The organism is Paenibacillus taihuensis (assembly GCF_003386535.1).
In the GTDB taxonomy this organism is placed as follows: domain Bacteria; phylum Bacillota; class Bacilli; order Paenibacillales; family Paenibacillaceae; genus Paenibacillus_Z; species Paenibacillus_Z taihuensis.
The window spans coordinates 57672-115342 of the sequence record NZ_QTTN01000014.1 but is presented as its reverse complement, the minus strand read 5'-3'; the positions used below and the strand labels follow the sequence as shown (position 1 = coordinate 115342).

The window sequence follows — 57671 nt, the reverse complement described above, 5'->3', positions numbered from 1 at the left end:
TCTCATCCACAAGATTTAATTCAAGTTCATTTATTAGATTGATCAATATCTGAGCATCAAAATTTATAAAAAAATCATCATTTTTGTCTCTTTGTATCATATCCCTAGCCAGTAACTCACTGAGGGATCTTTGAAACCTATCATTATATATATTCACCAAGTATGGCGAGAGTAAAGAGTCTAAATTTTGAAGGTCTGATTCCTGACATAGTCGCATATACGATTTCATATTTTGTTTTTCTAAGAGACTAACCAGGACATTGGTAAATCTAAATAAATAAACCGCGATTGCAAGTTCCTCTAATTTTGCCTTACCGAATTTGTTTAATACTATAGCTAAGTATAGGCTATTGATTACTACATTTTCTTCAACATTAATGTATTGCTCATCCATATACACACCTACTCATTAAAAATAAAACACTGAAACATAGTCTCGAATATCATTCCATAAAGATAATCTTCTGCTTCATCGTCTTCTTGGTAATCGATCGGTAGGTATTCAAACAACTCATTTAAAATTATCGTCAATCTATAATCCGCACTATAATTTTTAGGTGGACAAATTGGAAGTATTCGGTTGTTATAAATATGTCTAATCCTTTTTGTTAAGTCCTCGTATTTACCAAAACCAAGCTTTTGGGCTTTCCTTCTTAATACAGAATTTTCATTTCTTTTTTCAATAGCTAGTTCACGATTGCTTTCAGAAAATTTAGCCCTATTTTCAAGTTTATCTTGAAACTTAATAATCTTTCGGTGATCTTCATTTTCATCGTTATTTTCATCGAAGTTATATGTATCAGGATTAGATTCGGCTTCCTCAATTTTCTGTAATAGCTCTTTGTACAAATTGCCGAATTTCAGTGCTACTTTATAATCAAGCTTACTTAGTTTTTCCCCTAGCGCGGGAACAAATTCGGTATTTTGATATATTATTCCCTTTGCCGTAGTAATTAAATTTTCTTGAGCACCTAGTTGACATATTCTTTCAACCAGGGCCTCAGCCTTTTCGGGATTAGTTGACTTTTCCGAGTAAATGTCTGCTGGGTTTATATAGTAGTTTCTAGCAAGACTATTCCACTGGGTTGTATTAAGCGATAAGCTTATCAACTCATCTATTAGGTCTTGTTTTATCATTTGGCTTATCAAAAAAGATACACCCCTAAAAGAATACTAACACAATCATTCTACATATTCTGCCAAAAACCTTCAACTCATTATCAAAAAGCTTTTTTGAACTTATGAATTACGTTTAAGGAGTGCAAAATCCTTATAATACTTAGATATGCCGAGGACGGGAATCGAACCTGTAGGATGGTCACCCACCGCAGGATTTTAAGTCCTGACGTAGTCTTCTTGTTACTGTTTCTGCATCAAGGAAAGATCGAGCATAACACATTTTAACCACGCGGGTTAAATTTTATGTTCTTTTCACTCAGCGTTCAGAAAATTGTATATGAAGTCATGTTAGCAAAAACAAAAGACAGCAACTATGAGTTACTGTCCTTTTTGGATGAAAGCGAACCCTTCACTACCAACTATATACTCCCCTATCGTTCTATACTTAACTTATACAACGACATGAATTAACATAATATGCTTTTATTAATAAATAGCGAAATCCCCGTTAACCTAGATATTAATGATCTTCGGGGATTTTAGTTTTTCTCAACCAAGGTTAAATGCGCAAGGGTGGGCTCTTCGGCTTAATCTCCTTAGCGTCCACAGGCGGGCATAACCGTTTTAGAGTAAGACCAAAGTACTCACAAACTATATTTTGATTTTAAAAGCGCAATATCTTTTCTCCCATCTTTAAATTCTAAGCTATTTAATACCTTATGCTCCGTTTCAGGTGTCCAATAAATTTTCAAATTTTCTTTTGCTCGCGTGATTGACGTATAGAAAATGTTATGAGTAATGAGTTCTTCGATCTCATTCGTAATAACAATTTTTACAGAGTTATATTCCAACCCTTGTGCTTTATGGATAGATACAGCATATGCTACTTGAAACGGAACGACTGCATCTGATGTCGAATCATCATCCTCATCAGTGCTTTTAAATTTATTAACAGAAAATCTAATGATGGAATTTCCGTTTTGTGCAGTGCCGATAAAATTGAAATCATAACCTTCAGCATCAAATTCGTTTATTACCTTGTCGATTTCAATTTCAAATTGTATTTTATCCTCATAGACATCTATTCCAGTGATTTTCCCCTTCAAATTATTATAAATAAGGGGGGCAAATCGTTCCGATTCATTAAATAAAATTGGATCGTTAACTTTATATGTATTGATCCCCCACTGAATTGGAAAGCTCGGATTATTACCCTGAAGAAATCTATTAATATTATTTATGCCATATAGGCCATCATAATTTAGACAGAGAATAATTTGTTCATCTTCAGAATTATCAAATATTGACTCATTCAATGAAACAGAATAATTATTTTTTACTAATGGTTCTAAAATAGCAATATCTATAGTTCGTACTTTGTTCCAAACATTTAGCAGGCCTTGATTTGTAGTACGATATGGATTTATTAATTCAAAAACAGATTTTGCTGATATGAATGACCGTGCAATACTAAACCAATTTCCAAATACAATTGATTCAATTTGATAAATATCCCCGACTAAAATCAATAATTTGTATTTTGCTTTTTCAAGAATCTCCTTCATGTCCGTATTACTAACTGTACTGCATTCATCAATGATCAATAAATCACATGTATCATCAGAATCTTTTGATGATAAAAACTTTCGAATAGTCTTAAAGGAGCAATTTGCAGCATTTACTTTACGTCTAAGATTATCTACAGCTGGATTTGTGTTAGCTAAATATAACTTTTTCCCGTTATTGAAGAAATTCGATACATGGTTAATCAACGTAGATTTACCTGTTCCGGCAGAACCATAAATGAAAGCTACACGGGAGTTTATAAACATTTGCTTTAATGCGGTTTTCTTCTCATCGCAATCAATATTATAAGCAGATGACTGTAACCAGTATTCAACTGAATTCAAGTAGTTATCAATACCAGATGAAGATATCTCCCTGAGCTTTTTAATAATTTCAACGCTATCTTCAGCGTAACCATCGATATAGATATGGTCTTTATAGTTTTCCAATCTTCGATGAAGATGTTTGCGATATAGAGCGCTATTATACTTCTGCAAAAGAGCGTCTATATTATCAAATCCTTCAATATTTTTTTTTGGAGTGAACAATACTCCATTCCTTTCAGTGTTGTTTTTAATAAATCGTGCAAGAAGTTCATGTTCTCGACCTGAAGACTTTATGCACTCGTACAAATCTAAGATTTTCGGATTATGATTGCTCAACGATGTATTGAACGGCATTTTATCAAACGGAATACAGCGATTGCTCAAATTCAAATAAGATAAGTAATTATTTTCTCGATTGAAATGCTGCTGCTTTAAAACCTTGTTGTTTAATTTGTGAAGTAAATATCTGATTACATTACTGCCAGGACGATTATTTAGAACTAGTTCACGACTTTTTTCTAAAGCTTCAAAAAAACGAAAATCCGTCACACTTCTAAAAATTTGATTTTTTACATGCAAGAAGTAATCCTGAGAAGAATCTATCAAGTCAACTAAACTCATACCCGTTTCAGTCAAGAAACGCATAATTTCTCGATATTCTGTCGAGCCGCCATTAATACGTTTCGTCCCAACTATTTGTGCAAACCTATTAAGTTCGCAAGGACGTATCGACACTTCCCATCCCTCAATAATCTGAATAGGCATTATCTTTCCCATTATTTCAATAGTATCATTTCTTACCGAAAGCTTGACAGCGTAATTGCTTGAAATATCCAGATTAGTAAATGCTATTACTCTATCGAATTTGCTTGCCTTATCATTAGCAACAGTGAAAGTCACTTCATAGTATATATAATGGTTAATAAATATCGGTTTAACTTTTTGAATATAGTACCGATCATTATAAGAACTTCTAGTTTTATTCGAATGAGATTGATTTACTCTAGCAGCAATTTTTTCATAATACTCTGATAGATTAGAATCAGTATCAAGAGGAAACTTGTCTATATTTTCTAGCACATTTATATTATACGTGTTTTTTAGAAAAATCTTAATTTTCAGCAAGTACTCGTAGTACTTTAACATAAGTCTTTCTGAATTCCCCTCATCAAGAGTGTAATGGGAAGCAGAAATTTGTAACAAATCGTGAAATTTAGTTAGAAATTTATAACTTCCTTTTGATCTTATATGTTCAAGAGCCTTTGTAATATTGCTGTATGTGACTTCAATATCATTGCCTGCTCCATATATTTTCACTGCAATTGATTCAACGAAGTTTCTAAGTTGTGATAAAATATTTTGAGACAAAAGTCCTCTTTCGTCGGAACTAAACTTATCAATGTTATTACATATACTACTATTTATAACTAATATATTAGAATTAATTTTCACAATGCATTCTCCCTCTATTGTTTTTTTTATCAAGCAATATATTTTTGTGCGTAGAAAGACAATCTGAAGTGGTGAGAAATCTTGACCATAGACCTTAGAACTATATTGAGATACATAATTCGCCATAAAGTTTTCACGTCCTTCCAAACACACGTTCCACTTAACGTGAAGGAACGTTTCCCGAAAAGCTATTACCACCACGCATGGTCAGATTTTAAACTTTTTCCCTTCTCGTGTTCGCGCTTCCCAAGAAACTCATCTTCTCTAGCTATAGTGGGATCATACCAATCGGCTTTCTTCTTTGCCCAATCGATCCATTCCAGGTCATCGCCTTTATGGGACGATTCCAATGCTGAAACATATGCCCTGATTTTACACGCCATTGCGTAATCCTGAGCCAAATTCGTCAATGCAGCCGTACGCTCAACTTCAATTATATAACGCTTTCGGCGTTCTTCTCGTAATCTCTCTGCTTCTTCGCGTTTACGGTGCTCTTCTTCACGCACTTCTCGATCTTTTCGTATAATTTCGGATGCTTCATACATCTCGATCAGAAGAATTACTAATTGATCTTCCACTATGGAAGACTTGTTATCACGAAACCTTTTACTTTGATTTTGATTTATAGTGATACACAACTGCCCGTTAATTACGTAATCATATTTGCGTAAATTCGGTTTCGAAGCCCAGGAGTACCGCTTTTTATCTTCCTCATATTTGCGAAGCTGATTCTCTTCTGACTTTGTTATAACATGATCGATTTTGTCCTGCATTTCATATATCTCTAGGGACACCGATTCATTCCGAACAATAAATGTGAGAGAATCCGTCACTGAACCTCCCAACCGTTCTATAGCATGAATAAGTGCCCCAAGGATTCGATAAACACGTGGAAGTGCCTCTTTCGAAATCACACCAGCTAAAAATGGAGGACTGGACCTATAAGAGCTGTAGTTTTGACGGCTTCTTTGAGCGCCAATTTCTTTTTTATCGTTCTTGTTCCAATCACTTACAACGTTCTTATATGCAGCGACTGTAGGGTGTGCTTTTACCCTTTCATGCGGGATCTGTATCCGACTCGCTATACTTAACACCTTGCTCCTTTCAACCTCATTGAGGAATGTCAACCTATCTATAAGGCTGTTGCAAGCGGATTCCGAATACAATCTTGAAAATGCGCCAGTATCCCACCCTGCTTCTAATGAATCATCATCCTTAACATATTCCGGACCGGCACCAGCATTGCTTACCGCGTTACCATCCTGCTGTGCGTCCTCAAGTTTTACTTTTGAAATGGTTGCCATACCATTATCAATAATCTGTACTCTTATTCGCGGCGTTTTTGAACGAGGAATAGCAACTTCATTTATAGTGGAGTTTGGAAGAGGTGGTTTCGATACCGACTTTCCGAAATTTAACTTCGTCCAATACCCTGAAGGTGGTATGGGCACATTTACTTCTTTACAAAGCTTATATATAAGGCCGTACGATGTGCCATATTTCCTAGCAACACCAGCAAGCGACAACTCCCACACCTCGTTATAGATCTGCTCGCGAGACAGCATCTGAGATTGATCCTCGACCATCTTTAAGACCTCCGATACTTGGTAAAATAAAAAGAGCAGAATTTATATCTGCCCCTTTGCCGGCCAATATTCCTCTCGCAGAAAACCTAAAGGTTAGAAACTATGGCTTCCCCCCTCTACACCTCTATTGGCCAATCCTTATATTTTTTAGCCAATAAGGGAGGTTTACGTTTTCTCCATCTTTACTTCTCCGAATTAGTAATACTGTTCAATGTACTGATAAGCTTTATCAAAGACTTCTTTGTCTTTAATTTTGTATTTGACCCAGACAACACTTCTAAGAGCTTTCTTCACTTCCTGTTTTCCTGCGGTTGTACCCTGCCAACCATCGAATCGTACAATCTTAACGATATCATCTATATCGCCAACAATTCGTTCGACGATAATTGGTGTCTTTGAATTCCTCAACCCATCAAAAAGCTCCGTTAATGCCGCCTTCCCTTTATCCACTTCTTCCTCAGGCACTACTTCTTGTTCAGCTTCTGCAGCTTCCCGCGCAAGTTCTAATAGCAGTTTTAGAAACTCAATACTGGTTATTAGCCCTTGTTCGTGTTTCTCTCGGAGACTTTCAAGTTTTTCTCCTAACTTAACAAATTTAACGTCATTACTATGTTTTCGAATTTTCGCGACCAAATCAATTTCAACTTTAATCGTTGTCTTTCTCAGATTTTTTTGTTTTTCAATAAATTCATCGATTAAATCTGCATCCATCGTAAGAATTTCCATATCATCATGTACTTCTCCGACTTGAAGATTCTCGTGAACTAGTTCCAATGTTTTCGCCCCAAGAGAAGCCCAAATCAACCCACCTCTTCCATCAGTAGGTTTTACTGATTCGAATACTCTTGTCAGCCATTGATAATCGAATTTCATTGAACTCAGAAACGGATCTGGCGATATAGCATCCCACGCTCTATTGAGTACTTTATAATCGGCTCCAAATTCGTCTTTGATTTTATTGGTTGGCAAACATTCTTGTGCAGCTATTAAACCTTCCCAACCATCTATTGTACGGTCTACTCCCATGAAATAACTCAAACACTTACGCATTAGAGCAGGGATCTGCTTTTTGACATCTTCAATATTCGAGATGACCTTTCTCATACTCGATTCATCAAAGTCCAAAGCTGTTGCTACATTATCAAAGATACCTATGTAGTCAACAATCAAACCGTGAGTCTTTCCTTCATCATAGGTTCTGTTAGTACGGCAGATGGCCTGTAACAAATTATGATCTTTCATTGGCTTATCAAGGTACATTGCCTGCAATATAGGTGCATCAAAACCAGTAAGAAGCTTTGACGTTACAATAACAAGCTTCAGTGGGTCGTTAGGTTCTCTAAATCTATCTAAAACCTTTCCTTCTGCGTCCCTATCACGTTTATACGCTTTATACTTATCCTCTTTGTCATTATTGGTGTCCATAACGATGGTAGTTGCTTCCGGACCTAGTATTTTATCAAGTTCTTCTTTATACATAAGACAGCACGTTCTGTCATAACAAACAACCTGACCTTTGTATCCATTGGGTTCAATTTTTTCCCGGTAATGCTTCGCTATATGCTCACATATCTTTCTGATGCGCTTGCGGTCATACATGATAGCTTTCATGTTGACCCTTCGAGACAGCTCTGCTTTATCTTCTTTAGATAAATTCTCTGTTAATGCTTCGAATTCAGCATCAAGCTTTTCTTTATCCACATGCAGGTCAACTGGTACCGGTTCGAAATTCAATGGTAGCGTCGCATTGTCACGGATTGAATCCGAAAAGGAATACTTGCTCATGTATCCACTCTTATCCTCAACTGCACCAAACGTATTGAACGTATTTTTATCAATACGATTAATCGGTGTACCTGTAAGGCCAAAGAAAAACGCATTCGGAAGAGCAAGACGAATCTTACTCCCTAGATCGCCTTCCTGAGTTCTATGAGCTTCATCCACCATAAGTATGATATTGTCTCTAGGGTTAAGTTCCTTTTTAATATCACCAAATTTAAAGATTGTGGTAATTGCAATCTTTCTCTGGTCCCCTAAAAAGAAGGATTCTAAATCGTCCTTTGAGCTAAGGCTGACAAGATTAGGAATATCAGATGCGTTAAACGTTGCAGTTATCTGCGTCTCTAGGTCAATTCGGTCGTCAACTATAACTATTGTTGGATTGTTTAGTTCAGGCATCATTCTAAGTTTTTGTGCTGCAAAAACCATCAGTAACGATTTACCCGAACCCTGAAAGTGCCAGATAAGCCCTTGTTTCGGGTATCCGGCCTTTACACGTTCCACAATAAGATTCGCACCCTCATATTGTTGATAGCGGCATATGACTTTATATTTGCGATACTTTTTATCAGTTGCAAATAATGTAAAAAACTGAAAAATGTCCATGACTTTCTCAGGTGTAATCATATCTTCAACACTGATCTTCACATCGGCAAGACTTCCTTCACTTTTATGATCCGGAGTATGCCATGGACCCCACATTCCAACTGGCATGCAAACTGAACCGTATCTGTAACATTTGCCTTCAGTAGCAAAATTGAATATGTTAGTTACAAACATGCCTGGTATGCTTTTTTCATATGCAGCTATATCTCCAGCAGCATCCAACCATGTTATAGAATTACGAACAGGCGTTTTCAACTCACCAATCACCACAGGAAATCCATTAATCAATAGAACAATATCTAATCTTTTACCGTTCTCTTTTTGTGGATATACCCATTGATTGGTGACAACATATTCGTTCAACTTTAGGTCTTCTTTAGTCATTGTTCCAAAAAATCGAATGGGAATCATTCGTCCATCTTTGCCGAATGGATAGGAATTCTCTTCCAAAACCATCTTCTTGAACATTTCATTCTGCGTTACTAGATTGTGCGGCTGAACCGTCAATATTAACGTCCGCAGTTTATAGATAACTTCATCTGCGCGGGATGGTTCTTCAGCAATTTCAGGATTGAGTCGAATGAGCGCCTCTTTAACCAATGTTTCAACCATGGCATCCGAGTATTCGCGTGACAACTCTTCGGCAGACATGTACTTCCAGCCATTACTCTTGAGCGTTGTCAGCGTCAATTGCTCTATCGTATTGTCTTCATTAAACATCAAGTGGCCTCCAATCTTAATAACAATATCGATATTGATTACATGAAAAACCTTTGCTTTCGTAGTAAACGTCTCTCTCGAGCTGGTCAACGACGTTAATTCCTACAATTAACTTTTCATCCATAAAATCTCTTGCTTAATCTTGTAATAATATGAATCGGGAGGAAATCAAATAGCATTACATGTCAGCCGAGATTCTCAGAAAAGATTCTCTTGTAAGTGGAATCCAGCTCTTTAAGTGCTTGTTCCAGCTCAAATTTTGATTTGTCGGCCTGTTGGACGAAATCTTCAAACTGATTTTGAAGTTCAATTGGTGGTATTGGTATATTTATTTCCGAAAGAATCTTTTGGTTTAGATTTTGAATATTAGCTCCTCTTCCAACCATATTTTGACGAACAGAATTTGACTTAAATACCTGTAGTAAATAAGGTATTTTTAAACTATCAATGACCAAGCGATAACGTATGCAAAATCCACTATATGTTATTGAACTATCTTCTGGATACACAGCTAAACAACGTCCCACAAGTTCCTTGTTACCGTTGGAACGGACAAAAACAATATCTCCGTTTTGTAACAAGTATTCTTCTGACGGATGCGAATTAAGAGTTATCGTCGGCAGTACTGATGTATCTCGTATTTCTGACAGGTCTTTAAAATCCCCGACACCAAGACAATGTATCTTTATCCCTGACTCATTAGAAGTATAGTTTATCCCATTTTTACATGTTCCAGTTTCAAGCAGGGGTTTTGACTGCCATCCCAATGGATTAGTAATTGGATCCCCAAACATCTCGATAAAATGCGATTTCACTAGCTGCTCGGTTGCAGTTAGTAACTTTCTATAGCTCTCAATAGTATCGTTTATTGCCCGGAGGGCCTTAGCTAGTTTTCTTTGTTCTGCTAAAGGCGGGAGCTCAAATTCAAGAATTTTTAGATCACCCCAGTTTATTGTTGGAGAGAGTGAACCCACTGAAATTTTTATTGCCGCATCTAAGAAGTAGTCTGAGCTTATTAACAGCGGAAAAAAATCTTTATCTATGACATTCTCTCTAGGCCTCAAAACCATGCCGTGCGCAGAAAAAATTCCATCAAAAGGAGAAATTGCTACCTTCTTCTGATAAGCCCTACGCTTTCCGAAAAGTACATCTCCTTCTTTCATAACTAGCTTTTCACCTGTTGGAGCAACATCAGAACCGTAACGTGTTACTTTCAAAGTTCCTGGGTCGAGATGTTCAAGACCGATATAAGTAAAGCGATCTTCCTCAACTGGCTTTTTCTTTTCCGTGCTGTTATATGCAATCTCTTCAAAACGATATTTTGCCATACCGTATACCTCCATTTATCTGAGATATGAGTGAGCAAAACCAGCCCTTTAAGAGCTCGATAAATTTAGATTTCACCAACTCATCTATCTTCTGTAGCAGTTTTTGGTAAGTCTTTTTAGTTGTCTCTATAGCCCTGAAGATCTTCGCCAACTCACGTTGTTTGTCCATATCTGGCAGTTCTACGCTCTTTATCAACATCACCCAAGAGCACTCTACTCATCACTTCCGACCTGCTTCCCTAGCATTTCATTTAATTTCATATAGCGTAATTTCATTATTTCTGATGCAGTTCTCCAATCCTCATAGCATTCCTGCAGAGATCGCTCATCTACTTCGATATCTTGGCCCGGATGCTTAATATATAGCGGGATGCTCAAAGAGAAGTTGTTTTCTTCCAAATCCTGAATTGTTACAACACGAGCGAAATCGCTATCCGTTTTATATTCATCGTAAGCTTTAGCGATTTTTTGGATGTGCTTTTCCTCCAAAAAACTCTGCGCATTTTTGCGTTCAACTTCATTGACTGCATTGATGAAAAGAACTTGACCGCGGCGCTCTGGGCGTTTATTCATTCTACAAATAATGATACAAGCCTCCATCGGAGAGTTATAGAATAGATTTGGACCTAACCCTATAATGCATTCAAGCATATCATTGCGAATGAGATTTTCTCGCATCGCGCTCTCTTCATTTCTAAATAGTACGCCGTGAGGGAACAGAATTGCACAGCGACCAGTTTCCTTATTAAGGCTCTTGATTATATGCTGCAAGAAAGCATAATCAGCGCGTCCTTGTGGTGGGACACCAAGGAAATTCCGACCATATTTGTCGCTAGCGAATGCTTCACGATCCCATTGACTGATAGAGTACGGTGGATTGGCAAGGATCAAATCAAATTGTCTTAGCTGACCCTTTTCAATAAAAGCAGGCGCTTTTAAAGTATCACCATTGACAATATCAAAGTCTTTCAACCCATGAAGAAAAAGATTCATCTTGCCAATGGCGGATGTAAGTGCGTTAACTTCTTGTCCAAAGACCGATACATTACGCCATTCTTTTTTCTGATCCTTCAAGTATGCAATTGCTGAAATCAACATCCCAGCACTGCCGCATGTAGGATCATATATGGATTCGCCGGATTCGGGTTTTAGCATTTCGGTCATCAAGTGTACCACTGTACGGTTCGTATAAAATTCCTGCGCGGTGTGGCCGCTGTCATCAGCAAATTTTCTTATCAAATACTCATATCCCTGACCTAACTCATCCTCCGGGCAGTTCTTAATTGAGAGCGTTTTAGTGCTGAAATGTTCAATTAACTCTTTCAGTAACCGATCAGGGAGGCGATTTTTATTCGTCCAAGCTCCATCACCAAAGATGCCTTGCAGTTTGTTGGCATTTGCATTTTCTATTTTTCGAAAAGCATTCACAATTGCAACTCCAACATTCTCTGTTACTTCTCGAACATCACGCCAGTGAGAGCCTTCCGGCACGATGAAACGGTGATTCTCCTCCCAAGTTAAAGCTTCTTCGTCTCCATCGTATTCCTCTAAAATTTGTTCGCATTCCTCATCATAAACATCGCTGATACGCTTGAAGAACAACAGCGGGAATATATACTGCTTATATGCTCCAGCATCGATATTTGTACGTAATAGAACAGCAGAACTCCAAAGGTAGGATTGCAATTCTTCAATTGTAATACGCTTACTCATTGACATATCCTCCTTCCAGGAGTAGTTTCATCATTTCTGCTTCAGCTTCAACCATCTCGTCAAAAGCTTTAAGATACTCTCTTCGAACCTCTGCCGGCGGCACAGTTTCTTGTTCATTCTTTTCGAAATAATTGTTGATTGCCAGTGTGTAATCTTTACCGCGGATATCGTCTAAATTGACGATCTTAACATGTTCAATTACATCCTCGTAAACAGTGTAGTAATCAAACACCTTCCGAATGTCATTTTCAGTCATAATGTTCTGTGCTCGCTGGGGAGTATAGATGCTTGATGCATCAATCATGCATATACGACCTTTATGATTATTCGGCTTTTTATTATTCAGAAGCAGGATACAGGCCGAGACACCCGTTGAGTAAAAAACGCCACCTACTAATGTAATGATGCATTCCAACTTATCGGATTCAACAAGTTCTTTTCGAATCTCGCCTTCTTTACCACCACGGAACAATACACCTTGAGGAAGTACAATTGCACACCGCCCGCCATTAGGATCCATGGATTTTACCATGTGCTGCAACCAAGCAAAGTCTCCATTAGAGTCCGTAGGGCATCCCCATAAATTGCGACCATAGATGTCCGAACTAAACTGTTCAGCACCCCAATTCTTTAAGGAAAATGGCGGATTCGCTATGACACAATCGAAGGTTTTCAGCTTGCCACCTTCCAGGTAATTTGGCGATCGAAGCGTATCACCTTGAGAAACCTTAAAATCATGCGCTCCATGAAGGAACAGGTTCATTCTGGCAATGGCAGAAGTGGCGAGGTTCTTCTCTTGACCATAGATGCGCCCATAAGTAAGTTTATCACCCTTCATATATTGGATAGCCTCAATCAGCATCCCACCAGTGCCCGCTGCGGGATCGTATACGGACTCACCAACTTGAGGAGCCAAGAGCATAACCAGAAGCTTTACAATTGAGCGAGGGGTGTAAAATTCGCCCGCATTCTTCTTTGATAAGTCCGCGAATTTTTTAATCAAGAACTCATAGCTGTCTCCCATAACATCAGCAGAATAGTTGCTATTTCCGACCTTTATTTTCGACATATGTTCTACAAGGTCTTTCAATCGTTCATCCGACAACTTTGTCTTGTCTGTCCAGTTTGCATCATCGAAGCTACTAAATACACCGTAAAGGGTGTCCGGATTGGCACGTTCAATGCCGTTCATAGCATTGATTATTGCAACTCCAACATTTTCGCTTACTTCACGAACGTCCTGCCAATGACAGCCATCGGGAATGATGAAACGATGGTTTTCTGGAAAACTAGCAAATTCTTCATCGCCACCAGATTCCTCTAGCGCGGCTTGAGTTTCCTCGTCATATACATCAGATAGTCGTTTAAAAAATAGAATTGGGGTTACATAGCTTTTATACTCATCCTGATTAATTGGGCCGCGCAAAATATTGCAGGCTTCAAAAAGGTGAGAAAATAGCTTTTGACTTGTTGTTTCTTCTGGCTCCGAAGTACTGTTTTTCAGTGCTTCATCAGCAGCATCCATTGCTGATTGAATCATTTCTTCTCTACCTCCCGTTTTTATTTTGGTTCCGGCAGACTCTTCTTTTATGCTGACGCTCCCTGAAGACTGAATCTTTTCCATCTTTGCCGGATATAAGTTTTCAAACTCAAGCAGTATCTTCAGGAGCCGCTCATCAAGAAATGTCAGTGCGTGCTTTCTGATATGTGTCGGCACACCGTAGTAGGCTTCTGCCACACCTCCAGTAATTGCAGCCAACGTATCACTATCCCCACCGATTGAGACAGCGTTCCGGATTGCGTCTTCAAAATTGAGTGACTCGAAGAATGCAACAAGTGCTTGCGGAACTGTTTCTTGGCAAGTCTCGTTAAATTGGTATGTTTCCCGGATTCCATCAAGCGTGAAATTCACTGGGTAGTAGTGCTTATCAATGTAATCGCGAATTTCTAAGATATTTTTTCCGCTTCGAGCCAGATAGACTGCAACAGCAGTAGCCTCCGCACCTTTTATTCCCTCAGGATGGTTATGTGTTACAGCTGTCATCTTGTGTGATAGCAATTTAGCCTCTTCAATGGAAGTAGCTACATAGCCACAAGCACTAACTCTCATTGCTGCACCGTTTCCGAAACTGTAATAAGGCTCAGGCGAATCACTATATATCCATTTATAGAACATCCCCCCATACCCACTACTCGGGTAGGGTCTTCCAATTGCTTGCATGGATTTGACAGCTTGATCAACCAAGTCACTAAAATCACGTTTACAGATCATAAGTGCTTCACATATCGCTAATGACATTACCGAGTCATCAGTGAAAAAACACTTGTATGTTAAAAAATCAAAATTTTTCGAGCGATGATTATCCCATTTAAATCTGGAACCGACAATATCGCCAATGATAGCCCCGATCATGTAATTCCTCCCTGGTGCCGGGCCGATACTGTTAGCGAAGCCTCAGCATAGATTCAGACTTTTAAATAGCACTCCCGTTACAACAGTGTTATTTATGTCAATATTTTATTGTTTCACATTCATAATAGTTTTTTGAAGACGCTCCATAACATCATTCCATCTGTCCTCAGCAAGACGAATGCTTTCTACATACCTGGAAAGTTCCTGCTCATATTCTTCTGCGATCACCTTTTGTTCTTCAACCCTGAGCAACGGGATTTCTAGCGTCTTCAAGTCTTTGTAACTAATATTAATAACGACCGTCCCTTGCTGGTTTCCTGCTAAAACTTTGTTCCCCATCGGGCTATCCAAGAAAACTTTTAGGTACGTCCCTAAAAGCAGTTTTTCATTCGGTCTTATTACAATAATGTTTGATGACGCGATGCAAGGATACTTCTGTTCTTTAAAAACCGCTATTCTGATCGCTGTCCCCCGTGCTGGCAATAATAAATCCCCATCTTTAAGTAAGTAATTCGCAACTTTACGTTCTTCCTCTTCGATGTGATCAAGACTCGCATAATCAATGTCATAATTATTAAGGTTAGATATATTTACGACTCCAATGCTGCCATTAGCATCTTTTTTGTTGATCGCCTTTCCGCGAAACACTTCAGCAATATTACCTAATTCTTCTTTTTTAATGCTCGAGTTCTGATAACGCTGCCAATCTTCATCGACCATCCCAAAGATATGATCAACATTCCAATTACCCATTTCCATCAGCTCTTCCAGCATAACAAATGTATCATTAATGAGAACCAGTTCATTGATTCCATTTTTTTTAATGTTACTTGTAGCTGCCTCATACCTCTTAATCATTACATCTTCTGTACGACCAGTTGTAATCGTAAACATATACGTCTTAATAGCGGTAGATGCAAATATCCCACTTGGCAGCTCAGCTATTTCCTCTAATTTATACATGCCTTGTATAAATTCCCTTAAGTCTTTAATCGACCCCGCAGCAAAAGTTATCCGAGCTGGAAGTACAATTACCAACACACCCGAACTATTCAAGTGTAAGAGCAAGTTTTCTACAGCTATCATTTCATATTCTCTACAAATGAAATCTCCGTTATCTACTCGGCGCTCTCTTGCTCCAAATATAGGTACCGCCAAAATTAAATCAAACTTCCTCGATGAGAACTCGTAATCATAGATACTTGTCTGCTCGACAATTACATTGACATGCTCCTTAAACATTTCATCAAGAAGAACTTTACTCACGTTATTCATGGTAGTTATGAAGAATTCACAATCAGAATATCGGCCTACTAATTCAGTAAGGTAAGGTGCAAATTTTTCAGCTTCAGGAATCAATACCGTCCTAGTGTTTTGATTAAAGTGTTTTTCAAATTCGGTAATCAGCACTTTCGGTATATAAAACATCTCTTTATGATCTGCAGATGCGAGAGCCATTTCCCAATCAATATCTTCATCATCCATAGCCATAAAAGCACTAAAAAACACCTTTGAATCCATGAATGGATTTTTCATTCCGTAACTATTCGATATAGAAAGCATCATCTCATAAGCTTTCTGCTCAGTAGGTTTTTTTGAATTTACAAACTCCTCTTTTGTCTTATTCAAAAGGAACAATGCACCAGGCAACTCTAACTGAGCAGTATATCCCCTCAATGCATTATATCGATTCCAAATTTGGTTCATCCGTTTATCGTTACTCATCTTTATAACCCCCTCGCATAACCGTTCACGTTATCCTTCGTAGAGAATAACACTCCAGTTAATTTATGTCAACACGTATTTAGTTTTGGTATTTACATACCAAAACTAAATACGTGTTGACACTCACTTTCATTTGTCTAATGCTTTCTACGTGCAATCAACAAGATTAGCCTTCGAGCGTCTTGTACACCGGGAAACCACGAACCGCTCATGAGACGGCTTCGGCGACAACGGCCGTGGCTTTTCATCGCCTCGGACAGCGCGAAGTGATGAAAATTTCCTGCTTTGGATCGGTTTGGTTTTTCATTACGTCACGGCGCGCAAACTTATCTTACAGGAAGTTCGAGATTTCGCAGAGAGCGATTCACGTCGTTGGTTACGTTCACTACCGCACCTCCAGCCAGCATACGATGTTATTAGCACTGTTCAAGCGTCCGAGCTTCGCCGCTTGTTCCATAGCCTACAGAGCCTTGTCACAGTCATATGTCAAGGCAGGTAATGTATCATCTAAGGTACCTCCTTGAGCTCAGAACGTTCGAGACCGTCCATACGCTGCTTGCCAAATATTCGGATATGAGAGCTAATGAGCCCCGTGTGGTGCGAGCGATTCTACAGTGTGTGTGTGTGCCAATGCGGACACTCAACTCGCGTCCGGCCCGATCGGAGGATTACGAATTAGAAATGCTTGCCGTCAAACTCGCAATAGCCGACCGATCTTCTCTCGGGTGTATCAGCATGCGGCAAATGATGTTCCAGTAAGCAACGAAACCCTTCTTGTGCTGTTCAAACAACTAGATTATTGTTTAGCCCTTCTTAAGTGATCGCACTGCCAGTCGGCCTCGCAGCGATTCAGCAATCCTGGTTAAAGGCTTGTACATCGGTGACGTTCTGCAAGAAACTAACTGGCTCAGCCTCATGTAACCGACCTTGCTTCTCTAGCCGCGCGTACGGTTGCAGAAGGATCTGAAGGCCGTCGTGTGACTTGAAACGCAGGAATACTTCCGCCATTCTCAAGTTCTCGCTAGCGCGGCGACCTACACCGCTGGTATTGTTGAAGATCAAGCGTGTCGGTACACCGCCCTGCGACGGAACAAGTCCTGCAAGCCTTGAGCCACCCCCCTGTATTCTCCGCCTAAGAGCTTAACATTTAGGCAAGTAGATGCTGAAAATGTCACAAGCAACATTAAGTCAATGGGATATTATTTTGGAATCCTTTAAAATATAATCAGAAGTGAACAGGTATCCGGTGGTTAAAGAAAGTTCAGAGCAGATAAATGCAGGAGGAACTATGGCTGATAATGAAAACGAGTTCAGTGCTTTGCCAAATGAAATACTGTCGTTGACCGATCGAGGTGATGATACGCAAAGAAGGTATAGGTACCAGAATGCGTACACAGTTTTATTAGCCATCAAAATGTATAACGGAGAACTACCCTATAAAGAAATTTATTGTGAACTTCATGAAGACATTCTGGCAGTTAATGAAGACGGAACATATGTGGGCATTCAAATTAAAACGAGAAACCAATCTGACGGTTCGTTTGATATTGGCGATGAAGCTGTTAAGGAGAGTCTGATTCGATTCATCAAGCATTATAAGAAATTTCCAAATCAATTTTCTGGTTTTCAACTTGTATCTAACTGCGGTTTTCGCGAAAACCGGTCTGGCAAAAATCTTTTAAATCTACTTGATCTGGCGAAGAGTGGAGAGATCGTTGAAACAGATAAATTCGATAATTTTGTGCAACTCCTAATCGACAGAACGAGTGTAACAAGAAAGGAAATATTGAATGTATTGGCGATCACTTCGACGCAAACAGGACCGGGAATGAACGATATTGAAGCGAAAATCATTGCATATCATCTTGCCCGTTTGCAGATATGTAAGGATGCTTCCGTTGATGAACTTGAAACCACTTACAGTATGCTGCTTGATAAAATTTATGGTGCTTCCTCCAAACGCTCGGAGAACGGATTGGAGGACTACGCGGCGTTTTTGGATGGAAAATTGATTGAACAGAAGGCAGAACTAAGCGCAAAAAAGATAACAAAAAAAGCTGTCGGTGATCTCCTTGGGAACTATGCCAAATTATTCGTTCGCTCGACTCGAAAGGACTATGGAGACAAGCTTCTTCAGATTGAAGCTTTGGAATTCGAAAAGTCGTTCGTGAAAACCCCATTTTATGAAGAAGCAGCTTCCGCAATAAGGGACAATAAGCTTGTACTAATCAGTGGGGATTCGAGAATGGGGAAGACAATTACCTCGGTCATGGCTGTTGCCGCAATGGCTTCAAGCTACGAAATCATTTATGGTTTAACGTTGGCAGAAATACTGAAAATCGTACAATCGGAGCCGGATAGAGCCCAAGTCATACTTGTTCATGATTTTGTAGGACAGGACGAACTATTAAATAATGAATATTTGTCTGAAGCGGATCGATTGATCCAAACCATCTGCCGGCTTCCGAAAAAGAAACTGGTACTTAATTCAAGAAATTCAATTCTTAAAAAACTAGAGAAGCACAAGGTCGGAATGTTTCAATTCTTACAAAATCAAGCTATTGAAGTCGAAATCGATTTCACCAAATCTTCAACTCAATGCAAGTTTGATATTTTACGAAAGTATATTGACCTCAATCAGTTACCGAAGCCATTTCTGGTGCAAATAAGCAACCCGCAAGTTCTTACGACGATTTTAACGCATCCCAACTTCAGTCCGCTTGTCATTAAATATGCCACTCAACCAAAGGATGTGGTACCAGCCCATTATGTGGATTATTTTATCAAGACGCTGCAAATACCCGATGAAATATGGAAAATCGAGGTTGCCGCTTTGAATTACAATGCAAAGGTGTATCTGTACACGCTTGTTTCCCTTACGAAATTCAGCATTGATAAGGCTATTGTCGATAAGTGTTATTACAAAAGATTAAGCGCCCATAAAGAAAAGTTCGTGGATGAGACACTGGAAAAAACGATAGGCAGTTTGAATGGCACGCTCTTGCGCCTTACTGTGAATGGGAAAATACAAGCTTGCCACCCTTCGCTTAACACTTTTATGCAAGGTGAGATTGGCGAATTAGAAAAAAGAAACATAATTGATAATGCCTTGTTTATCGAACAAATTGAATACTTTAACGACCCCTACTCCGAACAAAAGTTGAAAGAGTTGATGTCAAGTAACGGTTTTTTTGAACTGGAAGTTTTGCCCGTTATGCTCCAATACGACGACGGAGCCTCCGGATTGGAATTAATGAACACAATAACATTGCAGTATTTAAAGTATATACATTTGTTTGGGATTGAAGATAAACGTCTTGAGCCACTAATTATTGAATTTTTGAATAGGATTCTTCCCGATAGACTTCTCTTGTTCCATTCACTGGATGAAATAGTTATTCCAGTGTTGTCCACAAAGTTTTATGATTTGTCGGATGTATTATCGAATGATGAGCTCATGGAAGTCGCTTTTATTAGTTCGCATCAAGAAAATATTTGGGAGTTGCTCAAGCTATGCTTCGATAAGACGAATGAGGGAGTGAACTTTCTCACTTTGCCTTTGAATATTCAAAAACAGGTAAGGGATAAATTAGATATGACGGCGCAAGTCGAAATCGATGGTTTTATTTATTTGAAATTGGATGAGTATATCGAGGATCAGAAAGATGAATGGGAATGGTATGAGTGGGATGAAGAAGACATAGAAGAAAAGGCCAAAGAACTCATCGAAGACATTGCAAATGACCACGAAGTTGAAATTAAGGACGATGCTCGGAAAGCGATTTTCGATAGGATACAATCGCAAAAAATATATAATTTTGATATCGAGAGTCTAGATTATTACGATAGCATTGACTATTCCGATGATTTGTATAATGATGCTGAAAAGAAATTGTTACAATACCTTCGCTGAGAATGACAAGGGATATAGAATCACTCTGTCAGATCCAATACAGACTGAAACTCGGACAAGTTCGGCCATTGGGACGTATCGTATTACCGTTTACAACACGCTAGTCCGCCATTTCATTTGTATTGTATTCGCTCTGCTTTTCGATTTACAAACATCACACTCCGGAAAATACGTATTAGACTGATCCAGACAACTAATTCAGAAATAGTCATGGACGAAAACCCAGAACAGTAGTGTGCCTTGAAACGCAGGAATACTTCCGCCATACTCATGTTCTCGCTGACACTCAGAGGCCTCTTCCGCTGGCATTGTCGAGGATTAGGCGCGTCGGTACGCCCTCCATACGACGGAACAAGTCCCGCAAAGCCATGAGCTGTATAGAGGAAAGTATCATAGTGGAGTTGTTGATTTAGCAGGGTTTTTGAATTGAAGAATCGTCAGATTTTTGAAGAAAAGTTTTAGATGATCCATTAATATATAGCAGCGGCAGACCAAGACTTGATAAACAAAGTCTTAGACTGCCACTGTTGTCATTCGAATAAAGTTTCCCATTAGGATTCATGGGGCGATAACGATAGTACCCATCGACTTGATTGAATGTATACTAAGAGATACAGTTCATTTATGGCAGATCATAAAACTCATTAGATTGAATCATAACAATTCGCTCTTTATCAATTTCGCATTTAAGTAGACTTTCACGCATACGCTTTTCTTCTGCTGGAGAGAAATAGTGAACGATCCAACTTGCTTTTTTTGATGTTCTATGATCTATTTCTTTAAAATAAGGAATATCTACACCAGACAATGAATGTCCTATAACAATAATTTCATCAATATCTTCACCATGCAATCTGCTGAGCTCAAGCATATATTCGCGAATATCCTTATAAGTTTTTCTAAAATAATCTTCCATTGCGCGACGAATACTCATTGCCTTTTCATTCTGATGACCTTCTGCTTCATGGCGTTCATCTCTCATGCGGTCTATTATTTCTAGATTACCATGTCCTAAAACAGGCTCTATATCGTCTTCTCGTATAGAGCCATGAATGTGAATGACTTCATATGGGTCGATCTGGTAGACTTTCTCCAGCACTTCCGTATAGTTAAAGGTTATATAAATGGCTTCATCATTCTGACTTATTAGAGTGGTTCTACGCCTAACATTATCAAGGTTAATCGTTTTTACCCACTCGTCCAGATGAATAGCTAATTGTTCAATGTATTGATATTGACTCGCGTTATAGTGATCTAATGTATCAATAATGTCATATTCATTTTCCAATCCCAAGTCCATGTGATCAGCGTTATCAACAATATGGTCTAAGTCGATATTGGCCAGATTGGTTTCCAATTCATACCAAAGTAAGTTGCCTCTGCTTTGTTTATGTACGTCCTCCCGATAGTAGGGGGCAGATGTGTCAGCTGGGTATAAAGAATAGTTTTCCTCGAAGGACATTAAAAACTGCCAATGTTCATCTTCAAGAAATGTTCGAAAATCCCAATAAGTAGTACGTAAGTCATGCCCTCGATCAAAACCATTCCCTATTATAAAAAGCTTCAAGTTTAATTACCCCCATTTTGATTTTCCTCAGACTCTTAGTATTACAATGCTAATTTTCGTAACTGGTCTACAATGCGTTGTAGTCCAGTCAAGTTACCTCTGTCCAAGGTGGAATAGTAATCAATGTGACCTTGTGTCGCCTGCAAAGCTTTTTGGAAATAGACATCCCCAAAATCTTTTCTTATGCTCTCGAGTAAAAATTGATTCGTCGCGTTGTTGAAGGCTCTTTTATATGTCGAACCGCTCATCATTGCCAAAAATATGGTGACAAAAGCTTGCGCGGACCCACGCGCCATACCAGTTGCTTCATTGATTTTCAATGTGCCGTCCGTTCTCGTCAATTGGTTCAAATAGACTTGTTTCGCAAATGGATATGCCCCGACACTCATCTCCAGGGTAATTTTCATACTTCACGCTTCCTCTCGTTTTCTCCAATTATACTATATCCACTATTTTCTAGTCCTTTATAAAAAAATACATTTCGAATTCCCAGCTCCATCCGCTCCACCAAAATCCACCTGCGCTTCGCTGGGCTGCCAGTCCAGTTTACGTATTGTACCGGTACTCTCACAAGCGCCGGACGAGCGGATGATATGAAGCATCGTGGCGATGCACTCTGTCATGAGCCGCTTGCGGCGAATCGCGGTACGCCGCTGCTTGTAGCAAGAATAAAATAAATATAAAAGGTGTGCTACTTATTCAGTAAGCACACCTTCTTAATTATTCTGAGTTGCAAATTACTTTATCATATTGTTGAATTCTTCTTCATCAATTATTTTAACGCCTAATCCCTCTGCCTTTGTTAACTTACTTCCTGCTTCTTCTCCCGCAAGGACAAATGACGTTTTCTTGGAAACACTGCCCGACACTTTACCACCATGCATTTGTATTAATCGGGTAGCCTCGTCTCTCTTTAGATTCGGAAGCGTTCCGGTAATAACAAATGTTTTCCCCATAAATCTGTCGTCTTTGCTTATTGCTGATACTTTTGATTGGGTATTAACACCTGCATTTTTCAGTTTTTCAATTAATTCATGCGTACTGTTAAGACTAAAGAAACTCAGAACACTAGTTGCAACTGTATCACCAAAATCCGGTAACATTATTAATTGATCGTAAGTAGCATTACTAATATCGTCTATGTTTGCAAAACTAGAAGTCAACTCTCTTGCCGTTTGCTTCCCTACATTTTTTATTCCAAAACCCGTAATTAACTGGTCCAAATCATTTTCCTTTGATTTATCAATCGCATTCAGCAGGTTATCAACTGACTTCTCCCGTCCAATTATCCCTTTCTCAATTAGCTCATCACGATGTTCTTTAAGGTAATAAATATCTGCGATATTTTTTATATATCCTTCAGACATGAGCGACTCGACTGAACTTGGTCCAAACCCTTCTATATCCATCGCATCTTTAGAAGCAAAATAGGTAATTCCCCTGCTCAGTTGGGCTAGACATTCGTTCCCACCACAGCGGGTATCCGCACCGTTTTCATCTCTAACAGTAGGAGAATTACAGATAGGACATATCTGAGGTATTGTGAACTTAACGGCATTGCTCGGTCTTTTCTCAGGAATGCTTCTAACAACCTCAGGGATTATGTCTCCTGCCTTTTGTATTACAACAGTATCACCTATTTGTATATCCTTAGAATCGATAAAATCCTGATTGTGTAAAGTCGCTTTAGAAACTTCAGTGCCTGCTAATATAACTGGCTCTAAAAGAGCTAAGGGCGTTAATCTGCCCGTACGACCTACTTGTACTTTAATGTCTCTAATAACCGTTTCCTTTTGCTCTGGTGGGTATTTAAAGGCAATCGCCCATTTTGGCACTTTACTTGTCATTCCTAACTCTCTTCTGTCGTTCAAATTATCAACTTTTACAACGGCTCCATCTATACCAAAAGATAAGCTTGATCTCCTCTCCCCTATCTCTGATACACACTCCCATATTTCATCTGCTGTTGTACAAACTTTATAATCAGGGATTGTTTTAAATCCTTGATCTTCTAACCATTTCAACGTTTCACTATGGGAGATGAATTCTTTACCTTCTGATATTTCAAGGTTAAAAACGAATATATCCAGGTTGCGATCTCTAACAACTCTTGAATCTAACTGTCTTAAAGTACCTGACGCTAAGTTCCTTGGTGTTTTATATTTCTTACCACCCGCATCATTTTGTTTCAGTATAACTTTTTCAAAGGTTTCATTGGACATATAAACTTCCCCACGAACCTCTAAATAAGGCAACTTAGTTGGGATCTCTTTAGGAATCGACTTTATCACTAAGAGATTTTCGTAAACTGATTCACCAACCTGATCTCTCCCTCTCGTAATTCCTTCTGTTAATTTGCCATTGTGATACCTTAACATAACGGTCAAACCATCAATTTTCATCTCAACTACAAATTTAGGGTTTGAAACCTGTTCGCTTACTTTTTTAACAAAATTGTATACATCCTCTTTTGTAAATACATCTTGCAGACTTATTACTGGTACATCATGTCTTACTTTCCTCAGCTCACGTTTAACTGTCCCCCCTACTTTTTGTGTAGGGGAATCCTCACTCATAAATTCCGGATACTGCTCTTCAAGAGTTAGCAACTCTTTATAAAGCTGGTCATATTCGTAATTAGTTATTTCTTCTTGATCCATACCATGATATTTTTCATCGTGATATCTTACCTGTGCTCTTAAGTTCTCAATCTGTTCTCTGACATTCATAATAATCACACCCCCCACTTTCTTAAACAAACGTCATCTTAGAAACGGTATTTATTTCGTTCATTTCTTTTATTCCCAAATTGTCAAAACAAAGCCCTCAACCACCATTGTTAACTACATTATCTCAACTATAACTTGGTTCATAACTTTTGCTCAATAAAATATACTTACTACCCGTACGACCTACTTGTACTATGATGTCTTTAATAACCGTTTCCTTTTGCTCTGGTGGGTATTTAACGGCGACCGCCCATTAGGGACCCTACTTTTCATTCCTAATATTTTTTTATCAACTTTTATAACGGCCCCATCTGTACCCTAACTCTCAATTGATAATTCAATATTATATATCCGTTTTTTTAGAATTTCACTTAGAATACATATAGTGAAAACGGGCCCTATAATTACACATAACTACATAAGCTACATATGTTAAATAACTATATATAACAACCGCCCAGCGCGGGAACTTGTCCGTATAGCCAAGCGCTTCGCGCGTACGCATGTCGGTCAGCTTAACCACGGCACCGTCAATCAAGAAGTTATGCTCGCTGCGGCCAGCGGCAACGCGCTCGAGCTCCGCCTGCACTTCCTCAATCGTAGAGCAGTAGACTGCGTACGGATTCACTTTGAACCGGTTATCGCGCAAGAACTGGATCATCTGTTCGTGATTCTCGAAAGATACGCCATCCGCATAGCCGACATTATAGAAGAACGCATTCAGCTTCCGCTCTGCTGTAATGCGAGGATTTTGGTTACGAAGCGCGCCTGCTGCCGCATTGCGCGCATTCTTGAGCGGCTCAGCTGCCGTCTCGTTATAAGCTTCAAGGACGGACAGATTCATAATCCCTTCGCCCTGTACTTCAATTAGCCCATCTGTGAACGGAATCGTGAGCGGAATGGAACGAATCGTCTTGACCTGTGCCAGGATGCCTTCGCCAACAACACCGTTACCACGCGTCGATGCCTGTACGAGGTTGCCCCCGTCATAGGTAAGATTGAGCGTCAATCCGTCGAACTTCAGCTCAATGACATAGCTAGGGTTAGGCAATGGAGCAACGTCTGGATTCTTCGTGTTGTAGTCAGCAACCGCCTTCGTAACACGCGCATTCCATGCCAGCAAGTCTTCATGGTCCTGTGCCTTATCCAGACTCCACAGCCGCGCAAGATGACGGTGAGGCTCGAAGCCTTTCAGGATATCACCGCCAACGCGCTGAGTCGGTGAGTCCGGCAGAATCTGACCTGTCTCCTGCTCCAGCTTCACAAGCTCATCATACAGCTCGTCCCATTGTTTATCGCTAATCGTCGGCTTATCCAGCGTGTAGTAGTTGTAATTGTGCTCCGCAATGAGGTCCACAAGCTCGCGCATCCGCGCATTCTGTCCCGTTTCTTTGGCAGTGGTCATTTGATCTCATCCCTCTCTCGCAAATGCATCTCTTAAACTTTCGTAATCGGAGCGAAACTAGCAAGCAGCTTCTTAAGCCCGACCGGAGCAGGGAACGCAATCTGCAGCTCCTTATCATTGCCTGTGCCGCGCACGGACACAATCGTGCCGATGCCCCACTTGCCGTGCGACACTTTATCGCCGGCTGCGAAATCTCCGCCGCCAGCCGCACCGCCTGCTCCAGCGGCTCCGCTCGCCGCGCGAGCAGCATCCATCGGCGTGCTGACGCGAACGCCGCTGCTGCTCCCTGCAGCGCCTGGACGTGCCGCAGCTCCGCCAGTGCGCGCACCCGCAGCGCCAGCCGAGCCGGCTGCTCCGCCGCGGAAACCGAAGCCGCTGCCGGAACCGCCGCCTGAGCTTCCGCTGCTGCCGCCGAAGCGACTGCCAGAGCCGAAGCCAATGCCGCTGCCCGAGCGTCCCCCGCGGCCAGCTTCGCTCTTCAGCTCGTCCGGCACCTCGCGCAGGAATCGCGAAGGCATGTTGGCGCTTGTGCGTCCGAACAAGGTGCGCATCCGCGCGCAAGTGAGGTACAGCCGCTTCTCCGCGCGCGTAATGCCTACGTAGGCCAGACGACGCTCTTCCTCGAGCTCTTCGTTATCTTGAAGCGCCCGGCTATGCGGGAATACGCCTTCTTCCATCCCGATGATGAAGACAATCGGAAACTCCAAGCCTTTGGCGCTGTGCATGGTCATAAGCACGACCGCGTCCTTCACTTCGTTCTCCGACTCATCCTTATCCATGGAGTCGATGTCAGCGATTAGCGCGAGGTCGGTCAGGAACGAAACGAGCGACTTGTCCTCGTTGCGGTTCTCGAACTCCTGCGTAACCGACAGGAACTCGTCGATGTTCTCGAGGCGGGCCTTCGATTCCAGCGTGTTCTCGCGGTGCAGCTCCTCGCGATAGCCGCTCAGCTCCAGCACCTTCTCCGTCAGCTCCGTTACGGACAAGTACTCTACCATCTGCGTCACGTTGTTGATCATATCGCGGAATTCGACCAGCGCCGTACGAGCGCGTCCCGTTACGTCGATCCAATCGATCCGGTCCAGCACAGCGAAGATGGAGATGCCGCTTAGTGCCGCTTCACTCGCAAGTTTCGCCACTGTCGTGTCGCCGATGCCGCGTTTAGGCACATTAACAATCCGCTCGAAGCAAATATCGTCATCGGGATTCGCAATAAGCCGCAAGTAGGCGAGAATGTCCTTAATCTCTTTGCGGTCATAGAACTTGACGCCGCCGACGATTTGGTATGGAATATCAGACTTAATGAGCGTTTCCTCGATAACACGAGACTGCGCGTTCGTGCGGTACAGAATCGCGTGCTCGCCAAATTTACGCCCTTTATTATTCACGGCCTGACGAATCTCGCCTGTAACGAAGTAGCCCTCGTCATGTTCGGTATCCGCCTGGTAGACCGTAATCGCATCGCCTTCGCCTTGATCGGTCCACAGCTTCTTATCCTTCCGGCTGCTGTTCAGCTTAATGACAGCGTTAGCGGCATTAAGAATGTTCGACGTCGAGCGGTAGTTCTGCTCCAGCATAATCGTCTTCGCTTCCGGATAGTCTTCCTCGAAGTTCAAGATGTTCGTAATATCCGCGCCGCGCCAGCGGTAGATCGACTGATCGCTGTCACCCACGACGCATATATTGTGATGCTTGTCCGCGAGCATTTTGCAAAGCATATATTGCGCCCTGTTCGTATCCTGATACTCATCGACGTGAATGTAGCGGAACTTGTTCTGATAGAATGCCAGCACATCCGGCACTTCCTTGAACAGCTCGATCGTCTTCATGATGAGATCGTCGAAATCCAGCGAGTTGTTGCTCTTCAGCCGCTTCTGGTACTGCGCGTATACTTTCGCCACAATACCGTCGAAGTAGTCGCCGATCTTCAGCTCGAACTGCTCCGGCGTAATCAATTCGTTCTTCGCGCCGCCAAGCGCTGCCTGCACGCTCTTCGGCTCGAATTTCTTCGTGTCGATGTTCAGATCCTTCATGCAGTTGCGAATAACCGACAACTGATCCGCAGAGTCCAGAATGGAGAAATTGTTCGAAAAGCCGATCCGGCTCGCGTCTTTGCGCAGAATGCGGACGCACATCGAGTGGAACGTCGAAACCCAAATATCATGACCGGCATTGCCGATGAGGGCGCTAACCCGCTGCTGCATCTCTCTTGCCGCTTTATTCGTAAAGGTAATCGCCAGGATACTCCACGGCGCTACACGCTTCTTCTCAATCAAATATGCGATACGGTGCGTCAATACACGCGTCTTGCCGCTTCCCGCTCCTGCCATAATGAGCAGCGGACCATCTGTCGCTTGAACGGCCGCGCGCTGCGGGGCATTCAGCTTCTGTACAGCCTGGTCGATGCTAAATTCATTCAACATAATAAACTCCTTTGTTCGCATTTGTTCGCCTGTCTTAAGTCTAGACAACCGCCCGGGCAGTGTCAATCATACGAGCCTGCTTTCGCGAAATAAAAACGGCCTCCTGCAAGCGAAATGCACTGCTGATGCGATTCGCTTACGAAGCCGTTGCCTCTTCTGCATTATTTTGGCTGAACACTACGCACTGCCTCTAAGGTTGAGAGCGCCGCGTCCAAATCGTCATAAATAATATTGCCTACAATCACGGTATGGGCAGCAATCGCAGCTGCCCGGGCTTTCTCCGCGTTATCGATTCCCCCGCCGTAGAAAACTCTTGCCCCTGTGACCAAGCTTCTGGCCCGCTTCACAAGCTCCATATCACCGAACTTCCCGCTGTATTCCATATAGATAACAGGCAGTCGCATTAGCCGATCCGCCATATAAATATGCGCAGTAACGCCTTCCGTATCAAGCGAGGATGTGGCGCTGGTCAGCTTGGCCGCTTCCGCGTCCCCATTCAGAATGAGATAACCTTCCGCCGAAGTATTTTCCCACGGGATGAACGCTCCGAACTTGCGCAGCGCCTGGATTTGACGCCCCGCCATCCATTCAGCCTTATCGGTGTTCAGCACGAGCGGGATAAAATAATGATCGAAGCCCGGCACGGCTGCCTCCTCATTCGATACCTCCAGCGCGCACGGCACCTCGTAACGGCGAATGCGCGACATGAGGTCCACCGTGTTGTCAAAGGTTACGCCGCTCGATCCGCCTACGATAATCGCGTCCGTGCCCGACATGCAGATCGCATCAAGCCGTTCGTCGCTAATTTCGCGGTCCGGATCGAGCTTGAACAGATGCCGCCACTCCATAAATATTGCCGATTGCAATTCCATAATGCCCTCCGCCTTCAAAATCTATCCTTCGGTTTAACCAGAGACTACTGCCCTAGCGCTTCAATCCGCTGCATGACAGCAAACTCGTTCGGATAGATCATCATATACTCCGTCAAGCCAACCATTCGAAACAGCTTCTCATAGTGCGGGGTGATGCCCCAGGCGAAAGTATGCACCCCTGCCTTGCTCCCCATGCGGGCCAACCGAATTAATACGGCCATTCCGCCGCTGTTGATGTAATCGACCTTCGTCAGGTCAATCGTCAGGAAACGGATGCTCTTGCCTAGCTCCGCCTCCCCTTCAAAGCCGTCAAGCAGCTTCGTTTCCGCCGACTTGTTCAAATCGCCTTCCAGTTTCAGCGCAATGCCTCCCGGAAACCGATGTAATGCTATCGAAAATGGCTGGTCTGCCATGTTCAAACCCCTTTCTGCGCGGCCTGCTCTGCTCCTGCCTCTGCCTCTGCTTCTGCTTCTGCTTCTGAAACTGAATGTGATTTGCGCATAAAATAAAGCTCCGTATAAAAGCCGCGTTCGTCTCGTCCAGTCGTCCAGTAATCCGCAAGCGTATCGATCATGACAAGCCCCCACCCGCGGGGATCTTCGGACTCCAGCTTCTTGCGCATCTCATCCTCATCCCGTGACAATTTCGGGTAAAAGCCGCCGCCCTCATCGTAGATCCGGCACACCATGAGCATGCCGCCGATTTGCGCGATCACATTTACATACGCATTTGGCTGCATTTTGTTTCCGTGCTCGATCGCATTTATCATCGCTTCGCACACAGCGCTTTGCACGTCCTCATATATATCGGTATTCGGCCATCGTTCCTTCATCCAATCGCCCAGCTTGAGCGCGATCAGCTTCTCGTCGCCGAGCTTGCTTCGCATCGCCCATTCGCGGGTCATAAACGGATTGTCGAAGGTAGCCGCCGATGCCAGCGAACTCCGGTACTCGCCAGCCAGCTCCAGAACAACGACCGTCCGGTCATCCATACCTGCTCCGCATTCGTGGTCCATACGGGCAAGCCAGTTGTCTACGGTTTGCGTAAGATCCTCTTCCGGCTGCCAGCTCGCAAGCTCTGCTTCCAATCCGTCGAAGCTATACATTTGGCCCGCTTGATTCACGGCCTCAATTAATCCATCCGTGTATAGCAGGAAGCGATCACGGTTGTTAAACTCGAAACAAATTTCTTCGTACGTTGCGTCCGGATCGATCCCAATTGGAAGCGAGCTGCATTCCACCGCTTGAACACGGCCATCTTGCGCAATGATATACGGCGACAAGTGACCGGCACTCGCATATTGCACTTCATTCGTCGTTAAATCGATGACGCCTACACCGATGGAGACGGAGCCTTCTTCGCCCATCGCCTCGCATAACTGCCGATTCATCCGCGCGAGTACCTCTGACGGACTGCCGTTACGCCGAATTTCCGAGCGAAAAATAAGCAGCTGAGCAGACATAATCAGCGCCGCGGGCAAGCCTTTGCCCGACACGTCGCCGATCATGACCGCAAACCGGTTCGGACTCAGGGAGACGACGTCGAAGAAATCGCCGCCGACTTCGCGGTACGATTGGCAGCGCGCCGTAATCCGATATGCCCCGATCGTCAAATCCCCTGGAGGAAGCAGCTTCTGCTGTACATTGTAAGCCATCTTCAGCTCGCGCTCCAGCGATTCGTATTCGCGGTTGATTCGAATTTGCAGCTCGTTATAGGCGACAGCCAGCTCACCGGCTTCATCGTGCAGAATGGCAGGCAGGGCGCCGCTCGGCAGCCCTTGCCCGGCGACAAGTCCGCGAATGCCGCGAATCAGGCCGCGCAGCTCTTGCCTGAACTGCATCGTGACATAGCTGAATAAGGCGATACTCATTATAAAATAAAACGAAGCGATTAGGCCTAGCTTGTACGGGTCAATCGTCGCCCCCGTCTTTGCAGTCGTGAACGTCAGCTGAAGCAAGCTAAGCAGCGTTACAAGCATGGTACAAGCGTATGTAAGAACGATGGGCTGAGCGATCGACGTTCGCCCATCGAATTGATCCGGCAGCTGCTGCAAGCGCATGACGGGTCTGAATAGGCGTCTCGTCGTAGTGAACAGCACAATCGCCAATGAGATGAACAAGCTTTGTTCCCCAGCTACTTGGCCGAGCAGCTGCAGCCACGTGTCGTTATTCGGTGCCGTTTCTGCATGGTATACGATGGAGTAAAGCACGCCGATGACCGCAGAGCTGATGAGCAGCTCGTAGGGCATTCGGTACAGCCGAAGCAGAGCGCCGCTCGTTAAGCCTGTACAGTCCTTCCCATTCTGCTGATCGAGTTCCTTCAAGACTGGCCTCATCCGCCAAGCCGAATATCCCGCTATCACGAGCGCCATCACCAGAGCGAAAGCGAGATTGCCAAGCTGCGGGATACGAAGCCCGGCCGAAGCCGAAGGCGCTACCAACATTGTATCCGCCTGCAAAATAATTAGTCCGCCCAGCAGCACAATTCCGTAGACGAGCAGCAGCCGGCGCAGCAGCATATAGCCCGTCATTTCCATAGCAGCTTCCTGACTTCTTCCAGCGGCTCGCTCCCCAGCTCTTCCTTGCAGATCCGCTCCAGCCGCCGGTACCAGCTAATCGCCTCGATTCTCCGTTCCCCGCGCAGGCAGTGAATGATCATCGCCTCATACGCTTCTTCCTGTTCCGGACGAAGCGCAATCCAGTCCGCCAGGCACTGCTCTACACGTGCCTCATCCTGCAGCTCGCCATAGTAAACGGCAAGCCGCTTAATCATATTCGTCTGCCGGTCCAGCAGCTGCTCACGCACACGCTCAAGCCATTCTGCCTGCGGCAGCTCCGTGCCAAGCAGTCCATACATGTCCTTAGCTTTATCATATAAGCGGGACGCCTCTTCACGGTCGTCCACCCATAGTTGATCGCCGATTCTGGTCAGCGTATTGTAATCCTCTACATCGATCGCATCGAAGCCATTTTCAGCCACGCCGATAACGCCCCGCTTCGCATAGATGAGATCCTCCGGCATGCCCAGTTCCTTCAGTGACGAGCGCAAATCATGGAGCGTCACATACAGCTGGTTGGACCGTTTGGATAAATCACCTTCGCCAAACACGCGATCGATCACTTGCTCCCGGTTAGCCCGGAAGTTCGGCTGAAGGAGCAGGTAGACGAACAATTCGCCTGCCTTGCGCCGCTTCCATATAGGCTCAAATACGCTGCCGTCCATCATCGTAAAGTTGATGCCCCCAAACAACCGTGCCCGCCACTTGGCTGCTTCCGGCTGCCCAGAGGACGAAGCCGCTTCCTCATATAACGGTCGGCCAGCGTCTCTGGATGCGGATGCGGCAGGTTCCTCTGTCACTGTCAGCTCCGCGACTTCAGCTAAGCCGGCCGCAGCAAGCGAAGCAGCGAGCCGCATGGTAAGCCGCTCAATAGAAGGCGACGTTACAAGCCTGCGCATACGGTCTAGTTGTTCGAATGGCCGCAAGGCTTGATCCGTTTGACGTTCCTCCAGCAGCTGCTTAATTCTGGCGCCTGCCGCATAGATGCAGCATTCGAGATCTGCTGCCAGCTCCGGCGGAAGCGTTGACGGCGCATCCATCAGGATGGCTTGGCTTAAATAAGCGTAGCGTGCCGGCAGCGTGCCGCACATGGATTCGCTCAGCTCCGGTGCCATCAGCACGCGAACGACTGCCGCGCCATGCGGGTCACCTGAGGCATGGCGCATAAGCCAGCTCATCCACAGCTGCCAGTCCACCTGCTCGCTTGCGGTGTGGTCAAACAGCCGCTGCTCGAGCAGCACAAAGGCAGCCCAGACCGGCTTGCCTTCCTTGCGAAACCGCTCAGCCGCCGCCTGGAACAAACGCTGCGCCTCCGCGGCATAGTCCGCGGCAGCGCGATCGATTGTTGCCGCAGCGCGTGCCAATGCCCACGGCACGAAGCCGCTGCACTGCTCCGGCGTGCGGTTCCATTCCTCGGCAAGCTGCGCCATGAACGGGCCCGCTTCTTGCCGGTCGCCGACTCGCATATACAGCAAGCCGAGCATCGCCATCATCGTCAGCATGGCCGACTCGTCGGCTTGCGCAGCGAATCCGCGCAGCGCCGCTTCCAGGCGCTGCTTCGTCTCGATCAGACGGCCGTTCAATAGGCCGTCCTCGCACTCCGCGCGGAGAAGCAGCGGAGATTTCATTCGTATATCGGCCGGAATGGCCTGTAAAAGCTTGGTGGCGGGCATCTGTCCATCCAGTATCGCGCGCTCCGCCTTAAGCACTTCTATGAGCCAATTGTCATGCTGCAAAGTCGTATTTCCATCGGTTTTTTGATTCATTGGTCATTCCTCACCATGCTACTTTGATAACCTGCCTCACGATCCCCTGGCGCAAAATAATGCTTTAGGGTATAGACAATAAACGACGTTAACCTTTGCTACCTATTCGCTCTATATCGGTCAAATCCCTCCCTTGTGTTAGAATTTGCCATTTTCCATTATCTGCATGATCGAGTGAATCCTATAAAGTGCAAAAAAGAGGAGCCGAATGGTCGGCCCCTCTTGTGCAATGCTTTATTTGACCAGCTGGCCGCGCGTTACGCCAAGCTGATTTATCGCTTTTAAACTGCGCCATACTTGCGTTCCGCCAATGCGTCCTGCAAGTGCATCGCTGTATAGATCGATAACCTCGTTCACTTTGTCCGCGGTCTCTTCGAGGAACTCAATCCGGAACGAAGCGACGCCAAGCTCGCCGAACTGCTTCATGTACTCTGCACCAGACTGCTCGATTGCGTTGTACACGGTGTTGCGGCAGCCTTCATCGACGCGCACGGGATGCGACATGCCGATCCGGTCCTGCAGCGAAACGTTATGCTCCTCGCAAGGACGTCCGCAGTTCGTGAAGTCCGTACCTTCGCTGAGGAACGTGCAATAGACGCAGTGCTCCGTGTGGAACATCGGCAAATGCTGATGAATAACCACTTCCATCTTCGACGTGTCGCTGCGGCGAAGCAGGTCGAACATTTGCTGAACGTTCAAATCGTACGAAGGCGTAACGAGACTGCAGCCAGCATCGAGGAACAGGTTCGCCGCCTTGTGGTTCGCGATGTTCAGCGAGAAGTCGCCGACCAATTCCGGGAACGCTTCATTCGGCTTCGAAGCACGCGCACGCAAGTAGTAATAGAGCGCGCCTGTATTGCGAACGAGTACCGCATCCGGCTTCAGCTTCAAGATATTCGCATGGTAGCCGTTCTCATTCGGCATATGGATACGCGGCGTGACGAGGCCGATCGGCTTGCCTGCGCTGCGCGCCAGCTCCATCGCAGCAGGCAGCTGCTTGATGAACTCAAAGTCGGCATACACCATCGCGACTTTATCGGACTTCACTGCAGCTTCAAGCTGCGGGAGGCTGCGGCAAAGGACTGTCAATTTGCCTGAAGCAGCGCTCGGCAGCGACTGCTCTTGCAATGGCGACTGTGTTCCCCGACCGCGCGCATCGTCGTTAATCTCAACTTCATGCTTGATATACACCGGCGGCTTCGGACGCTCGCCTGCCAATGCTTCTACCGCTTCGCGGCGCATCCGGTTCAGCTCGCGCATCGGCACGATCAAATCGCCGTTCAGCTCCACTTCCAGCGACTCCAGCTGATAGACGGTGCCGCCAAGACGGCCGAGCTGTTCTTCCAGAATCGCGCGGTCCATCGGACGCTTCTGCGCCTGCTCGAGCTCAAGCTCGGAGCTGATCTCTACCGTGTTGCCCTTCTCTACATCTGTCCATACGGAATGCAGCGGCTGCCCGAGCTTGCCCGTCACCTTCACATGCAGCGGGAATACCCGGTACGGCTTCTCCGTCTCGAACGTCGCGCGCAGACGTCTATCCAGCGCAGGATCGCTTGTCTTCCAGACGCGATCGCCGACATGAACACGGCGAAGGTCCACGTCATTGCGCCCGGGAACGAGCTCAATGACTAGCCCTTCCTGCGCTTCGCCTTCCAGCTTCGTGCCTTGGCGGCGAATATCATAGATGCGTCCGCCCTCTTCCTTCTTCGTCGGATCGCCGGCGTCGAACACAATGCCGTCGCCGCGCTTCACCGGCGCTTCGACTCGGCAAACCACCGCGTCGCGGAGCACCTTCTCGACGCGGCCCAGATAAACGCCGCGGCTCTTCGGGAATGTGCCTTCCACGAGCTGCTTATTGTTCGTGCCCTCGAGGAAGCCGTGCGTAAATCCGCGCGAGAAGCTCTGCTGCAGCTCGCGCATCTCTTCCTTCGACGGCGCGGAACGGTCGCCATCGAAGTACTTGTCAATCGCGCGGCGATACTTGCTAACGACGTTCGCCACATATTCCGGGCTCTTCAGGCGGCCTTCAATCTTGAAGGACGTCACGCCCGCTTCAATCAGTTCCGGCACAAGCTCGACAGCCGCAAGGTCCTTCGGCGAGAGCAAGTATGCCACATCGCCCATCGGCTTCTGCTCGCCGTCGACCATCAGGTCATACGGAAGACGGCATGCTTGCGCGCATTCGCCGCGGTTGGCGGAACGGCCGCCCCACATTTCGCTCGTCAAGCATTGACCCGAGTAAGACACGCACAGCGCGCCGTGCACGAATACTTCCATGGGCAGCTTCGCCTGATCGCCGATCGTCTGAATTTGCTTCAGGTTATTTTCGCGTCCAAGGACAACCCGTTCAATGTCGAAAGGCTTCGTGAACTCTACCGCCTCCGGCGACGTAATCGTCATCTGCGTCGATCCGTGGATCGGGAAGTCCGGCGACATCTCGCGAATCAGCTTCACGAGACCAAGATCCTGTACGATAACCGCGTCAACGCCAGCGTCGATGCACGCTTCGATCAGCGCTTTCGCTTCGCCGAGCTCTTCTTCGAACACGAGGATATTAAACGTGAGGAATCCCTTCACACCATAACTGTGCAGAAAAGCCATAATCTCCGGCAGCTCGTCGGTATGAAAGTTATTCGCTCTCGCTCTTGCATTAAATTTCTCCACACCAAAAAAAACAGCATCGGCCCCATTGGCCACTGCCGCCCGCATGCACTCCCAATCGCCGGCTGGCGCCAGCAGCTCGATATCTTGCCGTTTCAACGTACTCATTTTCAATATAACGCCTTCCTATCTCGTTCTCTTATTTCCCTACAGTGTACCAGAGCAGACGCCCAAACGAAAGCCGCGCCCAAGCACGAACGCCGCTTCTCTCCGGAATTTTTCCAGAAAAGAAGCGGCGCAGCGCGGGACAAAAGGTTAAATTCAATTGCTAAGGTCCCATAACTTGCTTGATACATTAGGACGCGAGTGTATATCGAATAGACAATTCATTCGGTTGGTCGCTAGATATCTTATATCCTAGCATTGAAGCTAGCTGCATGAACGGTACGTACGCCGTACCGCCAATCAACTTGCCTGGGTATGCAAGCTCCACAGCGTTATCATCCTGTAACGCCTGCTTGTCCCCCATCTTCAGCTTGATTTTTGAATCGTCTCGGCCGAGGACAAGCTCCTTAGTCGCTTGGTTCCAATCCAGCGTCGCTCCGAATGCTTGAGCCGCTTCTTTCACGGGTACAAGCAGTTCGCCTTCCCCAGGCATAATACGGCTGCTGAATACTTTCTCGCTCGGATCATCGCCCATGAACACTTGTACGCTAAGCGGATCGCCGTCCGGCGACAGCGCAAAGGTCTGCACCTGCTTCGCCAGTTCATCTGCGAAGGATTGCGCATTCGTGTCATTCATCAGATAGCGCGCGTCTTTCTGTCCGATTGCTTCGGCAATGGCAGAGTTGACGTCCTGATTGTGGTGAGACATGTCTTTGTACAAATCGAGGTTGTACGTCCATTCGGTAGCCGTCTGGAAATTGTAAACCTCCGTATTCGGCAGCGCATGAAGCTGCTCGTACATCCACACCGCCATCTCCAGCTGATTCTGGTAACGGACTTTGTTCGTCTTTTCCCACATGACCTCGCGCAGCACGCTGTAGGGCGGATAATAGACGATAAATTTCACTTCCGGATGCGCTTTGATGAGCTTCAATACACGCGTATTAAAGTTGTCCTTGATGACGTCCAGCGGCTCTTCATTCAATCCGAAGTAAGCCTCTGCCACACCGGCTTTCTCATAATCTTTCAACACGAGCTTCTTCCCGAACGTAACCGCGTAATTCCAATTGTAGAGACCCTCCAGCGACTGCGACGGCGAGCCTTTGATCTGCTTCATGATGCCTTTAAAGAAGGAATCATACAGGCTGTAATTCAACAAGTAACGAACGTCGTTCAGCTTGTTGTCGTCGTATAGGTAGTCCGGAAATTCCCCGGCCGCCTCTTGGTCTCCTGTCTTAAGCGCAAAGTAATCGAGTCCCCACAGCACTTGCTTGACTTTGCCGGTCTCGATCGCCAGCTGCGCGATCTTGAATTGCTCGTCTGCTGTCGATCCGCGGATGGAGAGCTTCAGCGTATGTGCGCCAAGCGCTTTATCCACTTCGGAGGGACGGAAGTTCTCCGTCATCGATGTGCCCACAATTATCGTGTCGTAATCATAGTTGCGTGCAAGGCCCGGATTCTGGTAACGCTGTTCATTGGAGAAGACCGGGTCGTAGCCGAACGGCTTATGATAGAACTGCAACGGGTCCACGATATAAGTGATAAGTGCGGCAAGCATGGCAAACAGCAAAGCAAAGACTACGAACATGGCTAACATGCGCTTGGCAGCTTTCGCCGTTACTCGGGTTGACTGGACCCCTCTTGTTCCAGCCGTGAGTGCTGCTGCCTGCTGCGCGGTGGAGGGCTTCGCACGTTCTATTGGAGCTGAATTGTGCAAGATGATGCACCATCTTTCTTAGAAGTTGAAATATAGGAATGTGCTGATGCGGTTGAAATAGAGCAGCGAAACAATAAAGAGCGCACCAGCCGCAGCGGCGACCTTCCAGCTTGGCCGGAACGTACCGCTCAGCTGCGATGAATTAGAGGCAAAGAATACGATTGGCATCATGATGATGATAAGCAGAAGCGTTGGCGCTAGCAGCTTCAGGTCCGCAATCGCGATACCTTCCAACCCCGTCATCCCTTTCAACAATCGGAATGCCTGCTTCATGTCGTCCGCACGGAAGAATACCCACGTGACATTGATGAACATGAACGTGATGAACCATGCGAGCCAGCGCGGCATTTGTATGCCAAGCTTGGTCCACATCCGATGAATGACTTGTCCAACGCCATGGAGCGCTCCCCACAAAATAAACGTCCAGCCTGCGCCGTGCCAAAGTCCGCCGACCAGGAAGGTTACGACGAGGTTGCGAAGCATGATGGCTTCGCCTCTCCGATTGCCGCCCAGCGGAATATAAATATAATCGCGCAAAAACCGGCTGAGCGTCATATGCCATCTGCGCCAGAAATCTTGAATGCTGCGCGCTTTGTACGGCGAGTTGAAGTTTTGCGGCAATTTGATGTTAAAGATAAGTGCAGCGCCGATAGCCATATCGGTGTATCCGCTGAAGTCATAATAGAGCTGGAATGTATAAGACAGCGATGCGATCCAGCTTTCCACAAAATGCGAAGCGTTTGCAAAGCCGTCGTTCGCAGACACTGCGAATGTATCGGCAATGACGACTTTCTTGAACAAACCGATACAGAACAGGTAGATCCCCTGCGACGCATTGTTCCACTGCCAGACTTTATTGCGAAGGCGGTCGAACTGCGGCATCATTTCGCTGTGATGAAGAATGGGTCCAGCTATTAGATGCGGATAGAAGGTAACAAACAGGATGTAATTAACGATGTTGTATTCGCGTACTTTGCCCTTGTAAGCATCGACGAGATAAGCAATTTGCGTAAACGTGAAGAAGCTGATGCCAAGCGGCAAAATCAACTTAAGCAGCGGGAAAGCATGTCCCGTTACAGATGACAAGTTCTCCAGGAAGAAGTCGGCGTATTTGTAGTAAGCGAGCAGCAGCACATTACCCGTTATCGCAGTCGTGAGTACGAGCCTGCGACGGAGTACGGACCAATCCTTCTTCGTTTGCAGTATCCTGCCGAATGTGTAGTTAAACGCGATCGAGCCGAGAATAAGCGGCAGATACTTGGGATTCCACCAGCTGTAGAAGAACAGCGAGGAAGCCGCCATCCAACACTTCGCAACGAACACGAGGCGAAACCGATTGAGCAGGAAATAAACAATTGCCGTTATCGGCCAGAAGGCAAATATAAATACATAGGTGTTAAACAACATGGATGAATGGACACTCCTTGAATTTAGGGATGAACAGCCGTGTTCGATATCGACTCTATTGACTCTACCAACAAGACGTCATTATACCGTAAAAGTTTCACTCACCGCACCATTTTTTCAAAAAACTTGAAATTACCAGTAAAACGAACAGCGCGCTCGCTTTTGTCCACTTCGTATGCTTTTTTGGCATTGGCCCTGTTGAATCTTAACCTGGCTATTTGCTCATGTTATAATAAGTAAAGCTATGCGCAATACATATCCCATTTAGGAGGTAACTATACACGTATGAAACTCGGTGTATTCTCTGTACTCTTCGCTCAAAAATCCTTTGAGGACGCGCTCGACTACATTGCATCCAAAGGTCTTGACGCAATTGAAATCGGCACAGGCGGCTACCCTGGCAACGCGCACTGCGATCCAGACGTATTGCTGGCTGACGAGAGCAAGCTGAAAGCATTCAAGGACGCAGTTGACGCTCGCGGTTTGACAATCAGCGCGCTTAGCTGCCACGCGAACCCGCTTCACCCGCAAAAAGCAATCGCGAGCGAGCATGATGCCATCATCCGCAAAACGATCCAGCTGGCTTCCAAGCTCGGCGTACCTGTCGTAAATACATTCTCCGGCTGCCCAGGCGACCACGAAGATGCAAAATATCCGAACTGGCCGGTTGCTCCATGGCCAAACGATTTCCAAGACATCTTGAAATGGCAATGGGAAGAGAAAGTCATCCCGTACTGGAGCGAAATCGCGAAGCTTGCTACGGAAAGCAACGTGAAGATCGGTCTGGAGCTGCACGGCGGCTTCTCCGTACACAGCCCGGCAACGCTGCTTCGCCTGCGTGAAGCTTGCGGCGACGCAATCGGCGCTAACCTTGACCCAAGCCACATGTGGTGGCAAGGTATTGACCCTGTGCAAGCGATCCACATCCTTGGACGCGCAGGCGCAATCCACCACTTCCATGCGAAAGATACAACGATCGATCCGATTAACGTTAACCGTCACGGCGTAACGGACATGCAGTCCTATGCACTCATGCTTGACCGCGCTTGGCAGTTCCGTACAGTTGGCTACGGTCACGATCTGAAGACTTGGGCTGACATCATCAGCGCGCTTCGCCTTGTCGGCTACGACTACGTCGTGAGCATCGAGCACGAAGACGGCCTGATGTCCGTTGACGAAGGCTTCACAAAAGCTGTTCAAAACCTGCAATCCATCCTCATCAAAGAGCCGCTTGGCGAGATGTGGTGGGTATAATACCCGGTTTGCATTAGCAGTACTGCTGCGGATAACCTCCAGCCCTAACGGGTTGGAGGTTATTTTTATTGCATTATTATTGCAATAAAAAATGCCGGAATCTTGAGGTCCATCCCAAGATTCCGACATTAGCCGTTCAGTCATTATGTGTTTGGCGCCTAATTAGGAAATCCAAACTTTGAAGATCATAACGTAGTTCGCGAACAGGAATACTGCAAGCGCTACAGTTGTAAAACCGATTGCGAATACGTTCTTCTTCGGACGAGCCATGATCAGACGAACCCAACCGATGAAGATTACAATCGTAAACAGAAGCATCATAATATCCATTGGATCGAATTTTGATAGTGTATTTGCTGCTTGTTCAGCAAGTAACATGGGTGTGGACCTCCTTATTTTCGCACGTAGCCTATATTAGTTATGTTAGCTTCATCACGAGCTCGATGCAAGTGACAATCGAGAATCGTAACAAGTTTGTCACCAATTCATGGGAGGATTCTTATATAACCAGAGTCTTTATTGTTTATAACAATTTCTTATAAGTGGATAGACGCTTCTCATTGTCGCTTGAACCGAAGTGTGGTACCATTCTGTGTAGTATTCATACGAAAATCGTCGGATTTTCAGATCAGCGCACGCTAAGCTGAGCATAACATCCTTAGGAGGAACGAGCAATGGCATATGAAGCCGTATGGATGAACGACCCTTCCAAATTAAATAAATTTGAGTTTATTAAAATGGAAAAAGACGGACTCGATGTAATTCGCACCATTATCGACAAGTATTCAAAGGAAGGTTATGCTTCCATCCCTGAGGATGACATGAACCGGTTCAAGTGGGCCGGCGTCTATGAACAGAAGCCGAAAGACGGCTACTTCATGATGCGGATCCGGATCAACACCGGTATTATGACTTCTGCACAAGCGCGTGCAATCGCTTCGATCGGCCGCGACTACGGTCGTGACTTGATTGACGTAACGACGCGTCAAGCGATTCAGTACCACTGGCTGAAGGTCGAAGACCTGCCGGACATCTTCAACCGCCTTGAAGCGGTCGGCTTGTATTCCTACGAAGCATGCGGCGACTGCCCGCGTACGATTGTAGGCAACCCGCTTGCCGGCATTGACCGCGACGAGCTGATGGATACTCGGGAAATCGTAGAGCAAGTGAACGATTTCTACCTGATGAACCGTGATTTTTCCAATTTGCCTCGCAAATATAAAATGTCCATTTCTGCAAACATCTATAACAATGCGAATGCCGAGATCAATGACCTTGCGTTCGTTCCGGCTACGAAAGTAATCGATGGTGAAGAAGTTATCGGCTTCCACGCTTATGTCGGCGGCGGCTTGTCCGCGAAGCCTCATCTGGCGAAAGAGCTCGACATGTTCGTTCGTCCTGAAGAAGTGTTGAAAGTATCCATCGGCGTAACGACGATTTTCCGTGACTTCGGTTACCGTGAGAAGCGTCACCAAGCCCGCCTGAAGTTCCTCGTGGCTGACTGGGGTCCAGAGAAGTTCCTCGAGAAGCTGAAAGAAATTATCGGGGACATGCCTTCTGCCGGCGAGAACAAAGTTGTCGGCTGGAACGCAGTTTACTACGACGGCGTATATCCGCAGCGCGAAGAAGGTCTTAACTTCATCGGTTTGAACGTGCCTGTCGGCCGTACAAACTCGGATGAACTTGAACAGCTTGCGGACGCAGCTGATCAATATGGCGATGGCACAATCCGTACGACAATGTCGCAAAACATTATGCTTGCCGGCGTTCCTGACGAGAAAGTGGCAGAAGCGCTTGAGCTTCCGGTATTGAAGCGTCTCTCGCCAAAGGCGAAGCCGTTCATGAGCCGTACCGTTTCCTGCACAGGCAACGAGTTCTGTAACCTTGCCGTCGTCGAGACGAAGGAACGCGCTCGCCGCGTTGCTGAGTTCCTGGACGAGCATGTGGAGCTGGATGAGAAGATCCGTATCCACTTCATCGGCTGCCCGAACGCTTGCGGCCAGAAGCACATTGCAGATATCGGTCTGCAAGGCGCGCTCGTTAAGACGCCTGATGGCATGGTGGATGCATTCGATATCGCAGTCGGCGGCATTCTCGGACCTGGCGCGAAGTTCAATGAATCGCTTAAAGGCCGTGTCAAAGCCGATGATCTTGGCTACGTGCTCGTGAAGCTGATCAACTTCTACAAAGAAGGTCGCGAGTCCGGCGAAACGTTCCATAACTATGTGAACCGCGTTGGCGTACCGGCGTTCCAAGAGAAGCTGACTGAAATTTTGGCTGTTTCGGCTTAATACATGTAAGGGGCTGCACGATCTCTTAAGTGAGATGATGCAGCCCCTTTGTTGTTTCATTATTTGTGGATGCTGATTGTGATCACACCTTCCTGCTTCGCGTAATCCACAACGTATCCGTAAGCTTCCGAGATCGTTCGAAGCGGCAAGTAGATATGCCCGCCCCTTGCGAGAGCTGGCTGCGAGATGTGTAACGTCTTGCCGAGCGAATGGTCCGCGAACTCCTTCTCCCCCAGCTTGATCGAGAAACCTGGCGATTTCTCGCCGATTACACTGAGATCGAACCTGAGCACGTTGAGTGTCTTCGCTTCAGGCCCGAATCCGATTCCTTTGGCTGCAACAACGAACGGAAAATTCACATAGGACGGAGCCACCATCAGAACACCGTTCTCGATTACATACTCACTAGCTGCTACCCTTGACTTAGTTCCATCTGTATTCACAATCATAACTGACGACGGTGCCTGCTTTGCCTCTGCCGCATGAGCTGGAACTGCAATAGCCCCTTCTAGAAGAGCAAATAAGGTTAATGCCGCCACTGCTGCGCAAATAACTTTAGTCCGTTTCATAGTAGGATGAGTCCTCCTTATGCCTCTATGTACCGTGCAATATTTACCTCGCCCTCCATGACGGTCATTGCTGGACAAAAGTTGCAGCAAAAGAAAAGCCCTTCCGGCCGCACGACTTTCATCAGAAGTCGTGATCCGGAAGGGCTTATTCATTACGTTTAGTTCTCGATCGCTGCGGCAGCTACCTGCTCTACTTCACGCTGCTGCGCAATAGTACGCTCACGGTCGCGCTCAAGAATCGGCTTCAAGTAGCGGCCCGTATAGGAGCCTTGTACTTTCACGACGGCTTCAGGCGTACCTGTCGCCACAATCGTACCGCCGCCGTTGCCGCCTTCAGGCCCGAGATCGAGCAGGTAGTCGGCCGTCTTAATAACATCGAGGTTATGCTCGATGACGAGCACGCTCTCGCCGGAGTCGACGAGGCGGTGCAGCACGACGAGCAAACGGTCGATATCATCGACGTGGAGGCCGGTCGTCGGCTCGTCGAGGATATAGAGCATCTTGCCCGTGCTGCGGCGGTACAGCTCTGCCGCCAGCTTCACGCGCTGCGCTTCACCGCCGGACAGCGTCGTTGCCGGCTGTCCGAGGTTCATATAGCCAAGACCTACGTCAAGCAGCGTCTGCAGCTTGCGGTGGATACGCGGCACATTGCGGAAGAACTCGCATGCGTCCTCGATCGTCATCTCGAGCAGCTCGGCGATGCTCTTGCCTTTATATTTCACGTCAAGCGTCTCGCGGTTATAACGCTTGCCTTTGCAAATCTCGCACGGTACATAGACGTCCGGCAGGAAGTGCATCTCAATCTTAATAATGCCGTCGCCGCGGCAAGACTCGCAGCGGCCGCCCTTCACGTTGAAGCTGAAACGACCTTTCTTGTAGCCGCGCACCTTCGCTTCGTTCGTCGACGCGTACAGATCGCGGATGTCGTCAAAGACGCCGGTATATGTCGCCGGGTTCGAGCGCGGTGTACGTCCGATCGGCGATTGGTCGATATCGATGACCTTCTCGATATGCTCGAGACCGCGGATTTCCTTGTGCTCGCCTGGACGCACCTTCGCTTTGTTCAAGTCGCGCGCCAGTGTCTTGAACAGAATCTCATTAATGAGCGTCGACTTACCAGAGCCGGATACGCCAGTAACCGCCGTAAATACGCCGAGCGGGATCTTCGCATTCACGTTACGCAGGTTGTTCTCCTTCGCGCCGCGAACCTCCAGCCACTTGTCGCTCGTCTCGCGACGCTTCAGCGGCACCGGAATGAACTTGCGGCCGCTCAGGTAGGCGCCAGTGAGCGATTGCTCGTCCGCCATAACCTCTGCCGGCGTGCCCATGGAGACAACTTGGCCGCCATGAATACCAGCGCCTGGGCCGATGTCGATTATATAGTCGGATGCGAGCATCGTATCTTCGTCATGCTCAACGACGATGAGCGTATTGCCGAGATCGCGCATATGCTCCAGCGTCTGAATGAGCTTGTCATTATCGCGCTGGTGCAAGCCGATGCTCGGTTCGTCCAAGATGTACAGAACGCCCATCAGACTGGAGCCGATCTGCGTCGCCAGACGAATCCGCTGCGCCTCGCCGCCGGAGAGCGTGCCCGCCGCGCGGTTCAGCGACAAGTATTCCAAGCCGACGTTGACGAGGAAGCCAAGACGGCTGTTGATTTCTTTCAGAATGAGATGAGCGATCAGGCGCTCCTTCTCACTTAGCTCCAGCCCGTTGAAGAACCGATCCGCCTCACCAATCGAGAGGGACGTCACATACGAGATATTTTGGCTGCCGATCGTGACCGCCAGACTCTCCTTCTTCAGACGGTGGCCTTTACAGCCGCCGCATGGCTTCGCGCTCATGTAGTTCTCGATATGCTCGCGGATGCCATCAGAACCCGTCTCCCGGTAACGACGCTCCAGGTTGTTCACGATACCTTCGAAAGGAACATATGCATCCTTGGAATGGCCGAAGTCATTCTCATAACGGAAACGAACACGCTCGCCGCCAGTGCCGTACATCAACTTCTTCATATGCTCTGCTGTCAGTTCGCTCACAGGCACATCCCGCGGAATGCCGTAGTGAAGACAGACCGCCTCCAGAAACTGCGGATAATAGTTCGACGTACTTCCTGCCCACGCTTCAAATGCGCCTTCTTCAATCGATTTCGAGGCATCCGGAACGAGCAAGTCAGGGTCAACGATCATCTTCGCGCCAAGACCATCACAGTCCGGGCAAGCGCCGTATGGACTGTTGAACGAGAACATCCGCGGTGCCAGCTCATCGATACTGAAGCCGCACACCGGACATGCCAAGTTCGAGCTGAACAGCAGCTCTTCCTTCTCCATCACGTCTACGATGACTTGACCGCCGGACAGCTTCGTTGCCGTCTCCAGCGAGTCCGCGAGGCGGCTGTGAATATCGCTCTTCACGACGATCCGGTCCACGACGACCTCGATGTTATGCTTCTTGTTCTTCTCAAGCTCAATCTTCTCGCTAAGCTCGCGCAGTTCGCCGTTTACGCGGACACGTACGAAGCCTTGCTTCTGCACATCAGCCAACAGCTTCGTATGCTCGCCCTTACGGCCCGATACGATCGGTGCAAGAATTTGCAGCTTCGTCCGCTCTGGATATTCCATAATCCGATCGACCATCTGCTCGATCGTCTGAGATGTAATCTCGATGCCGTGGTCCGGGCAATGCGGCTTGCCGACACGCGCGAACAACAGACGCAAATAGTCATAGATCTCCGTTACCGTACCGACGGTCGAACGCGGGTTACGGCTCGTCGTCTTCTGGTCGATCGAGATCGCCGGCGACAAACCGTCAATGGAGTCCACATCCGGCTTCTCCATCTGCCCAAGGAACTGACGTGCATAGGCAGAGAGCGATTCGACGTAACGGCGCTGCCCTTCTGCATAGATCGTGTCGAACGCAAGCGACGACTTACCCGAGCCGCTAAGTCCCGTCAGAACGACGAACTTATCACGCGGAATCGTCACATCGATGTTTTTGAGATTATGGGCTCGCGCCCCTTTGATTACGATCGAATCACTAGCCATTTATTTAATCCTCCCAAAGGAAACTTCTACTATTCTTACATCCCCAGCTCCGCTTTCAGCTCAAGCAGCGCATCGCGCAGTTCTGCCGCACGCTCGAACTGGAGGCCCTTCGCCGCTTCCTTCATCTCGGCCTCTAGGCGCTGAACAAGCGCTTGGCGCTCCTTCTTCGACATCTTCTCGACGCCGACGCCGGTGAGGTACTCGCTCTTCTGTTCGGCAACCTTCGTCGCCTCGATAACGTCATGCACCTTCTTGCGGATCGTCTGCGGCGTAATGCCGTGCGCCTCATTATAAGCAATTTGAATCGTGCGGCGTCGCTCCGTCTCGCCAATCGCCTTCTCCATCGAATCCGTGATCTTATCCGCATACATAATGACGCGGCCTTCCGAGTTACGCGCCGCACGCCCGATTGTCTGAATCAGCGAGCGCTCGGAGCGGAGGAACCCTTCCTTATCCGCATCGAGGATGGAGACGAGGGAAACCTCCGGCAAGTCGAGCCCTTCCCGCAGCAAGTTAATGCCGACGAGCACATGGAATACGCCCATCCGCAGGTCACGCAGAATCGCTAGACGTTCCAGCGTCTTAATATCCGAGTGCAAATAGCGGACCTTAATGCCGACATCCTTCAAGTAATCCGTAAGGTCCTCGGACATCTTCTTCGTCAGCGTCGTTACGAGCACACGCTCATCCTTCGCGATCCGGTCGCGAATCTCGACGAGCAAATCATCGATCTGCCCCTTCGTCTTGCGCACTTCGATAATCGGATCGAGCAAGCCTGTCGGACGAATAATCTGCTCCACCATTGTCGGGCACTGTTCCAGCTCATATGGACCTGGCGTTGCCGATACGTAGATGGCCTGCTTCACTTTATTTTCGAACTCCTCGAAGCGAAGCGGTCTGTTGTCCATCGCGGAAGGCAGACGGAAGCCGTGCTCCACGAGCACTTCTTTACGCGCACGGTCACCGTTGTACATCGCCCGAATCTGCGGAATCGTAACGTGCGACTCGTCGATAACAACCAGCATATCATCCGGGAAGTAGTCCATCAGCGTATAAGGCGTCGCACCGCGCTCACGGAATGTGAGCGGTCCCGAGTAGTTCTCAATACCGCTGCAGAAGCCCATCTCTGCCATCATCTCAAGATCGTAGCGCGTCCGCTGCTCCAGCCGCTGCGCTTCAAGCAGCTTGCCTTGCTCGTGCAGTTCCGCGAGCCGCTCTTCCAACTCGGCTTCAATGTGCTTCAGCGCGACCTTCATCGTGTCTTCATGCGTAACGAAGTGAGACGCCGGGAAGATCGCGACATGATCGCGTTCGCCGACAATCTCGCCTGTCAGCACGTCAATTTCCGTAATCCGTTCAATCTCATCGCCGAACAGCTCGACGCGCATAGCACGCTCATTGTTCGCCACCGGGAAAATCTCGATAATATCGCCGCGCACGCGGAACGTTCCCCGCGTAAAACTAATATCATTCCGTTGGTACTGAATATCGACAAGCTTATGAAGAATAGCGTCCCGTGACTTCTCCATCCCGACGCGCAAACTTAGTACGAGCTTCCCGTACTCCATTGGAGAACCAAGACCGTAGATGCAGGAGACGCTTGCTACGATAATCACGTCGCGTCGCTCGAACAACGAACTTGTTGCCGAGTGGCGCAGCTTATCGATCTCATCGTTAATGCTCGAATCTTTCTCGATAAAGGTATCCGAGGACGGGATGTAGGCTTCCGGCTGATAATAATCATAATAGCTGACGAAATAAGAGACCGCGTTGTCCGGGAAAAACTCCTTGAACTCGCTGCACAGCTGCGCCGCAAGCGTCTTGTTATGCGCAATAACGAGCGTCGGCCGGTTCAGCTTCGCAATCGTGTTCGCAATCGTATACGTTTTACCTGTTCCTGTTGCGCCAAGCAGCGTCTGATAGCGGGCACCTGCTTCCACGCCTTCCGTCAGCTGCTCAATCGCTTTAGGCTGGTCGCCCTGCGGCCGGTACTCCGACTTCAGTTCGAAGAGTTTGCCCCCGCCTTGTTGCTCACTCATCTTGTTCCTACACCCCAATCCTACGTCTTCTATGAATAAGTTCTATTAAATGTATGCCCAATATGCACGGAAAAAATAGATTCCACAGCAACCAAATTTCATCCCATGCATAACACATAAGAATATGTGTTCCCATAATGTATTTATTATACCGATTCACGACAGCCGATGCAATGAAAGGTTATACCTTCCTGTCCATGAATGCACAAAAAAACATCCCGAAACCGCCAGCCTATAGCGGTTCCGGGATGTTTCATTCATTATAACGGTGTCGTAGTCGTAGATGCAGATGTCGCTGATGCCGCAGGCACACCAGCCTGACGTGATTTCGCTGCACGACTCTGACGGAACAGGTCGAATAGCGAAGCAGGCGACGCCACTGCGTACCGATCCGCCTTATCGTCCGGGGAGAGCACGACGCCGAGCTGATGATGCTCGCCCGCATAACGTGCCCGCTGCACGAACTTGATCTGCCCTTCGTGATTCAGCACCTCAAGCTTGCAGAACGCCGAATTGATATGCAGCGCTGCGTATAGTTCTTCCTTCGTACGCACTCGAGCACCATTGACCTTGTGCAGCACTTCGCCAGACAGAATGCCCATTGCTTCAGCCGGCGTGCCCGGAATAACAGCTAGCACACGCAAGCCCTGGTCATTATGCACATAATACGGCGGGCTCGTTTCTTCCGAGAAGTAGCTGATCGCCACGAGAGCCTCGTGCAGCACAAGCGCGCAGAGCGCACCTGCCAGCGTAAGCGCCGGCCAGAATGAAGCGAGCACGGCGACGATGCCTACGCCAAGTCCATAGATCAGCAGCCCTTTCGCCGCACTGCGCGCCTTTACCGCAGGCAGCAGGCTGCGCGTAAGTTCACTGAAGCCGATCATCATCGGGAACCCGATCATCGAGCTCCAATTGGCGCTGTCGCCAAGCAGCATCGACCATGGCAGCGACAGATCCGTGCCGCTGCCCGCCGCAGCAGGCACCAGCATCAGCATCGGTACCGGCCAGTAACCTTGCAGTGTGTAGCCGCCGACGATTTTGCCACGTTTGCCTTCCAAGAATACCGGGCTCGCGAACCGATCGCCCTGCCAGCGAACGAGCAGCGCTTCCGCCAGATGCATGAGCGCCACAAGCACGAGCAGCCCCGGAATATCAAGACTTGCTAGCGAACTCGCAGCAGAGCCGAGCCAATCCGTTCGGTCAGCCAACGTCGTCCATCCGATAATCCATTGCAATACGCCAAGCACGCCTACGCTATAGGCGAAGCATAAATATCGCACACGTATGAGCACCAGCACAGCCGCCGTTCCCCACATCCATAGCACCGATTCTCCGGTAATCGTTACACCGAGGAACAGTCCGGCTAAGGTCATGACGACACCAACGACGAGTCCAGCCAGCATCGTTCGGAACAATTGATTCGGCCAGGCGCGAAGCCGTACGTGGAACAGCTTCCGTTCCAGCCTTGTTTGACGCATATATTGAAGCATGATGAGCAGCACTGCTACATAATAAAATGGGGATAGTAAAAGTCCGACCGCCGCCGACCCTGCCAGGCGAAGCAATTGTAAAACTGCATCCAACGCTTATCACTCCCTTAACTAGAAAAAGAAGGCGCCCCCATCAGGGAGCTAACCTTCTTCCTATTCGACATCGATGCCGCAATCTCCTGCAAACCCTTTATTTGGATGTGCCGAGCTTCTGCTTCAATACGCTGACCGCTTTCTGAAGCTGCGTATCGGTCGCTTCATCACGGATTTTCTGAACAAGCTGTTGCTCCAGCTTCTCCGCCGTCGATTTATCGGTGAATCCGGTAACAGGGAGACCCGCTTTCTTCTGGAAAGCCTCAACACTCTGCTCCGTCACCTTGCTGTAATAACCGTCTTTGCGATCGGTCTTGTACCCGAGTCCCGAAAGCATGATTTGCAGACTCTTCGTATTGTCGTCGATCGTATCCGGCGCGAGTGTCTTCGTCTTATCGAGACGCGCGACCGTGTAATAGTCCGGCGGAAGCACCTCGACGTCCGGCGTCAGCCCTTTCTCATGCACCCAATTGCCAAGCGGAGTCAGCCACTTCGCAATCGTCATCTTGACCAGACTGCCGTCTGCAAGCGCCTTGTCATAGCTCACTTGAACCGTCCCTTTGCCGAAGGACTTCTCGCCAACAAGCACCGCATGCGCTTCTTCCTTCAGCGCGCCCGCGAGCACTTCCGATGCGCTTGCGCTGCCTTTGTTCATCAGCACCGCAACGGGATAGCTCTTGCCTGTCCCAAGCGACAACGTCTTCTCGCGATGGCCGGTCTTATCTTCAACTTGTACGATCGGCTCGCCTTTCGGTACGAACGGCTGCGCGACCGATACGACGATTGGCAGTACGCCGCCAGGGTTGCCGCGCACATCGATAACGAGCGCCTTCATATGCTGCTGCTCAAGCTTGGCCAATTCTTCCGCGAACCGATCGCCCGTATTCAGCGAGAATTGGCGAATCTCAATGACGCCGACGCCATCGTCGCGCAGATGCGCATAGACCGTCTCATAATCGATATCGTCCCGCACAATTGTCAGCTGCAGCGGCTGCGAATGCCCTGCCCGCTCGATCACGAGCTTCACCTTCGTCCCCTTCGGCCCGCGAATCTTCGATACCGCATCGTTCAGCGATACGCCGGAGAGCGACTCCCCGTTCACCTTCAGGAGCACATCGTTTGGCAGTACGCCTGCCCGCTCTGCCGGGGATCCCTTAATCGCGGATTCCACCGTGATTTTGCCATCCTTCAGCTGTACACCAGCCCCAATGCCGGTAAACGACCCTTCGATCGACTCCGAGAAGTGCCGTGCCACTTCCTTCTGCATATAAACCGAATAGGGATCGCCAAGCGCCTCCATCATTCCGTTCACAGCGCCGTCGAGCACCTTCGTCCGATCCACTTCGCGAAAATATTTGCTTTCAATTAAGCTGAGCACCGTGTTTAACTTCAGGAGCTCCTTCGCGGTTAATCCATCGTTTCTCACGGACGAATCGGCTGAAGCCGCACCCGCTGTACCGCTGCTCTCGATCGCGATGAATCGGTCCGCAACCGTCAAGGTTACAAGCACAGAAGCTGCCATCGTGAGCAAGATAAACGCCGCCACTGTCCGTCCTTTGAACTGCACATGAACACCCCTTTCTGCCTAGCACCAAGCTCATCATATGAGCGGAACTTCCCTAGTATACGACAAGCCGTACCCAATTATTTGCATCGGGTACGGCATTGTCTATTGAATAGAGCCTAATCGCCTAGACTCGCATTCATTATTTATTTCAAGAAAGGTGCCGGATTGACCGCTTCCTCGTTCTTGCGCACCTCGAAGTGCAAGTGGTTGCCTGTCGAATTGCCCGTGCTTCCAACCTCGGCGATCTTCTGGCCGCGCTTAACCGTTTGGCCTTCCTCGACCATAATGCCGCCGTTGCGAATATGACCGTACACGGTCCACAATCCGCCGCCGTGATTGATAATGACGCAGTTGCCGTACTCGCCCATCCACCGTGCGGTGATTACGACACCTGACTCCGCCGCGTAGATCGACGTGCCTTTTGGCGCCGCCATATCCATACCGGTGTGCAGCTTTCTTTTGCCCGAAATCGGGTGAATCCGGTAGCCGAATGGCGAGGACAGATGCCAAGTCGTATGCAGCGGCATGCCCAGCTTACCGCCTGTATAGTAGACTTTGATTTTGCGCTTCTGCTCTTCAAGGTCGGAAATCTTCTTCGCCAGCTTAATGAGCATCTCTTCCTGATCATCGCTGATCTCTTCGAGCTCTTCCGCCTGCTCGCTGTACTTCTGTACCATAACTTCCTTCTCGCTCTCTTTATCCTTCAAGAGAGCATGGTAATCCGCCAGCTTGCCGTACATGTCCTTCACATCACCCAGCGATTTCTCGATTTCCTTCTTCTTAACCTCGATCGTCGCTTTGTCTTTCTTGTGATTTTCCAGAATATCCTGGTCCTGGCTCAAAATCGATTTCAGCGAGTCCAGCCGGTCGAGGAAATCGCCGAAGCTCGTCGCACTGAGCAGCACGTCCAAATACGAAACCATGCCGTTCGTATACATGAGACGAATCCGCGACTTGAGCAGTTTATCGCGCGTATTGAGACGCTTCTCAGCCGCCTCCAAATCCGTTCCGGCCTTCTGCAAGTTCGCTTCCGTCGTATCGATCTGCGTCTGCACATTATTGAGCTGCGTGCTCACATCGTTAATTTGCTGCAATATCTCGTTGACCGACTTGGCCGTCTTATCTTTCATCGAGAGCACGTAATCTTTGTTTTTGTCCGCCTGATTGCGGTTATGAGTTGCCGCGCTCATTTCTTTACGAACTTGCGCAAGTTCTTGGTTGATCTTGTCGAGCTGTGATGCAGCTTCGCCTTGATAGGGTTGAAAAATATAGCCGGCGAATAGTACAACAACGAGGACGACTAGTCCCTTCTTCACGCTTGCGTTCACGCTCACCGTCACCTACACTTTCAAGTATTTGCGCACTGACAACGTACTGCCCCATATGCCGAGCAGCGTACCCAGGCCAAGAATGAGCACGGAAACGAAGAAGCCGGCTTCCTTCAAGGTCACGAGCTTAATCATCATAAGTCCAAGCTCGAACTGGGACACCTCTACGAGGCGGGAATAGCCAAACAATAGTAATGCAATCGTGAACCCGGAACCCATTAAGCCAATAAGTGCGCCTTCGATAAAGAACGGCCAGCGGATAAAGTTGTTCGTCGCGCCGACCAGCTTCATAATGCCGATTTCACGGCGTCTTGCGAGAATCGTCATCTTGATCGTGTTCGAGATGAGGAACATCGCGGTAATGCCAAGGCCCGCTACAATAACGAGACCGATATTGCGGACAGCGTTCGTAATCTTGAACAGCGTCTCAACAGTGCCTTTGCCGTATTTGACGCTCGTAATCGGCTTTGTCTCGTCCGCTTTGCTAATGGCATCAATCTGCTTCGCTGCATAGGCGATCTTCTGCGGCTCGAAAACTTCCACCGTGAACGAGTCCGGCAGCGGGTTGTTCGTGGAATCATAGCCTTCAAGCAGCTCGGAGCCGTCGGCCCCAATGCTCTTGCGAAGCAGCTCAAGCCCTTGATCCTTGGAGACGAACTCGACGCTCTTCACTTCCGGAATGTTGCCGATCGCATTTTTAAGTTCATTAATCTTCGCTTGATCGGTGTTCAGCTGCAGGTACACCCGAATTTCGACCTGGCTCTCAATCTGGCTGGCCAAGTTGTTGACGTTCATCGCAAGAAGCAAGAACACGCCGAGGATAAAGAGGGAAATGACAATCGAGCTGACCGAAGCAAACGTCATCCATCCGTTGCGCACCACATTCTTAAGCCCTTCCCGCAGGTGACGGACCACGGTGCTAACTTTCATAACCGTACTCTCCTCTCATTTCATCGCGCACAATGATTCCGTTCTCGATGGCGATGACACGTTTGCGGAGCGTATTCACGATCTCTTTGTTATGTGTAGCCATGATGATGGTGGTACCGCGGAAATTAATTTCTTCGAGCAAGTTCATAATGCCCCATGATGTTTCAGGGTCGAGGTTACCCGTCGGCTCGTCCGCGACGATAACAGCCGGGTTATTCACAATTGCCCGTGCAATCGCGACACGCTGCTGCTCACCGCCGGATAGCTGCTGAGGCAAGCTGTTATGCTTGCCGCGCAAGCCAACGAGCTCGAGCACTTCCATCGTCCGTTTCTTGATGACACGGTGCGGTGCTTCGATAACTTCCATCGCGAAGGCGATATTCTCGTAGACCGTCAGCTTCGGAAGCAGTCTGTAATCTTGGAAAATAACGCCGATGTTGCGGCGGACATATGGAATTTTGCGAGGTTTCAGCTTGCCGATATTAAACCCGTTTACGGAAATTTGACCCTTAGTCGGAATTTCTTCACGGTAGATGAGTTTCATGAATGTCGATTTTCCGGCTCCGGAAGGCCCGACCAAATATACAAATTCATTGCGGTCTATGCGAACGGAAACGCCGCGAAGCGCGTGCGATCCATCTGCGTACGTCTTCCAAATGTCTTGCAGTTCAATCACAATATCACATCCTGTAGGTAGTCAGCTTATTACTATTCGACATGATTTCAGCAATTCCTCTACCAAAGTACCGTTTTCTGCATTTTTCATATTTCTCATGATGCAAATTGGTGGCGGACCGTGCGATGAAACGAAATATTATTCGACAAAAGTTCGAACGTGGACAAATTGTAGGCAATAACCAGTTCCACGGCGCATATAGATCTAAGAACCCTTGTCCGAGGTGATGACTCGTATGAAACGATCACGGCTGCATCTGAAATGGATTATTGCGGCGGCATTCCTTCTGCTGCTCTCTGTTGGCGTTGGTCTGGTATGGACGTATGCGTCGCAGAAGACGATGCCGAAGCAGGTGAGCATTGTGCTGGCCAAAGACGGCTCAGGTGCAGGACTTTCGAAGCAGCAGGTGTTGATGAAGAGCGATGCCGCGCTCGCAATTGGCGGGATGCGTGATGAGGAGGCGCTGCAGCTGCTTGTCTCCCGCAAACAAGCATTGGAGCAGCTCGCAGTGACTATCGACGGCAGCAAAGTGAAGAGCGGCGGGAAACGGTCGTGGACGTTAGCGGAACTGGGGCTTTCGGTAAACATCACAGGAGCTAAACAGGTGGTCGAAGGATTGAAGAAGGGCAGCGTCTGGGAACGCGCCCGTTATCGATGGGCGTTTCCGAAGCGGCTGGAGATCACGATCGTCTTCGATCGGGCGCAGTTTGCGAAGCGCGTATTGAGCCAGTGGGGCTATCTGAACACGGGTCAGCCCGTCAACGCCAAGCGAACGATTAATTCGCGGGATGAGGTCGTCTATTGGCCGCAAAAAGATGCGTTCAGGCTGGATACGGATAAAATGTTTGCGACGGCTGTTGCAGGTGTTCAGAAAGCGTTGGGCGATAGTTGGGAGGCCGGCGAAAAAGCGGGGATTAAGCCGATGAGCTGGCCGATCCTGTTGAAGGCTGTGCATCCCGCCGTGACGCTTGATCGGTTAAAAGCCGAGGGCGTCGACCGGATGCTCGTCTCCTTCTCGACGGAATTCGCGACAAGCGGTGTAGGGCGAGCCTATAACGTGACGATGACCGCGCGGACGTTAAACGACTGGGACCTCGCGCCTGGCGAGGTTTTCGATTATAGCACCGTTATCAAGGAGACGAGCAAGCAGTATGGCTATCGCCAGGCACCAGTCATTCTGAACGGCGAGTTCGTCCCTGGCATCGGCGGCGGCATCTGTCAGGTGTCGAGCACGCTCTATAACGCTGCGCTGCTGGTAGGGCTTGATATGGTTGAGCGTCGCAACCACTCGCTGCCTGTCGCTTACTTGCCTTTAGGGCGAGATGCCACCTTCGCCGACGATGCGATCAACTTCCGCTTCAAGAACACGACCGGGAAGCATCTGCTCATCCGCACTGTCGTGCAGGGCCGCAAGCTGACGGTAAAGCTGTTCGGCACGCTGCCAAAGGGCGTGTCTTACTCGATCGAGTCGAAGACGATCGGCACCGTTGTGCCGCCGATGAAGGAAATCGCGAGAGCCGGCCTTTCGCGCGGCGAGCGCCAACTCGTAGCCGAGGGCAAGCCCGGCTATGTCGTCGAGACGTACCGCATCAAGAAGGTCGGCGGCAAGCAAGCGTCCCGCGAGCTGATTTCGCGGGATGTTTACAAGGCGCAGCCGGCTATTTATGCAGTGTCGCCGGAGCAAGCGAAGCTGCATGGCAGCCGGCTTGGCAAAGAGAAGCCGCTGCTGGAGGATGGAGTTGGGCAGTAATTTGGCGGGTAGGGTTGAGGCCTCTAAAAGGACGCCTCCGTTCCTCTACCTTCCCCTCCCTTCTCTTCTGCCTGCTTAGTGGCTATTTTGGATAAATCCATTCATTTCGGGCGGAATTGGCCGATTTTTCGAGCTATGTTGAATATATCCACTCATTTTTTCACATAACCGGCCCTTTTCGTCTAATATAGGCTGATAACTCGCTCTACAGCTCCCTTTTAAATTCGATTTTCCAATATAGATAGCATGTGCGGGAGACAGCCTAGCTGCGATCGCAAACTTCTGACTCATGTGGGGTACTGGGTACCTCTCTTTCGCCGAAATCGCAAAAAAAGCCCGTTCAAGCATCGCCAAACTGGCGGTACTCGAACGGGCTTCACTATTTCAACCTATTAGCGGCTGCGCTCCGCGTACTCCGTTACCCAAGCCGCTGTCGCAGCTAGCTCCACTTCCGCGCGCGAGATCGCTTCCGTCACTTGCGGCTTCGCAGTGCCGCCGTAGACGTTGCGGGCATTAACAACCTGCTCCGGCTGCAGCACGGCGTAGATGCGATCGTCAAACAACGACGAAAATTGTTTGAACTCTTCAAGCGACAGATCGAGCAAGTACTTGCCCTGCTGGATGCAGTACAGCACTGTCTTGCCGATGACTTCGTGCGCTTGGCGGAAAGGCATGCCTTTGCCAACGAGGAAGTCCGCAATGTCGGTCGCATTGGAGAAATCCTGGTTGACCGCTTGACGCATCCGGTCCTTGTTCACCTTCATCGTCGCAACCATCGGTGCGAACAATTGCAGCGCGCCTTGCAGCGTCTTAACCGTATCGAACATGCCTTCCTTGTCTTCCTGCATGTCCTTGTTGTACGCAAGCGGCAGCGACTTCAGTACAGTCAGCAAGCCGACGAGGTTGCCGTACACACGGCCCGTCTTGCCGCGGACAAGCTCCGGCACGTCCGGGTTCTTCTTCTGCGGCATGATGCTGCTGCCTGTGCAGAATGCATCGTCGAGCTCGACGAAGTGAAACTCGGTGCTCGACCATAGGATGAACTCTTCGCTCAGACGCGACAGATGCATCATGATGATCGACGCATGCGACAGGAACTCCAAGATGAAGTCGCGGTCGCTGACTGCATCCAGGCTGTTCTCGTACACGCGGTCGAACTTCAACTGGCTCGCGACAAAATGG

General features: G+C 47.4%; 34 protein-coding genes and 1 pseudogene (2 of these 35 cut by a window edge). 4 read left to right on the top strand and 31 right to left on the bottom strand.

Annotated elements, in window-relative coordinates:
* The 9 genes from A8990_RS13685 to A8990_RS13640 form a co-directional block, all read right to left on the bottom strand.
* Positions 1-394, bottom strand: the 5' portion of a protein-coding gene (locus tag A8990_RS13685) for a hypothetical protein (RefSeq protein ID WP_116189599.1). 92 nt of this gene lie to the left of the window's left edge; the window shows 394 of its 486 coding nt (coding positions 1-394); the start codon lies at positions 392-394; its stop codon lies beyond the left edge, outside the window.
* 8 nt (positions 395-402) lie between these two features.
* Positions 403-1149 (bottom strand): hypothetical protein, encoded by a 747-nt coding sequence (locus A8990_RS13680; protein ID WP_116189598.1) that lies wholly within the window; start codon positions 1147-1149, stop codon positions 403-405.
* Positions 1150-1763: 614 nt separating this feature from the next.
* A complete protein-coding gene (locus A8990_RS13675; RefSeq protein WP_245996009.1) occupies positions 1764-4610 on the bottom strand; it encodes an ATP-dependent DNA helicase in 2847 nt (948 codons plus the stop codon).
* Between the two features lie 44 nt (positions 4611-4654).
* On the bottom strand, positions 4655-6049 hold the full coding sequence (locus tag A8990_RS13670; RefSeq protein ID WP_116189597.1) for a hypothetical protein: 1395 nt from the start codon (positions 6047-6049) through the stop codon (positions 4655-4657).
* A gap of 195 nt (positions 6050-6244) precedes the next feature.
* Positions 6245-9154 carry a type I restriction endonuclease subunit R gene (locus A8990_RS13665; protein ID WP_116189596.1) on the bottom strand — a complete coding sequence of 970 codons (2910 nt, stop codon included), beginning with the start codon at positions 9152-9154 and terminating at the stop codon, positions 6245-6247.
* Between the two features lie 185 nt (positions 9155-9339).
* Positions 9340-10482, bottom strand: a complete 1143-nt coding sequence (locus tag A8990_RS13660) for a restriction endonuclease subunit S (RefSeq protein WP_116189595.1) — start codon at positions 10480-10482, stop codon at positions 9340-9342.
* Positions 10483-10695: 213 nt separating this feature from the next.
* The gene (locus tag A8990_RS13650) at positions 10696-12195 is read right to left on the bottom strand and encodes a type I restriction-modification system subunit M (protein ID WP_116189593.1); all 1500 of its coding nucleotides are present in this window, start codon (positions 12193-12195) and stop codon (positions 10696-10698) included.
* A complete protein-coding gene (locus tag A8990_RS13645) occupies positions 12188-14608 on the bottom strand; it encodes an N-6 DNA methylase (protein ID WP_116189592.1) in 2421 nt (806 codons plus the stop codon). Before A8990_RS13645 ends, A8990_RS13650 begins: the two co-directional genes overlap by 8 nt.
* 105 nt (positions 14609-14713) lie before the next feature.
* Positions 14714-16333: a restriction endonuclease subunit S gene (locus A8990_RS13640; protein ID WP_116189591.1), complete on the bottom strand. Its 1620-nt coding sequence runs from the start codon at positions 16331-16333 to the stop codon at positions 14714-14716.
* A gap of 1288 nt (positions 16334-17621) precedes the next feature.
* On the opposite strand from A8990_RS13640, the gene A8990_RS13635 reads away from it, so the two are divergent.
* A complete protein-coding gene (locus A8990_RS13635; protein ID WP_116189590.1) occupies positions 17622-20246 on the top strand; it encodes a dsDNA nuclease domain-containing protein in 2625 nt (874 codons plus the stop codon).
* 622 nt (positions 20247-20868) lie between these two features.
* On the opposite strand, the gene A8990_RS13630 is transcribed toward A8990_RS13635, so the two are convergent.
* The 12 genes and pseudogenes from A8990_RS13630 to A8990_RS13575 all read right to left on the bottom strand — a co-directional run bounded on the left by A8990_RS13630 (position 20869) and on the right by A8990_RS13575 (position 39455).
* Positions 20869-21813 carry a bacteriophage abortive infection AbiH family protein gene (locus A8990_RS13630; RefSeq protein WP_116189589.1) on the bottom strand — a complete coding sequence of 315 codons (945 nt, stop codon included), beginning with the start codon at positions 21811-21813 and terminating at the stop codon, positions 20869-20871.
* A gap of 41 nt (positions 21814-21854) precedes the next feature.
* Positions 21855-22220 carry a hypothetical protein gene (locus A8990_RS13625; protein ID WP_116189588.1) on the bottom strand — a complete coding sequence of 122 codons (366 nt, stop codon included), beginning with the start codon at positions 22218-22220 and terminating at the stop codon, positions 21855-21857.
* 330 nt (positions 22221-22550) lie between these two features.
* Positions 22551-24542: an NAD-dependent DNA ligase LigA gene (gene ligA / locus A8990_RS13620; protein ID WP_116189587.1), complete on the bottom strand. Its 1992-nt coding sequence runs from the start codon at positions 24540-24542 to the stop codon at positions 22551-22553.
* Positions 24543-24993: 451 nt separating this feature from the next.
* Positions 24994-25947, bottom strand: a pseudogene (locus A8990_RS13615) (NAD-dependent DNA ligase LigA); the annotation flags it as partial.
* A 32-nt stretch (positions 25948-25979) separates the two neighbouring features.
* A complete protein-coding gene (pcrA, locus tag A8990_RS13610; protein WP_116189585.1) occupies positions 25980-28370 on the bottom strand; it encodes a DNA helicase PcrA in 2391 nt (796 codons plus the stop codon).
* 161 nt (positions 28371-28531) lie between these two features.
* The gene (pcrB, locus tag A8990_RS13605) at positions 28532-29242 is read right to left on the bottom strand and encodes a heptaprenylglyceryl phosphate synthase (protein WP_245996008.1); all 711 of its coding nucleotides are present in this window, start codon (positions 29240-29242) and stop codon (positions 28532-28534) included.
* A gap of 44 nt (positions 29243-29286) precedes the next feature.
* Positions 29287-29655: an STAS domain-containing protein gene (locus A8990_RS13600; RefSeq protein WP_116189584.1), complete on the bottom strand. Its 369-nt coding sequence runs from the start codon at positions 29653-29655 to the stop codon at positions 29287-29289.
* A 2-nt stretch (positions 29656-29657) separates the two neighbouring features.
* Complete coding sequence (locus A8990_RS13595) at positions 29658-31778, bottom strand: ATP-binding SpoIIE family protein phosphatase (protein WP_116189583.1); 2121 nt, start codon at positions 31776-31778, stop codon at positions 29658-29660.
* Positions 31769-33565: an AfsR/SARP family transcriptional regulator gene (locus A8990_RS13590; RefSeq protein WP_116189582.1), complete on the bottom strand. Its 1797-nt coding sequence runs from the start codon at positions 33563-33565 to the stop codon at positions 31769-31771. Before A8990_RS13590 ends, A8990_RS13595 begins: the two co-directional genes overlap by 10 nt.
* A gap of 234 nt (positions 33566-33799) precedes the next feature.
* Complete coding sequence (locus A8990_RS13585) at positions 33800-36334, bottom strand: U32 family peptidase (protein WP_116189624.1); 2535 nt, start codon at positions 36332-36334, stop codon at positions 33800-33802.
* A 187-nt stretch (positions 36335-36521) separates the two neighbouring features.
* Positions 36522-38048 carry a stalk domain-containing protein gene (locus A8990_RS13580; RefSeq protein WP_147306808.1) on the bottom strand — a complete coding sequence of 509 codons (1527 nt, stop codon included), beginning with the start codon at positions 38046-38048 and terminating at the stop codon, positions 36522-36524.
* A gap of 18 nt (positions 38049-38066) precedes the next feature.
* The gene (locus A8990_RS13575; RefSeq protein WP_116189580.1) at positions 38067-39455 is read right to left on the bottom strand and encodes an MBOAT family O-acyltransferase; all 1389 of its coding nucleotides are present in this window, start codon (positions 39453-39455) and stop codon (positions 38067-38069) included.
* A gap of 285 nt (positions 39456-39740) precedes the next feature.
* Between A8990_RS13575 and A8990_RS13570 the strand changes: the two genes are divergently transcribed.
* Positions 39741-40709 carry a sugar phosphate isomerase/epimerase family protein gene (locus A8990_RS13570; RefSeq protein WP_116189579.1) on the top strand — a complete coding sequence of 323 codons (969 nt, stop codon included), beginning with the start codon at positions 39741-39743 and terminating at the stop codon, positions 40707-40709.
* A gap of 162 nt (positions 40710-40871) precedes the next feature.
* On the opposite strand, the gene A8990_RS13565 is transcribed toward A8990_RS13570, so the two are convergent.
* The gene (locus A8990_RS13565) at positions 40872-41087 is read right to left on the bottom strand and encodes a hypothetical protein (RefSeq protein ID WP_116189578.1); all 216 of its coding nucleotides are present in this window, start codon (positions 41085-41087) and stop codon (positions 40872-40874) included.
* A gap of 296 nt (positions 41088-41383) precedes the next feature.
* Between A8990_RS13565 and A8990_RS13560 the strand changes: the two genes are divergently transcribed.
* Complete coding sequence (locus tag A8990_RS13560) at positions 41384-43000, top strand: nitrite/sulfite reductase (RefSeq protein ID WP_116189577.1); 1617 nt, start codon at positions 41384-41386, stop codon at positions 42998-43000.
* Between the two features lie 59 nt (positions 43001-43059).
* Here A8990_RS13560 and A8990_RS13555 read toward each other — a convergent pair whose 3' ends face one another.
* From A8990_RS13555 to ftsE, 8 genes are all read right to left on the bottom strand, one after another.
* On the bottom strand, positions 43060-43569 hold the full coding sequence (locus A8990_RS13555) for a stalk domain-containing protein (RefSeq protein ID WP_116189576.1): 510 nt from the start codon (positions 43567-43569) through the stop codon (positions 43060-43062).
* A gap of 158 nt (positions 43570-43727) precedes the next feature.
* Positions 43728-46616 (bottom strand): excinuclease ABC subunit UvrA, encoded by a 2889-nt coding sequence (uvrA, locus tag A8990_RS13550; RefSeq protein WP_116189575.1) that lies wholly within the window; start codon positions 46614-46616, stop codon positions 43728-43730.
* Positions 46617-46651: 35 nt separating this feature from the next.
* Positions 46652-48655: an excinuclease ABC subunit UvrB gene (gene uvrB / locus A8990_RS13545; RefSeq protein WP_116189574.1), complete on the bottom strand. Its 2004-nt coding sequence runs from the start codon at positions 48653-48655 to the stop codon at positions 46652-46654.
* Between the two features lie 260 nt (positions 48656-48915).
* Positions 48916-50238 carry a PDZ domain-containing protein gene (locus tag A8990_RS13540; protein WP_116189573.1) on the bottom strand — a complete coding sequence of 441 codons (1323 nt, stop codon included), beginning with the start codon at positions 50236-50238 and terminating at the stop codon, positions 48916-48918.
* 97 nt (positions 50239-50335) lie between these two features.
* Positions 50336-51805 carry a S41 family peptidase gene (locus A8990_RS13535; RefSeq protein WP_116189572.1) on the bottom strand — a complete coding sequence of 490 codons (1470 nt, stop codon included), beginning with the start codon at positions 51803-51805 and terminating at the stop codon, positions 50336-50338.
* Between the two features lie 143 nt (positions 51806-51948).
* Complete coding sequence (locus A8990_RS13530; RefSeq protein WP_342772836.1) at positions 51949-53133, bottom strand: murein hydrolase activator EnvC family protein; 1185 nt, start codon at positions 53131-53133, stop codon at positions 51949-51951.
* Between the two features lie 12 nt (positions 53134-53145).
* Positions 53146-54063 carry a permease-like cell division protein FtsX gene (gene ftsX / locus A8990_RS13525; protein ID WP_116189571.1) on the bottom strand — a complete coding sequence of 306 codons (918 nt, stop codon included), beginning with the start codon at positions 54061-54063 and terminating at the stop codon, positions 53146-53148.
* Entirely contained in the window at positions 54053-54739 is a 687-nt protein-coding gene (ftsE, locus tag A8990_RS13520; RefSeq protein WP_181909572.1) for a cell division ATP-binding protein FtsE, read from the bottom strand. Before ftsE ends, ftsX begins: the two co-directional genes overlap by 11 nt.
* 235 nt (positions 54740-54974) lie before the next feature.
* Here ftsE and A8990_RS13515 point away from each other — a divergent pair, with 235 nt between their 5' ends.
* Positions 54975-56489: a VanW family protein gene (locus A8990_RS13515; RefSeq protein ID WP_181909571.1), complete on the top strand. Its 1515-nt coding sequence runs from the start codon at positions 54975-54977 to the stop codon at positions 56487-56489.
* Between the two features lie 392 nt (positions 56490-56881).
* Here A8990_RS13515 and argH read toward each other — a convergent pair whose 3' ends face one another.
* Positions 56882-57671, bottom strand: the 3' portion of a protein-coding gene (gene argH / locus A8990_RS13510) for an argininosuccinate lyase (RefSeq protein ID WP_116189568.1). It continues 626 nt past the right edge of the window; only the last 790 of its 1416 coding nucleotides appear in the window; the start codon falls outside the window, past its right edge; the stop codon is at positions 56882-56884.

Excerpts from the sequence above, each read along its gene's own strand:
- pcrB (WP_245996008.1), bottom strand. The coding sequence starts at position 29,242 with ATGGAATTGCAATCGGCAATATTTATGGAGTGGCGGCATCTGTTCAAG.
- pcrA (WP_116189585.1), bottom strand. The coding sequence starts at position 28,370 with ATGTTGAATGAATTTAGCATCGACCAGGCTGTACAGAAGCTGAATGCC.
- A8990_RS13640 (WP_116189591.1), bottom strand. The coding sequence starts at position 16,333 with ATGAGTAACGATAAACGGATGAACCAAATTTGGAATCGATATAATGCA.
- A8990_RS13665 (WP_116189596.1), bottom strand. The coding sequence starts at position 9,154 with ATGTTTAATGAAGACAATACGATAGAGCAATTGACGCTGACAACGCTC.
- A8990_RS13565 (WP_116189578.1), bottom strand. The coding sequence starts at position 41,087 with ATGTTACTTGCTGAACAAGCAGCAAATACACTATCAAAATTCGATCCA.
- A8990_RS13645 (WP_116189592.1), bottom strand. The coding sequence starts at position 14,608 with ATGATCGGGGCTATCATTGGCGATATTGTCGGTTCCAGATTTAAATGG.
- A8990_RS13635 (WP_116189590.1), top strand. The coding sequence starts at position 17,622 with ATGGCTGATAATGAAAACGAGTTCAGTGCTTTGCCAAATGAAATACTG.
- ligA (WP_116189587.1), bottom strand. The coding sequence starts at position 24,542 with ATGAATGTCAGAGAACAGATTGAGAACTTAAGAGCACAGGTAAGATAT.
- uvrB (WP_116189574.1), bottom strand. The coding sequence starts at position 48,655 with ATGAGTGAGCAACAAGGCGGGGGCAAACTCTTCGAACTGAAGTCGGAG.
- A8990_RS13575 (WP_116189580.1), bottom strand. The coding sequence starts at position 39,455 with ATGTTGTTTAACACCTATGTATTTATATTTGCCTTCTGGCCGATAACG.
- ftsX (WP_116189571.1), bottom strand. The coding sequence starts at position 54,063 with ATGAAAGTTAGCACCGTGGTCCGTCACCTGCGGGAAGGGCTTAAGAAT.
- A8990_RS13515 (WP_181909571.1), top strand. The coding sequence starts at position 54,975 with ATGAAACGATCACGGCTGCATCTGAAATGGATTATTGCGGCGGCATTC.
- A8990_RS13560 (WP_116189577.1), top strand. The coding sequence starts at position 41,384 with ATGGCATATGAAGCCGTATGGATGAACGACCCTTCCAAATTAAATAAA.
- A8990_RS13595 (WP_116189583.1), bottom strand. The coding sequence starts at position 31,778 with ATGGAAATGACGGGCTATATGCTGCTGCGCCGGCTGCTGCTCGTCTAC.
- A8990_RS13585 (WP_116189624.1), bottom strand. The coding sequence starts at position 36,334 with ATGAGTACGTTGAAACGGCAAGATATCGAGCTGCTGGCGCCAGCCGGC.
- A8990_RS13570 (WP_116189579.1), top strand. The coding sequence starts at position 39,741 with ATGAAACTCGGTGTATTCTCTGTACTCTTCGCTCAAAAATCCTTTGAG.
- uvrA (WP_116189575.1), bottom strand. The coding sequence starts at position 46,616 with ATGGCTAGTGATTCGATCGTAATCAAAGGGGCGCGAGCCCATAATCTC.
- A8990_RS13555 (WP_116189576.1), bottom strand. The coding sequence starts at position 43,569 with ATGAAACGGACTAAAGTTATTTGCGCAGCAGTGGCGGCATTAACCTTA.
- A8990_RS13660 (WP_116189595.1), bottom strand. The coding sequence starts at position 10,482 with ATGGCAAAATATCGTTTTGAAGAGATTGCATATAACAGCACGGAAAAG.
- A8990_RS13650 (WP_116189593.1), bottom strand. The coding sequence starts at position 12,195 with ATGAGTAAGCGTATTACAATTGAAGAATTGCAATCCTACCTTTGGAGT.
- A8990_RS13600 (WP_116189584.1), bottom strand. The coding sequence starts at position 29,655 with ATGGCAGACCAGCCATTTTCGATAGCATTACATCGGTTTCCGGGAGGC.
- A8990_RS13670 (WP_116189597.1), bottom strand. The coding sequence starts at position 6,049 with ATGGTCGAGGATCAATCTCAGATGCTGTCTCGCGAGCAGATCTATAAC.
- A8990_RS13590 (WP_116189582.1), bottom strand. The coding sequence starts at position 33,565 with ATGAATCAAAAAACCGATGGAAATACGACTTTGCAGCATGACAATTGG.
- A8990_RS13625 (WP_116189588.1), bottom strand. The coding sequence starts at position 22,220 with ATGAAAATTACCCTGGAGATGAGTGTCGGGGCATATCCATTTGCGAAA.